The following is a 57,090-nucleotide window of genomic DNA, read 5'->3' as shown; positions in this document are numbered from 1 at the left end:
AAACTGCCCGGCGAACGGCGGCTGCTGTCCGACGGGACCTCGTACTGGGTGTGGCAGAACCGCGACCAGGAACACGAGGGCGGCTGGCGCGAGTACGACCCGGCGGGCGGAGCCCTCGGCCGGTTCTCGGTGCCCGGCTTCCTCGCCGACGTCCTGACCGCGCACCCCGGCACCGGCACCACGGTGCCCGCCCAGTCCTGCTGGCTGCGGCCCGCGCCCGCCGTCGAGGGATCGGCCCTCGGCGCGCCCGCGGACGGCCTGCTCGGCTGGCGGATCGTACGCGTCCCCGGGCAGGGCTGGGAGGCCTCCGACACCGGCGGCCGCAGGGTCGTCGTGCCCGAGGGCTCGGAAATGCCCGTCGCCGCGCTCACCTTCCCCGGCGACGAGCGGCCGCGCGCACTCACCCACCGCTGGCGCGAGCTGAGCATCAGCGACCCGGAAGGCGTGGTCACCGCCCAGTCGCGCAGCGACTACCGCACCGCCGCCTTCGCCACCGGCAGCGTCGAACTCCCGCCGCTCCCCTTCTGGTACGCGCTGCGCCCGCGCGACCCGCAGGCCTCGGCCGCCCTGCGCGCCGCCGACGGCTCCTCGATCGGCGTCCTGCTCAAGGCGGCCGCCGCCGCCGAGGCGGCCTCCGACCTGCCCGACCTGGTCCGTGCGGCGCTGCCGCAGGTCACCGCCCCGCAGCTGATCGGCGGCATCGTCGAGGTGCTGCGCTTCGCCCTCACCCAGCAGGAGGCGCTGGACGGGGTCGCCGCCCGGCTCGACCCCGACGCGAGCGCCGGCGACCGGGAGCCGGAAGGCCCCACCGACGAACTGATCGCCGAGGCCCTGCACGGGCTCGTCGGCACCGGGTACTACCGCTGGGGCGCCCAGAGCGACGTCGCCCACCGCTACCTGGACGGGCTGGCCCGGTCGGCCGCCGACACCGAAGCCGCCGCCGTACCCGGCCGGCTCCACTTCGACGTCCCCGGACTGCCCTACTCCGCCCTCCCGTTCACCCAGCTGCTGGACCAGCCCGCGGCGATCGCCTACCGGGCCGTCGCCGTCGGCACCACCGAGGAGCAGCGGAGCGCCCTGTGCACCCTGCTCGAGCGGGTGGACGCGCTCGGGCTGGACTCGGCCGAGGGCTCCGCGGACCGCTGGCGCCGGGTCCTGGTCCACCTCGACCAGCGCCACCTGCGCACCCCCGACGGCATCGAGCGCAGCACCTCGCACCGCGGCCTGCTCCCGCTGGGCGGCGGAGCCGTCCTCGGTCTCACCGAGCACAACGTGTCCGTACCCGACGGGCACGAGTTCGGGGCGCTGCTGTACGACCCGGCCGGCCGTTTCGCCGTGCCCGGCCCCTACACCCTGCGCGGCGGGGCCCCGCTCGGCGACCGGGAGCGCGGCCCCGGCTGGCTGGCGGCCTTCCTGACCGAGGCCGCCGGGCGCGGTCCGGTGCCGTTCTTCCCCGAAGCGGCCGAGGAGTTCGCCCGGCTCACGGGCGTGTCCGGTACCGTCGCCCGGCTGCTGCTGGCCGGCCTGCCCAACATCGACAGCTACGAGCACCATTTCCTGCCGGCCGAACTGCGCACCGCCCTGGGCGTCAAGGCGGCCGACGCGAAGCACGCCCGGTCCGAGCTCAAGAGCCTCCAGATCGAGGTGCGGCGCGAGGTCGTCGCCGCGCTGCTGCCCGCCGACCCGGCGCGGCTGTGGACCGAGGGCCCCGACGTGGCGGCCGCCGCGCAGGTGTGGAACGACCGCGTGGGCCGCCGTACGCCCGTGCCCGAGTGGCTGCTGGCCGAGGCCACCCGCGCCGCGAGGACCGGCTGGTCCACGCACCGGGCGCTGGCCGCGGTCCTCGACCCGGCGCAGTCGCGCACGCTCAGCGTCGACGTCGCCTGGGAGGTCAAGGGGGACCACGTCGAGACCAGTGAGCCGGCCACCGAGCCGTTCACCTCGACCGTCCTGGCCGGCGCCCTGACCCTGACGGCCTGGATGGCCCACCGGCTGCCCGCCGGGGACCCGCTGCGCGCCGCGCTGCCGCCCGCCCTGACCGCCGTACGGCAGCGGCTGGCCGCGCCCGAACTGATGCTCAGCATCGGGCACTACGCCAACCTGCCCGACTTCCGGAAGGCGGCGGGCACGCCGACCGAGACGGGCGAGGGGTACGAGAGGTACGGCGCGGTGGTCATGGCCACCCACGACGACCGGCCCAAGCCCGCGCTGCGGACCGCCCTGCTCGACTCGACCGGCTCCGACCCGTACCTGCCCGCGCTGCGCGGTGAGGACCAGCTGCCCTCGCCGGAGGAGACGGCGCTGCGGGCCGTCCACGACCCGCGGCTCGCCGCGCTGCTGGCGGACCCGGGCGAGCCGGCCGCGGGCGCCGTCGACAAGGACGGCACGTGGTGGCCGCAGGACCCGAGCCGCTCGGTGCCCGAGCTGGTGGCGGAGGTGTCCGAGGCGCACGGGCTCGGCGCGGACGCGGCCGCCGTGTACCTGGCGCTGCTCGCCATGCCCGACCCGACCGACCGCAACGTGGCCCGCTGGACGGGCTGGAAGCCGGCCCGGCTCAAGGCCGCCCGCGCCGAACTGGCCGCCACCGAGCTGGTGGTGACCGCCTCGCGCACCCGGGCCGGGCGCTCGCTGTTCCTGCCGGGCGGCTGGGCGGAGATGTCCTCGCCGGTGCTGCCGGTGGAGCTGTGGAAGCTGCCCATGTACGGGCTGGCCCCGGGCGGGCGGCCGGTGCTGGGGGTGCTGGTGCCGGACGAGCCGGCCGCGGACCTCTACCGGCGGGCCTGGCAGCGGGTCCGCGAGGGCGACGTACCGCGCTTCGAGGCCCTGAAGGTCAAGCGGACGCGGGCACGCCGCCGCTGACACCCGAGCCGGCCGCGGCGCCCCCCGCTTCCGGGGGGCGCCGCGCAGTCCGGTACCCCCTACCTCCGTACCCGCACACCTCGCGAAGGAATCACCACGCCATGACCGTGACCGACACACCCGTCCAGAGCTCCCCGGCCCGGCAGTCGCTGCCCGCCGAGGAGCGGTACGCCGACGAACTCGCCTTCCTCGCCGCCCAGGACACCGGCCCCCGCCCGCCCGGCTGGGCGCTCACCCCGCGCGCCGTCGTCACCTTCGTGTGCGGCAGCGAGGGCGCGGAACTGGCCATCGCGGGCCGCCGCCGCGCCGGGCTCCCGGCCAAGCTCGTGATCGCCCCCAAGTTCGTCGGCGAACGGGCGCTGGTCGAGCGCTGCGTCGTCACCCTCGCCGGCGAGCGCGGCCTGCTCCTCACCGGCGAACCCGGCACCGCGAAGTCGATGCTGTCCGAGCTGCTGGCCGCCGCCGTCTGCGGCACCAGCGCGCTCACCGTGCAGGGCACGGCCGGCACCACGGAGGACGCCTTCCGGTACGGCTGGAACTACGCCCTGCTGCTCGCCCAGGGCCCGACCTCGCAGGCGCTCGTCGACTCCCCGGTCCTCTCCGCCATGCGGACCGGGCGGGTGGTCCGGGTGGAGGAGATCACCCGCTGCCTGCCCGAGGTGCAGGACGCGCTGGTGTCGATCCTGTCCGACCGGCGGGTGAGCGTGCCCGAACTGACCGCCACCGAGGACGCGGTGGTCGCCGGGGCTCCCGGGTTCACGGTCATCGCCACCGCCAACCTGCGGGACCGCGGGGTCTCCGAGATGTCCGCCGCCCTCAAGCGGCGCTTCAACTTCGAGACGGTCGCGCCGATCGCGGACGCGGACGCGGAGGCCACGCTGATCCGCCGCCAGGCGGTGGCGGCGGTGCAGCGGGCGGGCGCGGCGTTCGGAGTGGACGACGCGGTGCTCGACGCGCTGGTCACGGTCTTCCGGGACCTGCGGTCGGGGCGCTCGGCGGAGGGCTGGGACGTGGAGCGGCCCGGTACGGTCATGTCCACGGCCGAGGCGGTCCAGGTGGCGGCCTCGCTGGGCGTGGCCGCGGCGTACCTGCCGGGCGGTGACGTACTGGACCTGCTGCCGGGGCACCTGCTGGGCGTGGTCCGCAAGGACGACCCGGCCGACCACGGCCGCCTGCTGGGGTACTGGGACGGCCCGGTCCGCCGCCGCGCCGAGGACGGCTCGGCGATGTGGCGCCGCCTGTGGGACCTCCGCGGGAACCTGCGATGACGGCTGCCCACGGCCGTACCGCTCCCGCCGATCCCACCGCTTCCGCTGCTTCCGCCGATCCCACCGCTTCCGCTGCTTCCGCCGATCCCACCGCTCCCGCCGGCCCGCCGGCGGCCGTGGCGGCGGGGACCGATCCGCGGACGGCCCTGGACGGGCTCGCCGCGTCGAGGACGCCGTACCTGCTGGGCGTACGGCACCACAGCCCCGCGCTGGCGGCGGTGGTGCCCGCACTGCTGGACGCCGCGCAGGCGCAGGTCGTGTGCATCGAGCTGCCGACCGACTTCCAGCCGTGGCTGGGGCACTTGGCGGACCCCGAGACCCTCGCGCCGGTCGCCCTGGCGGGCACGGGCCGGGAAGGCGCCCTCGCGTTCTACCCGTTCGCGGACTTCTCCCCGGAGCTGGCCGCGATCCGCTGGGCGCGGGAGCGTGGGGTGGACGTCCTTTGCTGCGACCTCCCGCTGAACGATGCCGGCTGGGCCGCCGCCCGGTCCGGGGACACGGCCCCGATGAACGGAAGCGCGTACGCGGACGCCCTGACCGCCTCCGGCACCGGACGCGACGGTGACGACCTGTGGGACCGGGCCGTGGAGGTCCTGGCCCCCGGCTGCACGCCGGAGGCCGTCCGGCGGGCGGCCCTGGGAGTGGGCTGGGCCCTGCGCCAGGACGGACCGGTCCCCGCGACCGACCTGGCCCGCGAGGCCCACATGCGGGAGGTCCTCAAGGCCGCGGGGTCGGACGGCCGCAGGGTCGCCGCCCTCATCGGCGCCTTCCACGCCCCGGCCCTCCTCGGCGAGCCCGCCGACGCTGCCCCGGCCGTGCCGGGCCCCGCCCCCGCGGCCGAAGCGAGCGGGGCGGTGACCTCCCTCGTGCCCTACTCGTTCGATCTGCTGGATTCCCGCTCCGGGTACCCCGCCGGGATCCGGGATCCGCTGTGGCAGCAGGCCGTGTTCCGGGCCGGCGGGGACGCCGGACGCGTGCGCGACGCCGCGTCCGTCGCGCTCACCGGCATCTGCCGCGAGCTGCGCCGCGCCGGCCATACCGCGGGGACCGGCGAGGCCGCCGAGACGCTGCGGCTGGCCTGCGACCTGGCCGTCCTGCGCGGGCTGCCCGCACCCGGCCGGGGCGAGCTCCTCGAAGCCGTCACCACCGTGCTCGGACAGGGCGAACCCCTCGGCCGGGGCCGGGCGCTGGCCCGGGCACTGGAGGCCGTGCTCGTCGGCGCCGGCCGCGGCCGGATCACCCCGCACGCCCCGCGCTCCGGGCTCGGTCCCTCCGTCGAGGCCGAGCTCGCGGAGCTGCGGCTGCCCGGCCCCGAGGACCCCGCCTCCCGGGAGGTCCGCCTCGACCCGCTCCGCTCCGCGCTCGACCGCCGCCGCGAGGTCCTCCTCCAGCGGCTGGCCGTCTGCGGGGCCGCGTACGGGGAGCCCCTCGACGTGGCCGCCACCGGCGACGGAACCGCCCTCGGCACCAAGTGGCGGCTGAACTGGACCCCTTCCGTCCCGGCCCGCCTCGACCTGGCCGCGGTCCGCGGGGTCACCGCCGCGCAGGCCGCCGCCGGGACCCTGCGGGAGGCCGCCCGTCGGGCCGCCGCCGAAGGCGGTCCGACCCCGGCCCAGATCCTCGCCGGCCTGGCCGCGGCCGCGCGGTGCGATCTGCCCGAGCTGGTCGGCGTACGGCTGGAGGAGGCCGCCGAGGTCCTTCCGCAGACCGCCGCCCTGCCCGAACTCCTCGCATCGCTCGACCTGCTGGAGGGCCTCGCGCGCGGGCACTTCCCGGGTACGCCGGACGGGTCCCGCGCCGCCGCGACCGCCCTCACCGGCCGGCTGATCGAGGCCGCCGTACGGTCCCTGCCCGGCCTGGCCGGCAGCGACGACCCGGCCGACGCGCGCGCCCTCGTGGCCCTCGCCGACCGGGCCGCCGCCCTGCACCTGGGCCTGAGGATGGACGCCGCCCTGACGGAACTGACCGTCGCGGCCTCCCCGTTGATGCAGGGCGCCGCATCGGCCGTACGCGTCGTCCTCGATCTCGACCCGGCCGCCGGCATGGGCGACCGGGCCGCCGGGTGGATCGACGGCGCCACGACACCGGACGCCCGGCGCTCCCTCGCCCGCCGTCTCGGCGGGGTCCTGGCCGCCGCCGGACCGCTGCTCCAGTCCTCCGCCGCCGCGCTCACCCCGGTCCTGGACCGGATCGACGGCCTCGCCGACAAGGATTTCCTGGACCGGCTCCCGGCCCTGCGCGGCGGCTTCGACGTGCTGTCCCCGGCCGCCCGCGACCGGTTGCTGGACACCGTCACCGAGCGGCTCGGCGACCGCCTCGACCTGTCCCTCGACGCGCCGCCCGCGCTGCTCGCCCTGTGGGCCGCCGCGGACGCCGCGGGCGCCGCCGCACTCAAGGCCCTTGAGGTGCTTCCGGCCGGCGGGACACCCCCTTCGGCTCCCGAACCGCACCCCGGCGCCGACCCCGGCGCCGAGCCGGCGGCACCCGTACCGCCCCTCCCCGCGCCCCAGCGGCGGGACGAGGACCGGCTGGCCCCCGCCGACCGCTGGCGCCTGCTGCTCGGCCGGCACAGCGACCGGCTCGCCGCCGGCGCGCGGCGCTACGCCCACGCGCTCGACGAGCTGTACGGCCACGGCCGCGGCGAAGGCTCCGCCGACCTTGAGGGCGGCCGCGGCGGCACCGGCGGCGGTCGGGAAGCCTCGTTCCCCACGGCCCGCGAATGGTCCCAGGAGCTCGAATCGCTCTTCGGCGCCGACGTACGCGAGGAGGTGCTCGCCGACGCGGCGGGCGCCGGCCGCACCGACGTGCTGAGCCACCTCGACCCGGCGGCGGTCCGCCCCTCCGTGGAACTCCTCGGCTCCGTGCTGTCGCTGGCCGGCGGTATGCCGGAGGCCCGACTCGCCCGGCTGAGGCCCCTGGTCAAGCGGCTGGTCGACGAGCTCGCCAAGGAGCTCGCCACCCGGCTGCGCCCGGCGCTCTCCGGCCTCGCCACCCCGCGCCCCACACGCCGTCCCGGAGGCAGGCTCGACCTGGCCCGGACCCTGCGCGCGAACCTCGCGCACACCCGCCGCCTCGGGGACGGCCGCGTGGTCGTCGTCCCGGAACGGCCCGTGTTCAGCACCCGGGTCAGCCGTGAGGCGGACTGGCGGCTGATCCTCGTCGTCGACGTCTCCGGATCGATGGAGGCCTCGGTCATCTGGTCGGCCCTGACCGCCGCCGTCCTCGGCGGCGTGCCGACGCTGTCCACCCACTTCCTGGCCTTCTCCACCCAGGTCGTGGACCTCACCGACCGGGTCGAGGACCCGCTGTCGCTGCTGCTGGAGGTCCGTGTGGGCGGCGGTACGCACATCGCGGCGGGTCTCGCGCACGCGCGCTCGCTGATGACCGTGCCGAGCCGCACGCTCGTCGTCGTGGTCAGCGACTTCGAGGAGGGTGCGCCGATCGGCGGACTCCTCGGAGAGGTCCGCGCGCTGGCCGCGTCCGGTGCCCATCTGCTGGGCTGCGCCGCGCTCGACGACACGGGCGCGCCCCGGTACTCGGTCCCGGTCGCCCGGCAGCTCGTGGCGGCCGGCATGCCGGTGGCCGCCCTCAGTCCGCTCGCCCTCGCCCGCTGGGTGGGCGACCGCCTCCGTGGAGAATCCCGATGAGCAGTGAGCCGAGTACCCAGTCGAACCTGCCGCCGGTGGCCCCCGAGGTCCTCGCCGAGGCCGTCGGGCACCTCACCGCCCGGCTGCGCAAGAAGCTGGACGCGTCCATCGAGGGCTGCGCGGCGGGCGCCCGCCCGGGGGAGGACGGGGGCGTGACCGTCCGCTTCGGCGAGGACGCGCTCGTCACGCTGCGGCCGGGGCCGGGCGGTGCCGTGACTTCATCCGAACAGGCCACCTGTACCTGCCTGTTGGCCCCGCGCTGCCTGCACCGGGCGGCGGCCCTGGGCGCGGCCCCGCTGGCCGACCCGGCCGACTCCGCCCTGCCGCACCCCGACGCCGATCCGGCCCCCGACGCCGATCCGGCCCCCGACGCCGGGCAGCGCCCGGAAGCCGGGGGCGGGGATTCCTCGGGGGCAGTGCCCGTGCCCGTGCCAGAGCCCGCCGACGCCGGGGCCGGACCCGTGCCCGAGGTGCTCACCGCTGCCCAGCTCCTCGCCGCCGCCGCGCTCTGGCGGGCCGCCGCCGAGGCGCTGGCCGCCGGGGTCACGGCCGGAGGCGCGGTGGTCCAGGCCGAGTTGCTGCGGGCCGCCCACAGCGCCCGGCTCGCCGGGCTGCCCCGCGCCGAGGCCGTCACCCTGCGCGTCGTACGCGGTCTGCGCGCCGCCCGGGAGCGCAGCGGCGGCCACCGGCTCTCCGACCTCACCGGAGCCTTCCGGGAGCTCCTCCACACCGCCGGACTGCTGGCCGCCGGTACGGCCGGACCTGCGCTGACCGGCATCGGCCGCCGCGCCTACCGGCCCGGCGGCAGCCTGCACGTGTACGGCCTGTGCCGGGAGCCGGTCCTCTCCGCCACCGGGTACGGCGGAGTGGTCACCCATCTGCTCGCCGCGGACGGCGCCGGCCACTCCGTCTCCGACGTCCGTCCCGGCGGCCTGGCCCGCGCCCGCGGCGCCGGATCCGCCTCCGTGGCGCTCGGCGGAGCCGCCCTCGACCACGCGGGCCTCGCGCGCGGGGGACTGCGCATCTCCGGGGCCACGGTCTCCGCCGACGGCCGTCTCGGCTCCGGACGCGGGGTGCAGGCGACCCCGCTGCGCGGAATCCCGTGGACCGAGGAGCCGGCCGCCGCACTCTTCGCCCGCCCGGCGGCCGAGGCCGTGGCCGCCCGGCTGGCGGACCGGGACGCCGATCCGGAGGGAGCCGAACCGGCCCTGCTCGGCTGTGAGGTCATGGTCGTCGGCGCGGCCGGGGAGGACCTCCTGGTCCGCGAGGTACGGGCGGACGCGCCGCTGCTGCGGCTGCGCGCCGCCCACCCCCACCCCGAGCTGCCGCACACGGCCAACCTGCGCCGTATCGCCGCCCACCCGGGGCTGCTGCTCCGCGTCCTGGGCCGCCCGGACCTGGACCGCGCCGCGACGCTGCGCCCGCTGGCGGTCGGCCCGGTACCCGGAGCGGAGTACACCCTGCGCCTGCCCGAGGAATGGCTGGGCCGCGCCGACCTCGGCTACGACGTGCTCCAGGGCGGTCACTTCCCACCCGGTACGGCTGCCGCGCCGTCCGCGGCCGAAGGCCCGGACGTCCTGGCCGACTCACCGCTGTGGCGGGTGCGCCGACTGCTCGAAAGCGGGGTCGCGGGCGGCCGCCGCGCCGTCGCCGAGGCGGCTCGTACCGCCGATCCCCGTACCGCGTACGGCCCGCTGCGCCGGGCGGGTTTCAGCACGGCGGCGGAACTCGCCACGGCCCTCGCCGCCGAGGCGGACCGCCGTCCCCGTGATGTCTTCGGCCGCCTGACCGACCCTTCACCCGACGCCTACGCCCGGGCCTGGCTGGCCGCCTCGACCCACCTCGCCGGAGCGGAACGCTCCCTGGTGGCGGCGTCCTGGGCCTGGTGAGGGGCCCGGGCTTCGGGACGGGCCCGGGCCCGGACCGTCTGACCGGCTCACCCGGGCGCGACCTCCGTGTTCCCGGTCGGCCTCGGTCTGGCGGCGTACTCGTCGGTGAGCATGTCGCAGGTGCACCAGTCGCCGTCGCACGGGGTGCCGGCCTCGGCTCCGTACGGACCGAGGCCGGCCATGAGACCGAGCACCCCGGCACGTTCCGAGGCGGTCAGTACGGGATGTGCGGCGCGGTCCGACAGGCGCCAGGTGTCCGGGACGTCATCGATGTCGCCGACGGCCTGGGCGTCGACGAACAGGGTGTAGAGGGGGTGTTCGGGAAAGTGGTTGAGCCGCAGGACCCACCAGCGTCCGTCGACCCGGGCCGCCCAGCAGAACACGCTCGTACCCGTGTCGTGCCAGGTGGCCTTCGCGGGCAGGGCGGGGAGGGGGAGGGGTACGGGCGTCATGAGCCGGCCTCCTGCGGGAGTGGGCGGCCGCGCAGCCAGGCGGCGAGCGCGGTGAAGTCCGCCGCGGTGAGGCCGAAGCGGGGGTCCACGCGGTGGAGCCGGGCACGGCCAGGGTGGTGTGCGCGGACCCAGGCGCGGTCGGCGGGACCGATCTCGTCGTCCACCCAGGCGAACGCGCGCCCGGCGGCGTACGCGACGAGGGCACGGGTCTTCCAGTGGATCCCCGTCAGGGCGTCCTCCTCGGCCGGGTCGGGCCAGGACACCACCGGCAGCTCCGGCAGCCCGATGCGCGGTGCGACCCAGGTGTTCGCGTCGGTCATCCAGGTCGTGGCCCAGACCGGTTCGCACGGCAGCGCCAGGAGCCGGGGTCCGAGGGCGGGATCGAGCCGCGCGAGGAGCGGGTTCGCGTCGGGGTGGCTCCCGTACGTCGGGTAGCCGTCCGGGAGCTCCGCGGAGGTGGCCCCGAAGGGGAGGAGCGGTCCGTCGATGTCGAGGAAGAGGAAGGGGAGGGGGAGGGGCAGGGGGCGCCGCGCCGGACTGGTCATGGCGGCACCGTAACCCCCGCGTGGAACCGCGGGCCCCGCGATCCCCTCTTCCACGGCAAGAGGGGGATGAACATGATCACGACGAGGACGGGCGTGGCCGCGGTGGCCGGGAGAGCGCTGGGGGCGGGGCTCCTGTGCGCCGTGCTGGCGGCCTGCGGTACGCGGCACGCCGGCGCGGAAGCCGCCGCACCGCCGCCCGTGCCGGGCGCGCCCGCGAAGGAGACCTGCGGGCTCGACCGCGCGACGGGTGGCGCCGGTACGGGGCTTCCCGATCCGCCCACGGAGGAGGAGACGGGCGGCTACGCCGGCCCGCCCACCGACGAGGAGACCGGAAGCAGCCATGCCGGCCCGCCCACCGACGAGGAGACAGGCGGGTACGCGGGGCCGCCCACCGATCAGGAGACCGGGAGCGGGTACGCCGGGCCGCCCACCGATCAGGAGACCGGCGGGGATCCCGGGCCGCCCACCGACGGGGACATCACCAACGGCGCCGGGCCCTGCGGCGGGGCCGGGTGGTTCGACATGACCCGGGACTTCAACGCCTACTACGCCCAGCGGCGCACCCGGGCCGACCAGTTCCTGCCCGAGCAGGCCGTCCAGGAGGCCCGGGTGCGCAAGGGCCGGGACGCAGGGGAGGCGGTCGTCACCTTCTCCACCCGGGCCGTGGGCAAGGGCCTGGCGGAGGACGGCCGCCGGGTCGCGGACGTGTTCGTGTCGTGGCGGCGCCAGGTGTACCAGGACCACGGCACCGTCACCGTCCGCACGGGCGCGGGGGAGGCCATCGCCGGCTCGGCCTGGTGAGGCGCGGGCTCGGCCCTCACGGCCACTGCGCGTCCCAGAACGCGCAGTGGTGCTCCGCAGGCCCGTCCACCGCGTGGATCCCGCCCGGGCCCGGATCCAGCGACAGCACCGATCCGGCCGTGCCGAACCGCGGCCACGCCGGGGGCCTTCCCGTGCGGGCGAACGCCGTCCAGTCGGCGGTCATCCGCTCCGACAGCGCCCGCTGCGGCCCCGTCAGGGCGGCGTCCATCGTGAACAGGTAGGGCAGTTCGAGGCCGTGCGAGGCGCCGTACGGGAAGCCCGGAACCTCGGGAAGGCCCGTGAAGTTCGGCGCGTCCCGGTCGCTGAACCGGTACGCGTACACCGGCGCGTACCGGGCCATCGCCCGCCCGTCCCGCAGCGCCGGGCAGATGAACGAGGCGTCGGAGAGCGCGGCGGCGAAGGCGAGTGCCGGGGTCGGGTGCGCCGCCGCCGGGTACCGCGCCTCGACGGCCGGGACGGCCCCGGCGCCGAACGCCTGCTCCACCCGGGCCCGGTAGGCGGCCGCGTCGGGGATCGGGAACGCCGTCAGGCTCTGTGCCAGGAAGATCCGCATCTCGTCCCGGTTGACCCCCTCGATCACCGGCACCCGGTGGAAGCGGCCGCCCTCCAGCGCCCGCCGGGGCTCCTCGGGCAGTACGCGGTTGCCGTCGCCGTAGGAGACGAGCGAGAACCGCATCATCAGTTCCGGCGTCGCGAGCGCCGCCGCGTCCTTCCCGCGCAGGCAGTCCAGTACCGCGTCCGGCTCCGGCCGGTCGCAGCCCAGGCCGGCCGCCGCCGTGACCCCGTCCGCGACGGTGCGCCGCTCGGGTACGAAGGGCTCGTACCGGCCCAGCGTGGGCAGCACCGAGCGGGGCGGCATCGTGGTCGAGCAGGATCCGCTCTGCAGGACCGCCCGCCGGAACAGGCCGGCCGAGGCGGGCGAGGTCAGGTGCGCGCAGATGCTGAGGCCGCCCGCCGATTCGCCGAACAGGGTCACGTCGGACGGATCGCCGCCGAAGCGGGCGGCGTTGGACCGCACCCAGCGCAGCGCCGCCTGCTGGTCGGCGATCGCGAAGTCGGGGGCCCCGCCGAGCGAAGGATGCCCGAAGAGGCCGAAGACGCCCAGCCGGTAGTTGACGGTGACGACCACGGCGCCGCCCCGTGCGGCCAGCCGGTCCGGGCGGTAGAGGTCACCGGCGCCGTTGACGAAGCCGCCCCCGTGCAGCCAGACCATGACGGGGCGTTTCCGCGTGGCGGGAGCCGGCGGGGGCGTGGTGACGTTCAGGTACAGGCAGTCCTCGGAGCCGCTCGGCCCGCCCGGCCCCACCGCGGGCAGCTGTACGCAGCGCGCGCCCGGCGCCCCGGCGTCGCGTACGCCCGTCCAGCGCGCGGCGGGCTGCGGAAGCCGCCAGCGCAGCGGGCCGGTCGGCGGCGCCGCGTACGGGATCCCCTCGAAGGTGCGGTGATCGCCGTGCGCCGTGCCCCGGACAGGTCCCCGGTCGGTGTCCACGACGGGCCGCGCATCGGGAGCCGCGCCCGCCGCCGAGGCGGGTCCGGCCCCGGCGGCGAGCAGCAGGAGAGCGCACCACAGGGCGCTCCGGCGTCGTACGAAGCGTTCAGGGGACACCGGCGACCGCCTTTCGTCGTCTGTTCCCCCGCCCTCCCCGCCCCCTGCTCCCCGTACCCGCGATGCGCTAGCGGCGCTGCACCAGGCCCCGTACGTACGCGGCCTGGCCGGCGTGCTGGAGGTCGTCGGCGAGGATGCTGACCAGCCGGACCCCCAAGGTGACCGGTGGGTCCCAGCCCGTGTCGACCACGCGGTCCAGATCGGTGGCGGAGAGCCCCCGGACGAACTCGGCGGTCCGCTCGTGGACGGCGTCGAAGTACCCGAGCAGCAGCCCGTCCGAATCGACCAGGACCGTCCCCACCTGTTTGGCCGTGTGCCCGTAGCCGGTGGCCTCGGCCGGCAGCGGCAGGGCGAACCGGGCGAACCACTCCTGCTCCGTCCAGACCTGCTCCAGGCCCGACGCGTCCGCCACGTGGTCGTCCTGGACCCGGGTGAGGTGCCACACCAGCCAGGCGATCGAGTTCGACTTGGGGTCGATCCGCGCGTTCAACTCCTCGGCCGAGAGCCCCTCGACCACCTCGTGCACCACGTCGTGGATGCGCCCGTACGCATCGGACAGCGCCTCCGTGGCCTTCATGTACCGCCTCCTGACGTGGTGTCATGTCACGTGACGTGCGACATCGGCCGGTGCCCGGGGCGACCGGCCGATGGGCGAACCCGCGCGGACTACATGGGATCCATGCCCCGGTCGTCGATCCTGTCTTCCTTCTCGCTCTGCTCCTGGAGCCGCCGGGCCTTCTCCTGGAGCCTGCGGCGCTCTTCCGGGTCGGCGGAGCGTTCGGCCGCCGTGTTCAGCTCCTGCGCCTTCTCGCGCAACTGCCGGACCCGGCCGCGGGATTCGCCTGCGCTCATGATCACTCCTCGGGTGTGGGGGGAAGGAGACCCGATTCAGCGAAACAGCAGCGTCGCGCGGGCGCATCTCGAGCCGCCCGGCGCGGTGACCGGCCGCCGGCGGCGGCTCCCCCGTTTGCCCGCCCCGAATGGCGCAGCGGAGCCGGGTGCCGGTGAATGGTGACCGAGCGTGCGATTCCCATGACGCACGTTGACCGGCGCGCGATGTGTAGACCCGAGCGTCGGCGAACGGAGCTTTCCATGAACGACCCCATCACGCTCGCGGCGACGCAGGACGACGACCCCCGCGAGCTCCACGACCCCGATCCCACCGGAACGACGACCCCGGCGACCCCGACGGGCACCGAGCCCATACGCACCCTGCTGGAGACCGCCGGCACCTGTCGGCCCCTTGAGGAAGTGGCCGAACTGGTCACCCTCCTGGAGGAGACCGGCCAGAGCCCCGGCCACGGACACCAGACGCTGCGGGCGGCCGCCGTCGGGCGCCCGATCCAGGACGTGGCCCTGCTGGTCGGCATCCTCGGGACGGACACGGACACGGACACGGGCACGGGCACGGACGAGGAGCACAAGCCGCCCTCGGACCCCGGCCCGGACCCCCGCAGGCCCGGTCCCGAGTACCCCGGCCGGGTCTTCCGGTCCCCGAGACCCGTCCCGGCCGTCGAGCCCCCGCCCCCGCTCCCGGTCCGAGCGGTCCCGGCGAACCCGGCGGCCCCCGAGACCCCGGCCGTCCCAGCCGTTCCGGCCGTCCCGTCCGTGCACCCGGCAAGGCCGCCGCGGACCGGGCGGCCCACCCGCCCGCACGCGGATCCCGACGGAGCACCGGCCTGGCACGCGCGACGGCCCTCGGCACGGCCCGGGCGGCGGCCCGAGCCGCCGGGCGAGGAGCCGTTCGACGACCCGTACGAGGACGAGCGGTACGAGTCCGCGGAGTACCGCCGCACGTACGGGCGCGGCCCGAACGGCGACCGGGGCGCGGCCCCCGCCCCCTCCGGCCCGCTGCGCCACCTGCTGCGCTGGCCCGTGGCCGCGGCCCTGCTGCTCTGCGGTGCCCTGCACCTGCCGAGCGATGTGACGGCCCTGTCGTCGCAGACCCCGACCGCGATCGCCGCTCTCCTCGCCACCGTGCTGTGCCTCGGGCTCGGCGCGCTGATCGCGGTGCGCGACACCGCCGGGGCGTGGCGGGCCGGTGCCGTGGGCGCCGTCGCCGTCGTCGCCCTGCACGTCGTCGGCGGACTCGCGGCGTTCGACCCGCTGGAGGGTGCGGTGAGCGCATCCCAGGCCTGGGCGGGCGTCACGGCGGTGCTGTGCGCCGCGGCCGCGGCCGTCCTGGCCGGTCTGGCGCTCGTGAACCGGCCGCCGCGGGCCCGGGCGGGCGCCGGCGGCTGACCCCGCGACGGGGGCGGGACCGGTGGCACCCGCCGCCGGCCCCGCCCCCGTCGCATGCCCGGACACCCCCTGGGGGCTACGCCAGCAGGTTGACCGCGTGCGTGAACACCCGGGGCAGCCGGGCAGCGCACGGGACGATCCGCCCCGCCAGCCGGGGCTGGCGGCGCGCCCAGAGCAGGGACGTGGTCAGCGCGCGGTAGCTGCGCGAGAGCTCCCGCCAGGCCCGCTCGTACGCCTGCGGCCGGCCCTCCCGCACACACCGCACCAGTTCACCCGCCGCCGTCACCGCCAGGGTCAGCCCCTCGCCGGTCAGGGCGTCCACGTACCCCGCCGCGTCCCCGACGAACAGCACCCGCCCCGCGACCCGCACCCGTGCCCGCTGGCGCAGCGGCCCGGCGCCGCGGACCGGCGAACCCGCGGCCCCGGCCAGCCGCGCGCCCAGCAGCGGAAACCGGGCCAGCTGTACGTCGAAGGGGGCGCGCTCGGTGGTGAGGACGGCCACGCCCACCCGGCCGGGCCCCAGCGGGGTCACGTACGCCTCGCTCTGCGCCGACCAGTGCACCTCGACCAGGTCGCTCCAGGGCTCCACCGCGTAGTGGCGGCGCAGACCGTAGCGCGGCGGCCGGCCGGGCGCGGGCGGCGAAGCCAGGCCCAGACCGCGCCGGACGGGGGAGTGCAGGCCGTCCGCCGCCACGAGGTGGCGGGCCGTCAGGCCCGCGGCGCCGACCCGGTCCGCGTCCTGGCGGACCTCGCCGACGCGCCGCGCGAGCACCCGTACGCCGAGCTCCTCGGCCCGCCGCGCCAGCGCGGCCTGGAGGACGGGCCGGCGGGCGCCGAGACCCGGCCCGGTGCGGAACCTCCCTTCCGCCTGCAGGCCGCTCACCCCGTCCAGGTAGCGGATCCCGTGGAAGGACCGGCCCGGTACGGACACGCCCAGCTCCCGCAGGCCCCGTACGGCTCCCGGCATCAGGCCCTCGCCACAGGCCTTGTCGATCGGGGTGGGGCGCGGCTCCAGGACCACGACCTCCATCCCGGCCAGCGCCCCGTGGATGGCCGTGGCCAGCCCGGCCGGGCCGCCGCCCGCGACGAGCAGGTCGATCACCTGGCCCGGCCCTCCGCCGGCACGGCGCTGCGGTAGACCGGCGCGGCGTGCGCGAGGGCGTCCTCCTCGCAGCGGACGCGCACGCCGAGCAGCAGCAGGTTCAGCAGGGTGAAGGCGGCGGCCGTCACCCAGGCCGTGTGCACCAGGGGCAGCGCCGCGCCCTCGACGACGACGGCGACGTAGTTCGGGTGGCGCAGCAGCCGGTACGGTCCGGCCGCCACCAGCGGCAGCCCCGGGACGACCAGCACGCGGGTGTTCCAGCGCGGGCCGAGGGTGGCGATGCACCACCACCGCAGGCCCTGGGCGCCGATCACGAGGGCGAGGGCCGGCCAGCCCAGAGCGGGCAGGAACGGGCGGTCGGCGAGGAGCGGCTCCACCACGCAGCCCACGAGCAGCGCGGTGTGCAGGGCGACCATGGCGGGGTAGTGGCCGCGGCCGTATTCGACGGCGCCGCGGGACAGGCTCCAGCGCGTGTTGCGGCGGGCCGTGGCGAGTTCGGCGAGCCGCTCGGCCGCGACGAGGCCGATGAGGAGCAGGTAGGGGTCCATTGAGTACGGCATCCAGTACGGCATCGAGTACGGGTCCATTGGGTACGGGTCCATGGCGGCGAGCGAGGTCACGGACACGGCGTCACCAGCGCAGGAGGACGAGTTCGGAGGCGAAGCCCGGCCCGAAGGCGATCATCAGGCCGACCGAGCCGGGTGCGGGCGGCCCGGCGGCCTGGATCGAGTTCAGGATGTGCAGGACCGAGGCCGAGGAGAGGTTTCCCGCTTCCGCGAGCGAGCGCCGGCTCGCCGCGAAGGCGGAGTCGGGCAGGGACAGTGCGTCCGCCAGCGCGTCGAGCACCTTCGGCCCGCCGGGGTGGACGATCCACGCGTCGACGTCCGGCGGCTTGAGGTCGTGGCGGGCGAGGAAGGACTCGACCTCCTCGGCCACGTGCAGCCGGACCAGGGCGGGCAGTTCCCGGCCCAGCACCATCCGGAAGCCCCAGTGGCCGATGTCCCAGCCGAGCAGCCCCTCGGTGCCGGGGTAGAGGCGGCTGCGCGCGGCCACCACCGACGGTCCGGGCCGCGTGCCGTGCAGCGGATGCCCGCGGCCCACCGCGAGGAGGGCCCCGGCCCCGTCGCCGAAGAGGGCCCCGGCCACCAGGTTCGCCACCGAGGTGTCCGAGGGCTGGAGGGTGAGCGAGCAGAGCTCCGTGGACAGCAGCAGGGCCGCGTGGTCGGGGCGGCCCGTCAGATGGTCGTGGAGGTGGCCCAGTCCGGCGGCGCCCGCCGCGCAGCCCAGGCCGAAGAGCGGCAGTCGCCGCACGTCGGGGCGCAGGCCCGCCCGGGTGGCGATACGGGCCTCCAGCGAGGGCGTCGCGAGCCCGGTCACCGTGGTCGACATGATCAGGTCGACCTCCCGCGCCGTCAGGTGCGCCGCGGCGAGGGCGGCTTCGACGGCGCGGGCGCCGAGTTCCTCGGCGCTCTTCACGAAGAGGGCGTTGGTGGCGCCGAAGTCGTTCGAGGGACCGTAGCGGTCCAGCGGGAGCGCGAGGTGGCGGGAGTCGACGCCCACCGCGGCGTGCAGTCGGTGGAGGAGGGCGGTGTCGGCCCCCGGGGGAAGGAAACGGGCGAGCGCCGTCGCGATCTCGGACTGCCGATAGCGGTGGGGCGGGAACACAGTGCTCACGGCCAGGACACGCGTCATTGCCTCAACATAGGGAACAACTGACACTTCATGAGGAATGCCGCATACCGGGCGCGGCGCGGCTTAGCGTGGTCGCGTGCCCCGCGCCAGAGCCGAAGCCACGGACCCGACCCTGCCCACGCCCGTCGCGGCAGCCGCCGCCCGCCCGCTGCGGGCCTCGGTATCGGGCCTGCTCAGGGCATGCCATCCGGTGCCCGCTGCGGCTGTGACCCTCCTGGCCGCAGCCCTGGCCGCGGCCGTGGGGCGCGGCCTCTCCGGCGCGGTGCTCGTCGCGGCGGCCGTGGGTACGGGCCAGCTGTCGGTGGGCTGGTGCAACGACCGGGTGGACCTCGGCCGGGACCTGGTGACCGGCCGCCGGGACAAACCCCTCGTCTGCGGCGCGGTGCGGCCCGCCGCCGTGACGGCCTCGGCGCTCACGGCCCTGCTGCTCTGCGTTCCGCTGTCACTGGCCGGCGGCCTGCTCGGGGGCTGCGCCCACCTGTGCGGGGTGGCCGCCGCCTGGGCGTACGACCTGCGGCTGAAGAGCACCGCCGTCTCCTGGCTGCCGTACGCCCTCGCCTTCGGCCTGCTCCCCGCCTTCGTCACCCTCGGCCTGCCCGGTGCGCCGTGGCCGCCGTGGTGGCTGACCGCCGCAGCGGCGCTGCTGGGCGCGGGCGCGCACTTCGCCAACGTGCTGCCCGACATCGAGGACGACCTGGCGACGGGGGTGTCGGGCCTGCCGCACCGCATCGGCGCGCGCGTCTCGGCCGTCGTCGGCGGGCTCCTGGTGCTCGGCTCGGCGGCGGCCCTCGTGGCGGGACCGCCGGGACGGGTGCCGGCGTACGGCTGGGGGCTGCTCGCGGTGACGGTCGCGGCCGTACTCCTCGGGGCCCTGCGGCCGGCCGGCCGGAGCCGGATCCCGTTCCTGGCGACGATGGCGGTCGCCGGGGCCGATGTCGTGCTGCTGGTGGTCCGCGGGGCCGACCTCGCGGGGCGGGCCTGAAGCCGCCACCGGATCGGGAAGCCGCCACCGGCCCGGGCCGCCCCCACACGCCCGGGCCGCCCCCACCGGCACCGGCTCAGGCCGCGGCCGCCTCCGCCGGCGGGCGGCGGGTCCGGGTCCACTCCAGCAGCTGCTCCGCGGGCCAGGTGTTCACGACCCGCTCGGCCGGCACCCCGCACTCCACGGCCCGTTCGCAGCCGGTCGGCTGCCAGTCCAGCTGGCCCGGGGCGTGCGCGTCCGTGTCGATCGCGAACAGCGCCCCGGATGCCACGGCCGACCGCAGCAGCCGGCGCGGCGGGTCCAGCCGCTCGGGCCGGCTGTTGATCTCCACGGCGGTCCCGGATTCCGCGCAGGCGGCGAACACCGCCTCGGCGTCGAACTGCGACTCGGGTCGGGTGCGCCCCGTCACCAGGCGCCCCGTGCAGTGGCCCAGGACGTCCATCAGGGGGTTGCGCACGGCGGCCAGCAGCCGGCGCGTCATCGCGGGCGACTCCATCCGCAGCTTCGAGTGGACGGATCCGACCACGAGGTCCAGCCGGTCCAGCAGTTCCGGCTCCTGGTCCAGGGAGCCGTCGAGCAGGATGTCGCACTCGATGCCGGCCAGCAGCCGGAAGGGGGCCCACCCCTCGTTCAGCTCCGCCACCACGTCCAGCTGCTCGCGCAGCCGCTCCGGGGAGAGCCCCCGGGCGACGGTGAGGCTCGGGGAGTGGTCGGTGAGCACGGCCCACTCGTGGCCCAGCCCGGCCGCCGCCCGGGCCATGGCCTCGATCGGGCTGCCGCCGTCGGACCATTCGGAGTGCAGGTGGCAGTCCCCGCGCAGGGCCGCGCGCAGCGCGAGGGCGGCGGGGCTCGCCGGCGGGCCCTCGGGGTGCGCCGCGACCTCGTCCTCCAGTTTCTGCAGGTACGCGGGGATCGCCCCGCCGACCGCCTCCCGTACGACCTGGGCGGTTTTCGGGCCGATGCCCTTGACCGCTTCGAGGGTTCCGGCCCCGACGCGCTCGCGCACCTCAGGTTCGCCCATGCGCACGAGGGCGGCTGCCGCCTTCCGGAAGGCCTGCACCCGGTAGGTCGGGGCCTGCCCGCGTTCCAGCAGGAAGGCGATGCGCTCCAGCGCGGCGACCGGATCCATGGAACACCTCCAGAGTGCCCCCCGGCCTCCAGTGTGACCGGCGCCCCCAAGGATGTCTTGGGATGGCCATAAGTTCTGTTTATAGGGCCATAAGCGGGGGGCGGGTGCTGGGTTAGGGTTCCCTTAGCTTAGGGTTCCTTCTGATCCAGTGTTTTTCGGTCGAAGGGAACCAGTCATGCCTCGCCCCCTCCGGGTAGCAATCGTCGGTGCCGGCCCCGCCGGAATCTACGCCGCCGACGCGCTGCTGAAGTCCGAGGCGGCCGCCGAGCCGGGTGTCTCCATCGACCTCTTCGAGCGGATGCCCGCCCCCTTCGGCCTGATCCGGTACGGGGTCGCCCCCGACCACCCGCGGATCAAGGGCATCATCACCGCTCTCCACCAGGTGCTCGACAAGCCGCAGGTCCGCCTGTTCGGCAACGTGGACTACCCCAACGACATCAGCCTCGACGAACTCCACTCGTTCTACGACGCGGTGATCTTCTCCACCGGCGCCACCGCAGACCGCGCACTCGCCATACCGGGCGTCGAGCTCGACGGCTCCTACGGCGCCGCCGACTTCGTCTCCTGGTACGACGGCCACCCCGACGTCCCGCGCACCTGGCCGCTGGAGGCCGAGAAGGTCGCCGTCCTCGGCGTCGGCAACGTCGCCCTCGACGTCGCGCGCATCCTCGCGAAGACCGCCGACGAGCTGCTGCCGACCGAGATCCCCGCGAACGTCCACGAGGGCCTCAAGGCCAACAAGGCGCTCGAAGTCCACGTCTTCGGCCGCCGGGGCCCGGCGCAGGCCAAGTTCAGCCCGATGGAGCTGCGCGAGCTCGACCACTCGCCCAACATCGAGGTCATCGTCAACCCCGAGGACATCGACTACGACGAGGGCTCGATCGCCGAGCGCCGCAAGAACAAGCAGACCGACATGGTCGCCAAGACGCTGGAGAACTGGGCGATCCGCGACATCGGCGAGCGCCCGCACAAGCTGTTCCTGCACTTCTTCGAGTCGCCCGCCGAGATCCTCGGCGAGGACGGCAAGGTCGTCGGCCTGCGCACCGAGCGCACCGAGCTCGACGGCACGGGCAACGTCAAGGGCACCGGCCGGTTCACCGACTGGGACGTCCGGTCCGTCTACCGCGCTGTGGGCTACCTGTCCGACGAACTGCCCAAGCTGCCCTGGGACGTCGACAGCGGCACGGTCCCGGACGAGGGCGGCCGCGTGATCGAGGCCGGCGAACACCTGCGGTCCACGTACGTGACCGGCTGGATCCGGCGCGGTCCGATCGGCCTCATCGGCCACACCAAGGGCGACGCGAACGAGACCGTCGCGAACCTCCTGGCGGACCACGCGGGCGGCCGCCTGCGGACGCCCGCCGAGCCCGCGCCGGAGGCCGTCGAGGCCTTCCTCGCCGAGCGCAGCGTCCGCTTCACGACGTGGGAGGGCTGGTACAAGCTCGACGCCGCCGAGAAGGCGCTGGGCGAGCCCGAGGGCCGCGAGCGCGTGAAGATCGTCGAGCGCGAGGACATGCTGAAGGCGAGCGGGGCCTGATCGCCACGCGTCGCTGATCGGGTGGGGGCCGCCGGAGGTGGCCCCCACCCGCATGTCCGGCGGGCCGTCAGCCCGTGATGGAGAGGATCTTCCGGGTCTTCAGATCGGCCTGGACGTGGAGCCGGGTGGTGTCGCTGCCGCTCCAGGTCAACGTCACGTCCGCATTGGTCTTGCCCATGCCGCTGTCGACGTGGACGACCTTCCACTCCAGCGGCACGTTCTGGGCGCGCAGGACACCGTCCGCGTGGTTGGTCTCCTCCCACTTCGCCAGCTCGCGCTGGAGCGGTGCGGAGAGATAGGCGGCCCGCAGCTGCTTCGCGCGCGTGCCGTCCCCGTCGTACACCGCGTCGATGTACGCGCCGTAGAAAACGGTGATCCGGGAGAACGCGGCCTCGGGGCTGCCGGACACGGACGGCGCCGCGGCGGCCGGCCGGCCGCCGCGCGGCGCGCCCGCGTCGGTGCCCGCGTCGGTGGTCGCGGAGGCGCTGGTGACGAGGGCGAGTGTGAGTGCGGCCGTCGCGGCGGTGGCCGCGAGGGCGAGGGAAGCGGTGCGCCTGGCCTTGGCCGGAGACTTGGACATCGTTCGGACCTTTCGCCGTGCTCGGATGCCGAGGAGATGAACCCACCGACGCCGCCCGCCCGCCGGACGGTTCTCGGATCGTGCGAAATGGCCTGAAAGCGACGCCGATGGCGTACAGCCGCCTATCGGGGCGAACCCAGACAGCTCAGCGCCGCCGTCCGCAGGGCCCGTACGCCCGCCGGAAGCGCCGTGCGCACGTCCGGAGCGAAGTCCGGCGCGTGGTTGGCGGGCAGGACGGCCAGCTTCTGCGCCGCGTTCGCGCCGGGCGCCGCCGACCAGGCCGCCGGGCCGATCACGCCCAGCATCCAGTACGCGAGGCGCACGCCCGCCACTCCGTGCAGCGACCGGCCCGCGTCGCCGAACAGTCCGAAGTCCTCCGTGGCCAGGGAAGGCGGCCACATGGCCACCCGCTCCGCGCCGAACTCCGCCGCGTGCGCCTCCCGTACGGCCGCGGTCGTCGCCGGATCGGGGTGGGTGACCGGCGAGGAGCCGGTCCGGACGATCTCCGGCTCCCCGGGGCAGTCCGAGGCGGCGCACTCGGCCCGGACGATCCGCTCCACGGCCGCCGCCGCCCGGGCCAGCGCCGCCTCGCCGGCCGCCCGTACGGTGACGCCCAGCTCGGCCCGGTCGGGCACGACGTTCGCGCGCTCGCCCGCCCGGAACGAGCCGACGGTGACGGCCACCTGCTCCGAAGGGGCCGCCTCGCGCGCCACCACCGTCTGGAGCCGGGTCACCACGTGCGCGGCCGTCACCACCGGGTCCACGGTCAGCTGGGGGGCTCCGGCATGGCCCCCGCGGCCGTGGACGACGATCCGGAAGGTGACGCTCCCGGCGGTCATCGGCCCGTACCCGTGCGCGACCATCCCGGCCGGCAGCGGGGCGGCGTGCTGCGCCAGCACGGCGTCGGGCGGCCCGACCCGCTCGTACAGCCCGTCCGACAGCATCGCCCGCGCGCCCTCCAGGGTTTCCTCGGCGGGCTGGCCCACCACCACGAGCGTGCCCCGCCAGCCGTTCGGCTCCCGGGCCAGCAGGGCGGCGGCCCCGGCCGCCGCGGCCAGGTGCAGATCGTGCCCGCAGGCGTGCGCGGCCTCGCCCTCGCTGGCGTACGCGAGCCCCGTCGTCTCCCGTACGGGCAGGGCGTCGAGCTCGGCGCGCAGCAGCACGGTCGGCCCGGCGCCGTTGCGCAGCACCCCGGCGACCCCGTGCCCGCCGATCCCGCGCGTCACCGCGTACCCCTCGGCTTCGAGCGCGCCCGCGAGACGGGCCGCCGTGCGCCGCTCCCGGCCCGACAGTTCCGGATCCCGGTGCAGTTCCAGGTAGAGGGTGGTCAGGGGCCTGATGAGGTCGGAGAGCATGGGTCCCATGGTCGGGCAGGGCCCGCGGGGCGGATGCGTCAGGGCGCTGACACTTCCTGTCAGAGAGGTGGCAGCGGTCCGGGGGGTGAGCTGACGGCGTGACCGGCTCTGATGGAGGGGCAGCACGCCCCCGCCCACCGATCGAAGGAGCCATCATGGAGAAGTCGCCCCTCGCCTCGCTCGCCGACGAGATCCTCGAACTCGAATCCGAGACGTTCGAGATCTCCGACTACTCGGACGCCAGCGAGGTCGTGCTCGCCGGTTCCACGAGCTGCAGCTCGACCTCGACCTGCTCCTCCACCACCAGCACGACCTCTTGTAGCGCCTGACCCGCGGTCAGGACGCAGGCGCACAGGTGCCCCGGCCCGCGCACGGCGCGCGGACCGGGGCACTGTCGTGCGGGGCGGGGCACTGTCGTACGGGGCGGAGGCGGAATCAGGGGAACGGGTGCGGGACCATCCGGATCTCGGCCTCCGTCAGGTCCGTCTCCCGCAGCCCCGCCCGGCGCGGCGCCGTCCGCAGCCGCGGCAGGTACGGGGCCCGCTGCCGCGACCAGCCGAAGTCGATCGGCAGCAGCCCGGGCACCACCGCGCACACGGTGCGCAGCCCGATCCGCAGCTGCTCGGGAGTCGTCTGGTCGACGACGATCACATCGTGCCCGGCGTCCGTCAACTTCCCCACGACGCACAGCAGGTCATCGCGGAGATCCCCGCCGGCCGGCCGCCCGGTGGAGCCCTGGGGCGGATACGGCCAGGAGCGGTACAGCGCGTCCATCGGCCCGATGCCCGCCGGCTCCGTATAGGGCCGTACGTACGGGGCCATCGCGGGCAGACCGTACAGCTGCGCGTGGTCCTTGAGATGGCGTACGAGGCCGAAGTCGGCCGCCATCGCCTCCAGTTCGCCCCGGCGCTCGGCGACCTGCCGGGGCAGGTGAGGAATGTAGGTGAGGACCTCGGAGAGCGCGGCCTCCACGGCGGCCGCCGGATCGAGCGCCGCGCCCGCCCCGAACGCGAACAGCCCCGGACCGCCGTCCCGGCGCACGGCGAGCCCGGTGACCACGGGCACCGCCAGGTCGATCCGGTTGTCGAACGCGCGGACCTCGTACCCCTGGAGTGCGGCCCGGTCCGCCATCCTCCGGACCGCCGGGCCCGGCACCGAGCCCAAGTCGATCTCGGTCAGCGGCAGCCCGGCGTACCAGGCGAGCAGGAAGGCGTCCCGCTCGATCAGTTCCAGCAGCGCGCCCAGCAGCGCCTCCTCCGTACAGCTGCCGATCGCGCAGCCGTTGGAGCATTCGAAGACGAAGTTGTCGGCCGCCAGCCCCGCGCTGTAGTGCACCAGCCGCGCCGGGACCAGCACCGGCCGGTCGTCGCGCAGGGAATGCCCGTACACCCAGGGGATCGGCCGCCGCGGGTCGAACGGCGAGACCAGCGGATCGTCACGGTAGGTCCCGGGAGCGTAGAACCCGCACTCCGCCGGGTCCAGCGCGCGCTCGCCCAGCTCCGCGTACGAGGCGGTGAGCAGCGAGCTCCCGGTGCGGCGGTGCGTGCCGGCGTACCGCTCCAGCCCTTCGAGGAACGCCAGATCGCGGCTGGCGGCGTAGCCGTTGGCCTGCCCGCTCCACGTGACGTCGGTCAGGCCCGCGTAGCCGCGCATGAAGACGCTGCCCGCGACGGGCGCGGTCGTCGGCGAGGTGATGTCGGTCCAGGTGCCCGCACCCAGCACCCCGGTCACCGGATTGGCCAGCGCCGCGTACGGCATTGGGTACGAGTCCGCCGCGCGCAGCCGCTGCGCGTCCGGGGCGGGTTTGGGCCGGGAGGCGGGGGTGAAGGGCGCCGGGGCGTCGGCGCCGCGGGGCCCGCAGTCGGGGCAGAGCGGGTCGGCGGCCAGCGGGTACGTACGGACCTGGAGGCTCTCCAGGTCCAGCCGGCTGACCTGGGGCAGGGCCCGGTCGGCCGCCGCCGGGCCGGGCGCCGTCACGTACCCGCCGAACACCGCCTCGTGCAGCGCGTACGCCGCGTCGCGCAGGGCGGGGGTGAGCAGCGGCCACCACGCGGCGACCGGCGTGGGCGGCCCGCTGCCCGTCTCCAGCGCGTCGCGCTCGCTGCGGCTGCGCAGCCGCTGCCAGCGCATCGCCAGGCACTGGCCGCAGGCCGGGGCGGAGCCGTCGCCGCCCCAGGGGCCGATCAGCACGGCCCGGGCGCCGAGGTGGACGGTGGCGGCCGGACGCACGGCCGCGAACGGGTCGCCGGCGCGCGGTCCGAGCGCGTCGTGCACGCCCAGGGTGACCACGCCGGCGCCGAGTCCGGCCAGACCCGCGGCCAGCTCGCGCCGGGCCGCCTCCAGCGGGGAGGCCGTGAGGACCGCCGTCGTGTCGGTCATGTCCGGTTGCTCCAGCGGAAGGTCTTGAGCCCGATCGCGCCGAACAGCAGGGCGAACCCGGCCAGGGCCGCGCAGCCGGTCCCGATCGCGGCCGGCGAGCCCGAACCGGTGAGCGCGCCCGTCGCGGCGTCGTTGAGGTAGCGCAGCGGCAGCACCCGGGAGACGGACCGGAGCCAGGAGGGCATCATGTCCAGCGGCAGGAAGGAGCCGGACAGGAACGCCATCGGCACCATCATGCAGTTGGCGATCGCGGCGACGGCCTCGGGAGTGTTCGCGTACGTTCCGACGATCACTCCGATCGCCATGAACGCCGTGATCCCGAGGACCAGCGCGGGCAGCACCAGCGGCCACCGCCCGTCCAGCTCCAGCCCGAACCCGGGCAGCATCGCCACCGCGATGAACACCGCGGCCTGTACGACGCCGACGGCGAGCGCCAGCACGTACCGCGAGGCCAGTACGGTCGTCAGCGGGGTCGGGGTCAGCCGGATCAGCCGGAGCAGGTCGTCGCGCCGCCACTGCATCAGCGTGAACGCGATGCCGAAGACCGCCGCGTTGGCCACGCCCCACGACATGACGCCGGGGGCGATGTACGAGATGTAGGGGCGGCCGCTCTGCTCCACGTCCTGCCCGCTGAAGATCAGGCCGAACACGACGAGGAAGAGGAGCGGGAAGGCGAACGTGAAGAAGAGGGTGGCCTTGTCCCGGACCTGCGCCCGGTAGCCGGCGGCCGTCAGGGCCGTGTACGCGCTCATGCCTGGGACTCCGTGGTGTGGGGGTGTGCGGGGTGCGAGGGGTTCGGGATGTGCTCGGAGCGGGCGTGGCCGGTGAGTTCGAGGTAGACGTCCTCCAGGGTGGCCGTACGGGTCAGCACCCCGTCGAGCCCGGTCAGCGCGTCGACGGCCTGGAGCACCTTGCCGGGCGAGGCGGTCTCCAGGACCAGCGAGCCGCCCTGCACGCTCGCCCGGTCCACCCCGGGCAGCGCCAGGGCCTGCGCGAGCTCGATCCGTCCGGCGGGCAGCAGCAGCCGTGAGGGCGCCCCGGCGGCGGTGACCAGCCGGTGCGGGGAGTCCAGTGCGGCCACCTTGCCGTCGACCAGGATGGCCACCCGGTCGCAGAGGGCCTCGGCCTCGTCGAGGTGGTGCGTGGTGTAGACGATCGTGCGCCCCTCGCCCTTGAGGACGCGCAGCACCTCCCACAGATCGCGGCGGGCCTGCGGATCGAGGGCGGCGGTCGGCTCGTCCAGGAAGATCAGCTCCGGTCCGTGGACCAGCGCCGAGGCGATGGCGAGGCGCTGGCGCTGCCCGCCCGAAAGGTTCTCGACCAGGACGTCGCGCTGCCCGGTCAGCCCCACCGTCTCCAGGGTGCGGTCCGCGGCCGCCGGTTCGGCGCGGTACAGCCCGGCGACCGTGGCCAGGTGCTCGCGCGCGGTCTGCCGGACGAAGAAGGCGGAGGCCTGGGTCTGCACGCCCATGCGCGGCAGCAGCGCGGTGTCGCGGGGCCAGGGGCTGTGGTCCAGGACCCGTACCGTGCCGGAATCGGCCTGCCGCAGGCCCTCCATGATCTCGATGAGGGTGGTCTTGCCCGCGCCGTTGGGCCCGAGGAGGCCGAAGAACTCGCCGCGGCGGACGTCGAAGGAGACCCCGTCCACGGCCTGGCGGTCACCATAGCGTTTGCGTACGTCGCGGACGGCGATGGCCGGGGAGTCGGGAGGCTGGGTGCTGTCGGTCGTCATGGGCGGGGCATTCCCTCGGTGTGGTCGCGGATGTCGGGATCAGGAAGGAGAAGTGGAGGAGGAGGCGATCGAGTACCAGACGGCGGCGGTCAGCGCGCAGGCCGCCAGGAGGACGAGGACGGCCGAGCCGACGGCGTAGCCGAGGTAGATGCGGCGGGCCCGCGCCGGGTATCCGGCCGCGGCGGCGCGGTCGCGCAGCCGCAGCCGTACGTAGGCGGAGCCGGCGGGTGCCAGCCGGGTCACGCGCAGCGCGTGGCCGAGCATCGCGTAGCCGTCCAGCGGCGGCAGCGGGACGAGGTTGACCAGGGCCTGGGCGCTGCCGAGCAGGAGCAGCGCGCCGAGCACCCGGCCGGTGGGGTCGCCCGGGGCCAGGGCGGTCCACCAGCCGGAGAACGGCAGCAGGAAGAGCAGGTTGGCGAAGGCCCCGGCCGCGGCGACGGACAGCTGGTCCCGGCGGCGGCGCAGATAGCGGTAGTTGTCGACGGTGCAGTACATGATCGCCACCGGCAGCCGCCAGCGCAGCCCGATCTCGCCGACGGTGCCGCCGACATGGCGGGCGGCGATCCCGTGCGCGAACTCGTGCACCACGGTGCTCAGCCACAGCAGCGTGGCCACGGCGAGCAGCGGCACCGGGTGCGAGGCCAGCCACCACAGGTCGCGGACGAGTTCCCGCGCGTTCGCGGCGAGCACCCCTTCCATCGCCAGGCAGGCCAGCAGGAGCAGCCCCAGCACCGCCGGGTGCAGGACCGGCCGCAGGAAGCGGTGCAGCCGGGCCGTGGTGGCGTCGGCGTCCGCGACCAGCCGCAGGGTGCCCCGGAGCAGGTTCCCGGTCCGGGGCGGGCCGGCGGCCTTCGGAGCGGCGGGCGGCGGACCGCCCGCGAGCAGCCGCCGGGTCCCGAGCAGGGCCAGCAGCTGCTGCCAGTTCCGCTCGCCGAGCCGGCGGCCGAAGGCCTCCCCGTAGGCCACGCCGATCTCCGCGAGCGTGCGGGTCCCGTCGAGGCGCGAGACGAGGAAGAACTCCTTCGGGCCGATCTCGAACGAGGCCCCGGACACCGGGTCCTTGACCAGGTGGACCACGGACGGCCCCTTCAGCAGCGGCGGGGACAGCAGGATGCCGGGGCGCAGCGCCGGCCGGTGCGCCGGCAGTCCGGCGGGGCCGGCGGGGCCGGCGGGGCCGGCGCTCATGCTCTCACCGCCCCGGCGCCGCCGGCCCCTTCGCGCAGCACCCGGCCCAGCAGGTGCGCGAGATAGGCCTCGTCCCGGATCGTCACGTGCAGCCGGTTGTTGGTCATGTGCATGTACGGGGAGAGCAGCAGGGGCAGGGCCGCGGCCGGGTCGGTCACCCGCTCGTCGCGCGTGCCGTCCCAGGAGCGGAAGACGAGCTCCCCCGCCTTCGCCAGCTCCTCGGCCCGCCCGCGCAGCTCCCGGCAGTGCTCCGCCCACCCGGCCAGGAAGCCCGGGAGCCGGCCCGTCTCCCCGGCGGCGAGCGCCTCGCGGACGGCGGCGAAGCGGCGCGCGATCCCGGGCGCGGTCTGCCCGTACGTACGGTCGTACTCGGCCGAGCCGATGAATCCGGTGCCGGGGAAGGCACGGTGCCAGAACTCGTAGTAGCGGTCGAGGTAGCCGCCGAGCTCCTCCCGGTCGGGCAGGAACACCCCCGCCATCACCATCATGAGCTGGGCCGAGGTGCCCAGCAGCACGGTCCGCAGGTGCAGGTTCATGCCGCTCAGCGCGTCCATGACGAGATCGCTGGAGTGCGCGAAGTGCCATTCGGCGAGCTCGACCCCGGCCGGGCCGCCGTACTTCCCGTACTCCGGCTCGTACGGCTCGTACGCGTAGCTGTTGTTGGGCCGCAGGTTCATCCGGCCGTCCGGGCCCAGGAACGCCGCCCGGTCGCCCCCGGGGAACTCGATGTCGAACAGGGTGTTGTAGAACTCGTTGAGGAAACCGGAGTCGACCTCGTAGAGCGCGGGCCGCGCCTTGAGGAAGGCGGCGATCGCCTCCTCCGTACGGCGGCGCACCTCGGGCCCGGCACCCGGCGTCGCGGGCCGCAGCCGCAGCCGTACGTGCGGGCCCTCCAGCCAGTAGTTGATGAAGAAGTGCCCGGCGAGCAGGCCGTCACGCGACAGTCCGGCGACCAGCGGGCGCACGCACCGCACCAGCAGGGGAGTCGGGTTGGCGGCGTAGAAGACGTGCACGGCCTGCCACGCACCGCGCTCCTCGAGACCGCGCGCCTCGGTCAGTTCTGACATCGGGGTCCGCCTTCCGGGCGTCGGGTGAGGGTGGTGAAGGTCTCGACGGCGAGCTCGGCGACGTGGTCGCCGCGCGCGGAGCGCGTGTGCAGGCCGCCGGGGTCCGGGAGCATCTCGCGGAACACCACCCGGTGGCCGGGATCGCGCAGCAGCGGCTCGAAGGCCGCCAGCGAGAGCAGGCTGGAGAAGTCCACGTACTGCGGTTTGGCCCCCAGCGCGGACGGCCCGGCGGAGACGGTCGCGAACACCCGCTCCGGGAGTCCGTGCGCCCTGCGCCAGCGCTGCCAGTCCAGGAAGTGCCCGGCCTCCAGCGCTCCCCGCACCGGCAGTTCACCGGCCGTCGTGGTCCAGCTGCGCCGGCTCAGGACGAGGTCCTCGTGCACCACGCGCGGGCGGGTGCGCACCCCGCCGTACGCGGCGCCCTCCTGCACCCCGGCCCACACGTCCGGCGGGGACATCGAGGAAGGGGAGAGCAGCAGCAGCGTCCGCGGGATCGCGGGAAGTGCCAGCGGGACGAGATAGCCGAGGTAGACCGGGATCACCTCGCGGCCGAGCCGGTGCGAACGCAGGACCACCCGGCCGGTGTCCGGAACGTGCTCGGCGTACAGGTCGTCGAGGTGCAGCCGGCGGTCCTCCGGGAGGGTGCCGCTCTCGCCCGGACAGACGATCTCGAACTCGGTCAGCCGGCCGTGCAGATTGAGATTGGTGGTCACCGGGCCGCCGGTCACCTCGGCGAACACCGCGCCCTCAGGCGTGACGTCGACGGCCGCCGCCCGCAGCCCCTCGGCCAGCCCCGCACCGCCTTCGCCGCCCTCGTACACGTGCGTGAAGCGGCTGAACGGGAAGGACAGCCCGCCGTACGAGCGGTTCAGCACGGTCAGCGGATCCCCGGTGGCGGGGTCCCGGGCGAACTGGAGGTGGTGGCACCGAGGAGCGAACCCGGGCAGAACCGGCGCCAGTTCCCGCGCCACGGCCTCGATGTCCGCCCGGGTGAGCCGCAGTTCGCCCGCGCACTGCTCACCGTACGCCGACCAGGCCGTCCGCATCCGGTCGGCGAAGACGCGCCGGGCCGCGTCCAGGGCCCGGATGCCCGGCAGGGAGAGCCAGTTCTCCTCGGGCACGTACTCCCCGCGCGCGTCGAAGGGCGTACGGCGGGCCGTGAAGGACAGGTACTGGTCGAAGAAGTCCTCGTGGAAGTCGTGGACCAGGCCCAGCAGGTCCTCGCAGCGGCCCCCCGGGCCGTGGCGGGCCGTAAAGAACCCCTCGAAGGTGATCCGCTGGGCCAGGGTGAGGTCGAAGGCCGGCAGGATCCGCTCGACGGAACGCAGCGCCCCGCCGCCGGAGCCCGGCTCGGCCCAGGCCGGCCGCGGGAAGGCCAGCTCCCGGCCCGCGCTCACGTCCTCGTACAACAGGGTCTGCGGCAACGCCGTTTCGGGAGCGCCGAGTTCACGCTGCGCCCGGTGCAGGCCCGTGCGCAGCTCGCGCAGCAGCGCCGCCCGCTCGACGGCCCCGGCCGCCGGATAGCGCTCCAGTACGGCGGCGGGCGCGTCGAGCAGGCCGGCCAGCGCATCCGCCCACGGCCGCTCCAGGGCGGACAGCGACCGCTGGAACGCGCGCAGCGGATCACCGTCGTGGACCCCGGTGTCCAGGCAGGGCACGCGCACCATGCCGAGCTGGAGCAGCGCGCCGATGTACGCCTCGCAGTCGGCCGGCCCCGCGCCGTGCTCGGCGGCGAGCCAGTCGGCGAGCTCCTGGTGGCGCAGCTCCGGGCGCCCCGCGAACAGGGCGAGCAGCCGGTCGAGGGTGCCGCTGCGGCGCAGGAAGAACAGCCGGTCCTTGACGGCGTCGAAGGTGACCGCCGCCGCGTCGTCCCCGGCCGTGACCGAGCGCCGTACGTAGCGGATCCGGTCGTCCTCGCGCCCCCAGCCGGGTGCCGGGCGCAGCGGGAGGTCCCGGCGCCGGACCGGGTCGGCGAGGATCAGCTCGGCGAGCCGGGCCAGCACCACGACGTTCAGGCGGACATGGCTGGTCCAGGTGTCCGCGGTGCGGATGCCGTCGCCGGGGGCCGCGCCGGCGGTGAACCGGCCGGTGGCCACGGCGGTGAAGGTGCTGAACGGGCTCGTCTTGCAGGCCGTGCGGTAGACGTACGAGAGCACCGAGCGCTCCACCTTCCGGGCCCGGCCGCCGGGCACGCCGCCGGCGCCCGCGTACGCGTCGAGCTGCGCTTCGAGCACCGGCGAGGCCAGCAGCAGACCCATCCGCAGCCGGTCGTCCCCGAGCAGGGCGCGCAGGGCGGCGCGGCCCCGCCCGAGATCCCCGCCGAGCAGTCCGGCGCCCTCGGCCAGCAGCGCGTCCAGCCGGCGCCGCCGCAGCACCCAGGCGGACAGGTGCCCGGCCGCGATGCCGTCGACGTCGGAGAGCTCCCCGACGGCCGCGTCGGGGTCGGCGGGCAGCCTGCCGTTGTGGATCTGGCGGCGCAGCCGCAGCAGGGCGCGGCGACGGGCCGCGCCCTCGCCGCCGGGGGAGGGGTCGGTCGCGCCGACGGCCTTGTGCAGCGCTTCGCTCAGCTGCTCCGCGTCCGCGCGCAGAGAGTCCTCGGCCGACAGCACCTCGGCCGCCCAGCGGGCGGTGTCCGGGCAGCGCAGCGCGTCGACCGCCGTCAGGGGCAGGCCGGCCACGCGCAGCATGAAGCGGTCGCCCGCCCGCCAGTCGGTGGTGGTGTTCATCCTGATCGTCCTGGTTCTGTCGTAGGGGATCGGGGATCGGGGATCGGGGGTCGGGGGTCGGGGGTCGAAGGTCGGGGTGCCGGGGTGCCGGGGTGCCGGGGTCGCGTCAGGCGATCTCGTGGCGGAAATCGGCCGGCCGTGACCGCTCGTGGCCGAGGAGCATGATCAGCAGCGGCGCCTCGTCGGTGCCGGTCAGCCCCAGCTCCTCGATGTGGCTGACCGTGTCGAAGCCGAGTGCCACGCCCGCGCCGAGGCCGTGAGCCGCGGCGCTCGTGTAGAAGGTCTGGGCGACCGCCCCGACGGCGGCGCCCACCAGCCGGTAGCCGCGGTCGCCCACGGCGTCGAGCACGGCGGTGGTCCGCACGGTCGGCACGATCACGGCGCCCGCCTGCTCCAGGTTGTAGTTGGAGAGGAAATAGCTGCGCTGGAGGAAGGGGCCGGGCGGGCCCGGGACCACCAGGCGCAGGGTGCGGGCCGCCGGATCGTAGGCGTACGCGCCGGGGGCGACCCCCTCGACGTGGTTGACGAACACGTACAGCGAGGTCAGCCCCGGGCCCCCGGGCCGCTCGGCCTCGCTGCCGACGGCCGTGGCGGCGCAGTCCGCCAGCACGGAGGCCAACTCCCGCCCCGCGAGCGGGTGACTCGCGTCGAACCGGCCGAAGCTGCTGCGCCGCGCCCGCAGCGCCGCGTGGACGCCGGTCGGGGCGGCGGCGGGCGCGGGCAGGGGCAGCGGGTCGACCCCGCGCGGCGGACGGGCGGCGGCGTCGTCGAGCGCGCCGGGCGCCGGGCGGTCGGCGGCGCGGCCGAGGGTGGCCTCGTGGATCCGGCGCAGGGACTCGAACGTCAGGACGCGGCGGGAGCGTTCGCGGTCGCGGTGGCGGATGGCGGCCGGAGCGGAGGACCCGGGCGCGGCCTCCCCGCCGGCCGACGTACGGTCACCGGCCGCCTTACGGTCACCGCCCGCAGTACGGTCACCGCCCGCCCACTCCAGCGGCACGACCGCGAAGACCCCCTCCTCCCGGTGGTCCACGCCCAGCAGCCGTGCGAGCCGCTCCTCGTCGAACCAGAGCACGGGAGCGATCCGCAGCCCCTGCTCCCGCGCCCACAGCCGCCAGGTCTGGAGCACCGTGCCCACGTCCATGCTCACGGCGTGGAAGGAGAAGCTGTTGTACTTGAAGGAGTTCTGCCAGTACTTGACGCTGAGGATCAGGTACTGGGAGGCGCCCGAGGCGTGCGCCGGGGCGCCGGCCCCCAGCGCGTCCCGGACGTCCCCCGTGACATCGCCGGCCAGCAGCCGGCGCATGCCCTGCCGGTGCGGCGCGTAGTGGTACACGCCCGGGGTGAGGGGGCCGCCCGGACCGGCCGCCCAGTGGACGGCGACCGGGTAGAGCCCGCCCCCGGAAGCCGTCCCGCGGGACCAGTTGGCCTGCGGGTAGTGCGGCAGCGCCGCCAGATCCGTATTGGCCTGGACGCCGAGGCGCCGGCCGGTCAGCCCGTACGAGTCCAGCAGCATCCCGGAGAGCAGCGCCAGGTCGAACCCGCCGGCGGGTCCGGCCGAGGGCTCCCCGTACCGCGGTTCGGGCAGCGGCAGGGTCTCCGCGCCCGGATGGAACTTGGCCTTGCGCGGGCGGTCGGCCCAGTCGGGCACGAAGTCGACGGGCTCCATCGGCACCCGTCCGCGGTGCATGATGGCGGTGGCGTAGTCATGGGCGTGGCCCACGGGTCCTCCTTCGATCGGGCGGGCGGGCAGGCGGTCGGGGAAGGTCAGGCGGTCGGGGGAGGAGCAGGCGGTCAGGGGAAGGGGTGCGGCGCCGGATTGAAATCGCCCGGCTCCAGATCGCGTTCGCGCAGCCCCGCCCGGCGCAGCGCGGTCCGCAGCCGGGGCATGCCGAGCGCCCGCTGGCGCGACCAGCCGAAGTCGATCGGCAGCAGTCCCGGCACGAGCACGCTGACCGTGTGCAGTCCCAGCACCCGCTGCTCGGGCAGCGTCTGGTCGACCACCACCACGTCGAAGCCCTCGGCCGTCACCGCGTCGACGCACCGCGCCAGGTCCTCGCGCACGTCGCCCACGGAGCCGGCGCCACCCCGCGCGGACTCGGGCGGGCGCAGCGCCGAGACCGCCCGCAGGGGCGCCCCGGCCGGCCCGCGCAGCAGGAAGTCCGCGTGGCGGCCCATCTCCGGAACCCCGTACACGAGCGGATGGTCGTGCAGGGCGGTGACCAGGTCGAAGTCCGCGGCCATCGCGCGCAGCCGGGCCCCGTCCCGCTCGGTGCGCCCGGGCAGGTTCACGGCGTCCGTCGCGATCTCGCACAGCGCCGAGTCCAGCGCCGACTCCGGGTCCAGCCCGGCCCCCGCCCCGAAGCACATCCGGCCGGGCCCGCCGTCGAACCGCTCGGCCACGGCCGTCACCACCGGCACGGGGAAGGTGATCCGGGTGTCGAAGAACCGCGTCCGGTACCCGTACAGGGCGAGCCGGTCGACCATCACGCGGGTGGAGGTGCGCCCGCTGGTCGCCGGGTCGATCTCGGGCAGCGGCTGGCGCCCGTACCAGGCCAGCAGGAACGCGTCCCGCTCGATGACCTCCATCAGCCCGAAGTAGATCGCTTCGGCCTGACTGCCGCCGGTGGCGCAGCCGTTGGAGCTCTCCTGGACGAAGCGGTTCTCCAGGCCGGGCGAGTGGTAGTACGTCAGCACTTCGGGCACGAGGCGCGGCACGTGATCGCGCAGCGACCAGCCCCAGACCCAGGGGATGTCCCGGTCGGGGGCGAAGGGCCGCACACGCGGATTGTCCGCGTGGAACCGCTCGCTGTAGAGGCCGACCTCCCTCGGGTCCACGGCCTCGGCCGCGAACCGCTCCAGCGAGCCCCGGACCCCGGTCGTCCGGGCCCGGGCGCGCATCCCCGCGTACCGCTCCAGCCCCTCCAGCACCCCCACCCGGGCGCTGCGGTCGAAGGAGTCGGTGTGGCCGCCCCAGAAGGTCTCGCGCAGGTAGGGGCCCGAACGCAGGGAGAAGCAGCCGATGGTCGCCGAGGTGGAGGTGGAGGAGATGTCCTGGACGAGGGAGGGGCCGAGGGCCCCGCACAGCGGATTGGCGAAGGCCGCCACGTCGAGGTCGTACGATTCCACGGGTCTCGTGCGGAAGGCCCCCTCCCGGTACTTCGGCGCGGGCGGCAGGGGCTCCAGCGCGCGCGGCGCGTCGCGGACGCGCACCGCGCACACCGGACACTCGGGGTCGGGCACCAGCGGGTAGTGCCGGACGGCGCCGGCGGCGAGGTCCAGGGAGTGCACCGCGGGGAACGGCTCACGGGGGGCCGGGGCGGCCACGGCCCCCGCGACCAGCGCCGCGAGGGCGTCGGCGGCGAAGGCGTGGGCGTGCGGCCACCCGCCCGCCGCCCGGGTGCCCCCGCCCAGCTCCAGGGCGTCCCGCAGCGCCACGGACCGCACGGCCTGCCAGCGCCGCTCCAGACACCGGGCGCACCCCGGACCTCCGCCCGGGACCGGCACCGGGCCCAACACGGCCTGGCGGCCGTACAGCCGTACGGGCAAGGCGGGTGCGGGCAATGCCCGCACGGGCGGCGGCTCCGGCTCGGCGAACGCGTTGCGCGCCCCGAGCACCGAGAGTTCCACCGGCGGCCCGTCGAGCGCGTCCAACGCCCGCGCCAGCAGCGCCGTGAACCGCTCGGCGGCCACCGCCCCGAGCAGGTCCCGCACGGCGGGATCGGCCCGGACCAGCGGAGGGCGGCTACGCGTCATCGCCGGGCTCCCGCACCGCCGTGAGCAGCACCCGCACCGTGTGGACCCCCGCGGACGCCAGCTCGGGCGCGCCCGTCGGGACCACGTAGGCATCGCGGCCCGCGGCGCCGAGCCGCTCCAGCACCTCCGGCCAGCCGATCGCGGCGGCGGGTGCGCCGGCCTCACCGCCCGCACCGGCGACCGCCAGAGCGCGGGGGTCCAGATCGCGCAGCAGCGGATCGCCGGTATCGGCCGGCAGCCCGCCGCCCGACCCGTCGCCTTCCCACTGGGCCGCGCCGAGGAGTTCGGTCAGCGCGGCCACCGCGGCCGCCCGCCGGTCCAGGGCGCTGCCGACGGCCCAGCGCTCCGCCGACCGGGCGAGGAGCACGCTCGCCCCGCTCCGGTCGCCCTCGCCCAGGTCGAGCAGCTCCACCGGCAGCTCCAGCCGGTCCGCCGACCGTACGAGGAAGGCGAGTTCGGCGTCCGGCCCGTCCGGGTCCGGCAGCGGGACCCGGGTCGCCGGGGCGCCCCGTACGGTGCGCAGCAGCGCGTCGTACGCGAGGGCCGAGAGGAGCCCGGCCGCGGCGGCGTCGGAGGGGGCGGGGCCCGCACCGGCCCCTGCCCGGGTCCGCTCGAAGAGCCGGTCGGCGTTGTGCGGTCCGAAGGGGCGGACGGCGCCGGCCGGGACGAGTACGGACTCCTTCGTCAGGAGCGAGACGGCGCGCTGGTGGACGCCGGCTGCGCCCGGCAGCCCGGAAGCGATGGCGAGAGGCGGCGCCACCGCGCCGGACCCGTTCACGAGCCCGCGCGCCGGGACGACGTGCTCGGCGTACACGAGCGCCGCCGCGTCCAGGGCGCGCGTCCGGGCGCCCGCGACGTGGTGGATGTCGAAGGCGGTGATCGTGCGCGCACCGGTGTGCCCGATGCCCAGCTCGACCACGCCCAGCTTGAGGGGGATCTGGGTGAGTGCCTCGTCGGCGAACCGGGTGAACACCCCGGCGTACGGGCGGACGATGGCGGAGCGCCGGTTCAACTCCTCCACCAGCGCGTCCGCTTCGCGGGCGGTGTCGGGCGTCGGCAGGGCGGGGGCACCCGAACCGCCCGCGGCGGTCAGGTCCACCGGCTGCACCGCCCGGCCGTCGGTCGTGTCCGCCGCGTCGGCCGCGTCCGCCCCGTCCCGCGCGGCGCAGAACGGGCAGCGCGGGTGCGGGAAGAGCGGTTCGGCGCTGACGTCCAGCGACTCCATGTCCTGGACGACCAGCCGTCCGGCGGTCTCGGCGGGCAGCGCGCCCGTGGCCGCGCGGAAGACCTCGTACCCGAGCAGATTGCCGATCATCGCGGCCAGCGGCCGCCCCGGCGCGGGACCGGACGGCGTGATCGCGCCGCCCGGCAGGGCCAGCTCGCTCCACAGGTCGGCGGCGGCCCCGGAGCCGGGGCGGGCCGAGCCCAGCCGCAGCGCCGCGCAGGCCCAGCAGCCCTCGGTCCCGTCGGTCATCAGCGGGCCGACGACGGCGTCGGAGCCGTACGACCAGGCCGGAAGCAGGCTGCGGCCCTCGGGTATCCCGGCGCGCAGGAGCGGGAGCAGCCGTGCGGGGGCCGTATGACCCCCGGTGACCACGACGAAGTCGAAGCCTTCCAACTCGCCCCACCCCAGGGGTACTTCGGACTCGCCCAGCGTGCGTATCCCCACCGGACAGCCGTCGGCCCGCGCCTCCTGCGCCTCCTCCTCGACGGGGTGCCGTTCCGTGCCGGACAGCTGGACCCCGACGACGGCGCAGCCGTTGCGGACCAGGCTCAGGGCGCACCAGCGGGCGACGGCGTCCTCGCCGAGGACGGCGACCTTGGTGCCGCGGAAGCGCAGGAACCGGTCCTCGGCCTCGTCGGCGTAGTGGTCCACGTACGCGATCTGCGGCGCGAACCGCCGCGCCACGTCGGGCGGGGCCACCGGGCCGCCGGAGGCCCGCCCGGCGGGGACGGAGCGGGCGAAGTCCCGTTCGTACAGCGTCTTGACGAGCTCGCCGACCATCGCGCGCTGGGCGTCGCCGAAGCCCTGGCAGAGTTCCGCGACGGAGTGCTCGCCGGTGAGGTGCGGGACGATCAGCGTGGCGAAACGGTACGCCGAGCGGGCCGTGAGCCGGAACCCGCCGTCGGAGTTGTGGAACAGCACGCCGTCGGGTGTCTCGGTGAAGAGCACGTCCCGGCGTATCCGGGGCCGGGAGGCGGCGACGGTCTCATAGCTGTCTTGGGACATGGGACACCCCTGGGTGCGGTGTGGGCGGAGGGGAACGACGGGCGAGGGCGCGGGGAAGGGAAGAATCCGGGAGGACGGGGCCGGGGGGAAGGGGCGGGACCGGTGGGGAGTTCAGCGCGCGGCCGGGGCGATGGCCGCCGGGCGGGGTCCGCGGGCCAGCCAACGCGCGTAGACGCGGAGGAAGGAATGGAGGCGGTACGGCGGTTTGCCCGGTGGGCCGTCCTCCAGCATCCCCGCCTCCACCAGCTGTTCGAGGTCGGTTTCGGATCCGGCCTCCGCGAGGGGGGCCTGCGGGCCGAGGGCGCCCAGGCGGAGGAAGACCTCGCGCAGTTCGGGGGAGAGGGCGTCCACGGCCCGCCCGAGCACCTCGGGTACGGAGAGCCGTGGATCCTCGGGGAGGGCGAGCCGGGCGGGTGGCTCCTCCGCGAGCCAGGACGCGCAGTCGGCCACGGACAGGCCGGGCCGGGTCAGCAGCCGGCCGGCCGCGATGCGCAGGGCGAGCGGGAAGTGGCCGCAGACGCCGGCGAGTTCCGCTGCCGCCCCGGCCTCGGCCGCGATCCGGTCGGCCCCGACGAGCCCGGCGAGCAGTGCGTACGCCTCGTCCGGCCCGAGGACGTCCAGCCGGTGCACCGCGCCGCCGTGCGTGGCGACGACCGCGGCGAGGCCCCGTCTGCTCGTGATCAGGACGGAGGCGTTCTCGGCGGCGGGCAGCAGCGGCAGCACCTGCCCGGCGCCGGCCGCGTCGTCGAGGACGAGGAGCCGGCGGCCCCCGTCCTCCGGTCCGGGCAGCAGTTCCCGGGCCTCGTCCTGGCCGAGGGAAGTGCCGTCGGGCCGGGTCAGCGGGAGGCTGAAGACCCCGCCGGGGAACCGGTCGCGGACCTCGTACGCGCACTGGTGGGCCAGCGCCGATTTGCCGATGCCGGGCGCCCCGGAGACGACCACCAGCCGGGGCCCGTCCGGTGCGGTCAGGCGGGAGGCGATGGCGCCCCGGTCCGCCTCCCGCCCGGCGAACCCGGGCACGGGCGTCAGGCCCGGTCCGCCCGGCCGGCCCTTCGTGGGCACCCCGCGCCAGCCGCTGTCCGCCGCGGGCCCGGCCGCTCGCGACGGGGGTACGGGCAGCGCGCCCGGGGTCCCGGCGGGCCCCGGCAGGCCGGGGCCGGCCGCCGGAGGCGGCGGGACGGGTTTCGCCGCCGGTGCCGCAGCGGGCCCTGACGCCGGCCCGGGGGCAGCGGGCCGTGCCGCCGTGCCCAGGGCGGCCGCTTCCGGCCCGCCGAGCTCCTCGGCGCGCAGGATGGCCAGTTCCAGGCGGCGCAGACCGGCCCCCGGGTCGACTCCGAGCTCGTCGCGCAGCCGGTCGCGTACCGTGCGGTACTCGGCGAGCGCCTCGGCCTGCCGGCCGGTGCGGTAGAGGGCCTCGATGAGCTGCTCGGTGAACCGCTCGCGCACCGGATGCCGGCGGGCGCTCTCGTACAGGTCGACGAGTACCTGGTGGCAGTTCCCGGCGGCCAGTTCGAGATCGCACACCCGCTCCAGCACGCGCAGCCGCTCCTGTTCGAGCGAGGGCACCGCGTCGCGCCGGAGCATCCGCGAAGCCACGTTGGCGAGCGGCGGCCCGTGCCACAGGGACAGCGCCTCGCGCAGCCGGTAGAGCTCCTCGCCCGGGCCGCCGCCGGCGGCTGCCGCCTGCGAGATCAGCGTGCGGAAGAGGACGAGGTCGAGGGTCTCGGCGTCGTTGTGCATCCGGTATCCGCCGGGCACGGCTTCGATGGTGGTCGCGGATATGCCGTACTTGGTGAATAACCTCCGCAGCCTCAGAACGCACGTCTGCAGCGCGGCCCGCGCGGTGGCCGGCGGTTCCCCGTCCCACACCGCACTCACCAGATAGGTCGTCGAAACGACGACCCCCGGATGCAGAAGAAGCGCGGCGAGAAGACTGGTCGGCTTGGACGGCTTGAGAACTACGGTTTCCGGGCCGTGGGCAATACTCAACGGCCCCAAAAGCTGGAACCGCATACTGGTCCCTCGTGTCGGGTCACGTATTTCGCGAACGAGCAGGACAGGGGCGGTGGTCGGCCGCGTCCCGCTCTCCGCCCCCTGGTGGGCGGCGAATGAATGAAACACTACATAAGGGATCTTGTGAAAGTCGAGTGGTGTGCGGCTTGTTTTCGACGGCAGGGCGATTCTCTTTCTCCCCGTCACTCTGGAGTCCCGTGAAGTTACCACCGGTTGGCGGGGATGTTCACGTGTAAACGAATTCATTGTGCGGATCTCGTCAGGTCGCAATCGAAGTCGATTTCCGGTCAGGCGCCGCCGAAGTCCGCTGGCTGATTTCGTACGGCCGGGAACCGGCCACTCGTTCGGGGGATCCGTGGGACGGGAGGGCCGGGCGCGGAATGCGCGGGGGCGTCCGGTGGTTCGGATTCCACGCAGCATCCGGCTCCACGCAGCACCCGACCACCCTGCACGCACTGGAGAGCTCATGAAGATCGGCATCATCGGCGCAGGCAACATCGGCGGCAACCTCACCCGCCGTCTCACCGCCCTCGGACACGAGGTGTCCGTGGCCAACTCCCGCGGCCCCGAGACCCTGGCCGACCTCGCGAAGGAGACCGGGGCCACCCCCGTCACGGTCGCGGAGGCGGCGCGGGGCGCCGAGGTCGTCGTGGTCACCGTCCCCCTCAAGAAGGTGGCGGACCTGCCCGCCGGCCTCTTCGAGGGCGCGGCCGAGGGCTTCGTCCTCATCGAGACCGGCAACTACTACCCGCAGCAGCGCGACGGCCGCATCGCCGAGATCGAGGACGAGGGCCTGACCGAAAGCGGCTGGAGCCAGCGCCGCCTCGGGCACCCGGTGGTCAAGGCCTTCAACGGGACGTACGCGGAGGACATCCTGGCCCTGCACCGCCCGGCCGGAGCCCCGGACCGGGTGGCCCTCCCGGTGGCCGGCGACGACGCGGCGGCCAAGGAGACCGTCCGGGCGCTCATCGACGAGCTCGGCTTCGACACCGTCGACGCGGGCGCCATCGAGGACTCGTGGCGCCAGCAGCCCGGCACTCCCGTGTACGGACTCCGGGCGGGGACCGACGCGGTCGTGAAGGCCCTCGCCGAGGCCTCACCGGTCCGTCAGGCGGCCTTCAAGGGCTGACCCCCCGGGCGGGCGCGGGAGTACGGGCCTCCCGCGCCGGCCCCGGCCCCGCCGCGGAACCGATACCGAAGTGTCATCCTCCGCGCCCCCGCACCGATGCCCCCGGCTTGTTACGGTCCTGCCCTCACGGGAGCCGCAGGAGGCCCACCATGCACGTCAGACCCCGTCTGCTGATCGCCTCGGCGGTGCTGGCGGCGCTCCCGGCCACCGTGACGGCCTGCTCCGGTCACCCGGACCGCCCGGCCGCCCCCGTCCGTTCCGCGAGCGCCCCGGCCTCCGGCTCGGCGTCCCCGTCGGCCACGGCGACCCCCTCCGCGCCGACGGCCACTCCCACCCCGGCCGCCGCCTCCGCGTCCTCGGCGGCGCCGGCGAAGACACCGGCCGCGCCCCCGGCCCCCGCGACCCGGCTGTCCCTGACCGCGGCGGCTCCGGCCGCCGGCGGACTGAAGCTGGTCCGCGGCGGCCCCGCCCAGGAGTTCACGGTCACCGTCCGCAACGGCAACGCCCAGGCGTACGGGCACCTGCTCATCGCCTTCCAGATGGAGCCCCTCACCGGCGAACCCGGCGACCTCCCCGGACCCGCCGCCCCCTTCGTCCTGGAGCGCCGCGACCCGGCCACCGGCGCCTGGAGCGCCGCGGACCTGCGCATCGCCACCGACGCCAAGCCCGCCCACCTCTACACGGGCGGCGCCGCCCTCGCCCGCGACGCGGTCCGCACCGAGCGCTACCGGCTGCGCGCCACCGCCACGGGCCCCACCGGCAGCAGCCCGCTCCTGGTGTACGCGATCGACACGGACGCCGCCGAGGGCACGCGGGCCGACTTCGAACACCCCGGCCACCTCTCGCTGCCCCTCACCACCCGACGCATCCTGTAACTCCCGCCCACACCGCGGCAATCGAAGCGGTCCGGACCCTTGACCCACACCTGGTCCAGACCAATCATGAGGCGTCCGCCCGTTCGCTCGCGCCCCACCGGGAGCATCGATGAGACGTCCCAGGCCCCTCCATGCCTTGTCCGCGGTCCTGACCACGGTCCTCGCCTCCGCCGGCCTCGTCCTCGGGGCCGGCGGCGCGGCCCACGCCGCGACCCCGCTGCCCGCGCACGTCTTCGCCCCGTACTTCGAGGCGTACAACGGTGACAGTCCCGCCGACCTCGCCCAGAAGTCCGGCGCCAAGTACCTGACCATGGCGTTCTTACAGACCGAGGCCAGGGGCTCCTGCACCCCGTACTGGAACGGGGACACGGGACAGCCCGTCTCCGGCTCCGTCTTCGGCGCCGACTTCGCCACCATCCGCTCGCGCGGCGGTGACGTCATCCCCTCCTTCGGCGGCTACGCGGCCGACAACGGCGGTACGGAGATCGCCGACAGCTGCACCAGCGTGGACGCGATCGCCGCCGCGTACGAGAAGGTGATCACCACCTACGAGGTCTCCCGGCTCGACATGGACATCGAGGACAACTCGCTGACCGACAAGGCGGGCATCGACCGGCGCAACCAGGCGATCAAGAAGGTCCAGGACTGGGCCGCGGCGGACGGCCGCCCGCTCCAGGTCTCGTACACCCTGCCCACCACCACGAGCGGCCTCGCGAGCAGCGGCCTCGCCGTCCTCAAGAGCGCCAAGACGGCGGGCGCCCGGGTGGACGTCGTGAACCTGATGACCTTCGACTACTACGACGGCGCCACCCACCACATGGCGGCCGACACCCAGACCGCCGCCACCGGTCTGCACGACCAGCTCGCCGCCCTGTACCCGGCCAAGACCCCCGCCCAGCTCTGGGGAATGATCGGCGTCACCGAGATGCCGGGCATCGACGACTACGGCCCCGCCGAGACCTTCACCACCGCCGACGCCACGGCCGTCCACGACTGGGCCACCGGCAAGGGCATCAACACCCTGTCCTTCTGGGCGCTCCAGCGCGACAACGGCGGCTGCCCCGGAACCGGCGGCTCCGACTCCTGCTCGGGCATCGTCCAGGACCCCTGGTACTTCAGCCACACCTTCGCGCCGTTCACCGGCGGCGGCGGTCCCGTCGCCGACGACTTCTCGCTCGCCGTCGCGCCCGGCTCGGCCTCCGTGGCGCCCGGCGGCTCCACCTCCGCCACCGTGAGCACGGCGGTCGTCTCCGGCACCGCGCACGCCGTCGCCCTGACGGCCTCCGGCGCACCCGCCGGAGTCACGGCCTCCGTCGACCCGGCCTCGGTGACGGCGGGCGGCTCGGCCCGGCTCGCGGTCGCCGCCTCCGCCGCGGCCGCCCCGGGCACGTACCCGATCACCGTCACCGGCACCTCCGGCGGCCTCACCCACACCGCCGTCCTCACCCTCACGGTCTCCGGCCCGGGCGGCGGGAACGGCGCACTGGTCAACAGCGGCTTCGAAAGCGGCGCGCTCGCCCCCTGGACCTGCGAGAGCGGCGGCGCGGTGGTGGGCACCCCCGTGCACGGGGGCTCGTACGCGCTGAAGACCGCGCCCACCTCCTCGCAGACCGGGGAATGCGCCCAGACCCTGACCCTGGCCCCGAACACGAAGTACACGCTCGCCGGGTGGGTCCAGGGCGGCTACGCCTACCTGGGCGTCCGCGGCGGCGCGAGCGCCAGTGCGTGGACCAGCTCGACCGGGTGGTCGAAGCTGACGGTTCCCTTCACGACCGGGGCCTCCGGCACGGTCACGGTCTACCTGCACGGCTGGTACGGACAGGGAGCGGTCTACGGGGACGACCTCTCGCTCGGGTAGGTCCCGGAGTCGATAGGCTCGGCCACGGCCGCCCGGGTACGCACCGCCCCACGCGGGGCGGTGCGTACCCGACGGAAGGAACAGCGCCATGACCGGCGGCGACGAGGTCCGGATCCTGCGCGCGGGCGACCGCGAAGCGGTCGCCTGGAAGAACGGCGGCGGGGTGACCCGGGAGATCGCGGCCTGGCCCGAAGGCGCCGCGATGGCCGACTTCGGCTGGCGGATCAGCCTCGCGGAGGTGGCCGCCGACGGGCCGTTCTCCGCCTTTCCCGGAGTCGACCGCACGCTGACCCTGGCCGAGGGCGCGGGCATGGACCTCACGGTGGCGGGCGCGCGCCGCCTCGTCGACGAGCGCTACGCCCCACAGGAGTTCCCCGGCGACGTCCCCACCGGCTGCCGGCTCGTCGACGGGCCCGTCGTGAACTTCAACGTCATGTACCGCCGGGACCGGGTGCGGGCGGAGACCGCGGTCGTACGGGGCACCCTCGCGCTCGCCGCCGCACCGCAGGAGACCCTGCTGGTGGTCGCCCTCCGGGGCCCGGCGGAACTCGGAACCGGGGCCGGGCCCGTCGCCCTCGGCCCGTACGACGCCGTCAGGATCTCCGGCGACGGCGACGGCGACGGCGACGGCGCCTGCGTCCTGCGCACCCGGGGCCACGCGGCGGTGGTCAGGCTGGCAGCCCGTTCCGGGAGATGACGTCGGCGTACCAGCGTGCGCTGTCCTTCGGCGTGCGCCGCTGGGTCGCGAAGTCGACGTGGACGAGGCCGAACCGCTTGCTGTAGCCGTACGCCCATTCGAAGTTGTCCAGCAGCGACCACACGAAGTACCCGCGCACGTCCGCGCCGTCCCCGATCGCCCGGTGCACCGAGGCCAGATGGCCGTGCAGATAGCCGATCCGGTCCGGATCGTGCACATCGCCCTCCGGGTCGGCGTAGTCCGCGTACGCCGCGCCGTTCTCCGTGATCAGCAACGGCACGCCCGGCAGTTCGTCGCGCAGCCGGACCAGCAGCTCGTGCAGCCCGCCCGCGTCCACGGGCCAGTCCATGGCCGTCCGCGGCCCCGGCGCGGGCAGGATGCGTACGTGCTCCTCGGCACCCACCCACGGCAAGGGCCCGGCGGGGGCGGTGCCGAGCCCCGGCTCCGCGGCGGCGACCACCGTCGGGGAGTAGTAGTTGACGCCCAGCCAGTCGATCGGCCCGGCGGCCGCCGCCAGATCGCCGTCCCGCACGAAGGACCAGTCCGTCACCCCGGCGGTGTCCCGGACCAGGTCCTCCGGCAGGCGGCCGCGGAAGACCGGGTCGAGGAAGATCCTGTTGCCCACCGCGTCGATCCGGCGCACCGCGTCCAGATCGGCGGCGGAGCGCGTCAGCGGCCGCAGGGCGTGCAGGTTCAGCGTCAGGGAGACCTCGGCCGACGCGGGGACGACCGCGCGCAGGGCCGCCGTGCCCAGGCCGTGGGCCAGGTTGAAGTGGTGCGCGGCCCGCAGCGCGGCCTCCGGCTCGGTGCGGCCCGGGGCGTGCACCCCGGAGGCGTAGCCGAGGAAGGCGGAGCACCAGGGCTCGTTGAAGGTGGTCCAACTGGTCACCCGGTCGCCGAGCGCCCCGGCGACGAGCCCCGCGTACTCGGCGTACCGCTCGGCGGTCTCCCGTACGGGCCAGCCGCCGAGTTCCTCAAGCTCCTGCGGCAGGTCCCAGTGGTAGAGCGTGACCACCGGCCGGATCCCGGCGGCCAGCAGCGCGTCGACGAGCCGCCGGTAGAAGTCCAGCCCGCTGCGGGAGGCGGGTCCCCGGCCGGTGGGCTGGACCCGAGGCCAGGCCACCGAGAAGCGGTAGTCGCTCACGCCGAGGCGCCGGAGCAGCTCCACGTCCTCGTCCATGCGGTGGTAGTGGTCGGCGGCCGTGTCCCCGGTGTCCCCGTGGAGGACCTTGCCGGGGGTGTGGCTGAAGGCGTCCCAGATGGAGGGCGTCCGGCCGTACAGGGCGGCCGCGCCCTCGATCTGGTAGGCGGCGGTGGCCGTGCCCCAGCGGAAGCCGGCCGGGAAGGCGAGCCCCGTCTTCGGACGGGGGGACGCGTCGAGCGTGGTCATGGAAAGGCTCCAAAAGGGGTGAGGGGAGGGCCGGGGGCTGCTGCGTCAGCCCTTGACCGCGCCCTGCATGATGCCGCCGACGATCTGGCGGCCGAGGAGTCCGAAGACCAGCAGTACGGGCAGGGTGCCGAGCAGGGTGCCCGCCATGATCACGGACTGGTCGTGGACGTAGCCGCCGCCCAGCTGGCGCAGCGCGACCTGGACGGTCGGCTCCTGTGAGGACAGCGCGACGATCGGCCAGAAGAAGTCGTTCCAGGCGGTCATGAAGGTCAGCAGGCCCAGGACGGCCATGGCCGGGCGGGCGATCGGCACGACGATCGACCAGAAGATCCGGGCGTGCGAGGCCCCGTCCACGCGGGCCGCCTCGATCAGCTCGTCGGGCAGCGACTGCGCCAGGAACTGGCGCATGAAGAACACCCCGAAGGCCGAGACGAGCCCGGGGAGGACGACCGCCTGGAGCTGGTTGACCCAGTGCAGCTCGACGATCAGCATGAAGAGCGGGATCACCCCGAGCTGCGGCGGGATCATCATCGAGGCGACGACGCCTGCCAGCAGCGCCCCGCGGCCGCGGAAGCGGAGTTTGGCGAAGGCGAACCCGGCCAGCGTGGAGCACAGCACCGTGCCCACGGTGATCGACCCCGAGACGATGAGCGAGTTGAGGAGGGCCTTGCCGATCGCCGCCTCGTCCAGGACGGACCGGAAGTTGTCCAGCAGCCGCGGACCGGGCAGCAGGGCCGGCAGCGGGCGCGCCAGTTCGGCGTTGGAGCGGCTGGCCGCGACCAGGGTCCAGTACAGCGGGAAGGCCGAGACCAGCACCGCGCAGATCAGGACCGCGTAGGTGAGCCTGCCGCCGCGCCGGGCGGTGACCGTCGCGCTCATCGGCCGGCCTCCTTGGGGGAACGGCGGCGCACGGCCCAGGCGTTCGCCCCGACCAGCACCGCGATCAGCAGGAACATGACCCAGGCGATGGCCGCGGCCCGGCCCAGGTGGAAGAAGCCCCAGCCCTGCTCGTACATGTACAGCCCGAGGGTCTGGTACTGGTGCGAGATGCCCCCGGACACCGATCCCTCGAACAGGAGCGGTTCGCCGAACAGCTGGGTCGCGCCGATGGTCGAGACGACCGCCGTGAACACGATCGTGGGGCGCAGCCCGGGCAGGGTGACGTGGAGGAACTGCCGCCACCGGGAAGCGCCGTCGACCTCGGCCGCCTCGTACAGCTCCGCCGGGATCGTCTGCATGCCGGCCAGGTAGATCAGCGCGTTGTAGCCCGTCCAGCGCCAGACGACGATGGACGAGACGGCGATCTGGGAGGCCACGGTGCCGTTCTGCCAGTCGACCGGGTGGACGCCCACCAGGTCCAGCAGCCGGTTGATCAGCCCGAAGTCGTGCCCGAAGAGCTGGGCGAAGATCAGCGAGGCGGCGGCGACCGAGGTCGCGTACGGCAGCAGCAGCGCGGTACGGAAGAACGTGCGGCCGCGCAGGCGGTAGTTGAGGACGTGCGCCAGCCCCAGCGCCATCAGCAGCTGGGGCACCGTGGACAGCACGCCGATGGTGAACGTGTTGCGCAGCGCCGTCCAGAAGAACGGATCGGAGAACAGCGCCGTGTAGTTGCCGAGCCCGCGCCACTCCAGCTCGCCCGGGGTCTGGAGTTCGGCGCGGTAGAGGGAGACGTACGCCGTGTAGAGCAGCGGGAAGATCCCGAAGGCGGCGAACAGGGTGAAGAAGGGGGCGAGGAAGGCGTACGGGGACAGCGAGGCGGGCCGCCCGCGCCGCCGGCGCGGGAGCTCCTGCGGGAGGGTGGCGGCGAGGGGCACCGCCGCCGCCTTCGGTGACTTGGGTGCCAGGGGCTCAGCCGAGGGCATTCTTGACGGCCTTCTTCGCGTTCGACCAGGCCGTCTCGGGCGCCGTGCCCTTGCGCTCCACCTCGCTGAGCGCGTTGTTGATCTGGTCGGCGATGTCCTTGTCGTGCACGCCGAGCACCTGGACGGGGGCCTGCTCGGCGGCGTCGCCGAAGATCCGGCCGATCGGCGCGTCCGAGAAGTACGGGTCCTTGGCGTCCGCTATCTGACCGATCGACTGGGTGGCCGAGGGGAAATTGCCCTGCCCGCGGAAGACCTTGGTCTGCTGCTCGGGGGCGGTGAGCCACTTGATCAGCTCGTACGCCTCCTTCTTGTGGGCGGCCGCGGCCGGGACCGCCAGGTACGAGCCGCCCCAGTTGCCCGCGCCGCCAGGCAGCTTCGCGACGTCCCACTTGCCCTTGCCCGCGTCCCCCGCCTGGCCCTTGATGTAGCCGAGCATCCAGGCGGGGCAGGGCAGGGTGGCGAAGGAACCCGAGGAGAACGCCTGGTTCCACGGCGGCGACCACTGGTCCAGCTTGGCGCTGAGCCCCTCGCCCGCGGCCTTGACCGAGGCGTCCCAGGCGGCCTTCACGGCAGGGCTGTTCTCGTAGACGAGGGCGCCCGAGGCGTCGTAGTAACGCTCCTTCTCCTGCCCGACCATGATCGCGTTCAGGCTGCCCACGCTGTCGATCCAGGCGCTGCCGGCCGGTGCCTTCGCCTTGTACTGGCGGCCGAGTTCGAGGTAGCCGTCCCACGTCGCCCACCGGGTGGCCAGTTCGGTGCGGTCGGTGGGCAGGCCGGCGGCCCGGAACAGGTCGCTGCGGTAACACATGGCCTCGGGGCCGACATCGGTGCCCAGGCCCAGCACCTTGCCGTCCTTGGTCGTCGCGGCGGACCACTTGGCGGGGGCGAACTGCGCCTTGAGCGCCCCGGCCCCGTACTGGTTCAGGTCCACGAACTTGGCGGACTGCTGCTGGGTGACCGAGGCGATGCGGCCGACCTCGATGCCCTGGACGTCGGCCAGGCCGCCCCCGCCGGCGAGGCGCGTCTGGAGCGATTTCCAGTAGTCCTGCTCGTCCTCGGTGTCGGTCTGCTTGATCTTGATGCCGGGGTGGAGCCGCTCGTACTCGGCGTAGAGGCCGGACTCCTGGTATCCGAACGCACCGAAGAGGTCGACGGTGAGGGTGACGTCGCCGCCCGCGGAGTCGGCGGAGCCGCCGCCCGAACCGGATCCGCAGGCGGCCAGGAGCACTCCGGCGAGGGCGGCGGCGCCGAGGCGGACCGCGGTTCTCGTCGCGGTTCGGGGGATCGACATGGGGCGGCCTCCTTGGCCTGGACGGACAGGGTGCGGGGGTGTGAGCGCGCCAGTCTTGAGAGCGCTCTCAGAACGCGACTGGAGCGTGCACCCGCAGCCCGGGCCCCGTCAAGAGTCGTACCCGAGGCTGAGCCCTTTCGTCCACAATCACCCGCCCGGGAAGGCGAGTTCACGCCGCTCTTGCCGGCCTCCGCGGCATCAGGACGATCCGCGCCGCACCAGCGCCGTGGGGGTCACCACCGAAGCGGGCACGGCCCGGTCACCCTGCTCCTTGTTCAGGGTGCGCAACAGCAGCTGCGCCATCAGGCGCCCCATGCCCTCGATGTCCTGGCGCACGGTCGTCAGCGGCGGATCGGCGGTCTCCGCCACCAGCTCGGCATCGTCGAACCCGACCAGTGCCACCTCCCCGGGGACGGCCAGTCCCCGCTCCCGCAGCACCCGCAGGGCGCCCGTCGCCATCAGGTCGTTCGAGGCGAACACCGCGTCGAGGTCCGGGCAGCGCTCCAGCAGGGCGGTCATGGCCGCGGCCCCGCCCGCCGCGGTGAAGTCCGCCTCCGCGATCAGAGCGGGATCGGCGTCGAGCAGTACGTCCCGGTAGCCGTCGAGCCGGTCCACCGCCGAGGTCTGGTCCAGGGGGCCGGCGATGTGCGCGATCCGCCGCCGCCCCCGGTCCAGCAGGTGCCGTACGGCCTCGCGGGCGCCTCCGCGGTTGTCGGCGTCCACGTACGCGATCCCGCCGTGCTCCCCGGAGCCGGCGGTCCAGCCGGGCCGGCCGCCGTAGACCGTGGGCATGCCCACGCGGCGGGTGATCGCGGGCAGCGGATCGTCGGTGTGCAGCGAGAAGGCGAGCGCCCCGTCGACGTGGCCGCCGGCCAGGTAGCGCTCGATGCGGTCGTAGTCCCCCCGGTCCTCCACCAGCAGCAGGACCAACTGCGTGTCGTGCGCCGTGAGTTCCTTGCTGATGCCGCGGATCTGGCGGGAGAAGAAGGGATCTGAGAATATCCGGATCTCCGGCTCGGCGATGATCACGGCCACGGCCCCGGTGCGCCGGGTGACCAGTGTGCGGGCGGCCGGATTCGGCACGTACCCGAGCTCCAGCACGGCCTCGCGGACCTTCTCCACCAGATGGGCGCGGACGCCGTCGCCGCCGTTGACGACGCGGGACGCGGTCGCCCGGGACACCCCGGCGCGCTCCGCAACGGCCTCCAGCGTGGGGCGGTGACCGGGAAGCTGTTCGGGCACGGGCGCTCCTCCTGCGGGTCCGGGGGCTGTTGGCGCGACGAACAGCAGGGTAACCCGTACCGCCGGGAGGCTGAGAGCGCTCCCGGCGAACGGGCGGAGATCACCAGCCGATGCCGAGCGTCAGCCCGGTCGGAGGCTCGGCGTTGCCGAGGATCTGGACCGGGGACTGGTCGCCCACGTCGTCGTAGGGGAAGCCGTAGGCCCGCTCGTCCAGGCCGACGGTGTGGAAGAAGCCGGCGTAGTCGTTCTTCGCCGCCCCGCCGTAGTACGCCGCGGGGCTGTACCAGGCGGTGGTGTCGAGGGCGACGCCCCTGTTGAACGCGGCGCAGAACTCGGCACCGAGCTGCTTCTCGGTGTCGTTGCCCGAGGCCAGCGCCCCCGCGCAGGCCACGACGTCCGGAGAGGTGGGCTTGTGGAGGGTGAAGGGGCCCACGCCGTTCTTGGTGAAGGTCAGCGTGGAGCCGGACACCCGTCCGGAGAAGGTCTCGCCGAGCCGGGTGAGGGTGAACGGATGGGCGGTGTACCGGGCCCAGGCCTGGTCGATGGCGGCGGTGAGGTGGTTCTGCTGCGTCCCGCCGTCGAGGAACAGGTTCGAGGAGCGCGGCGCCACGATGCGGTAGCCGTTCTGGAGCGGCCTGAAGGCCGGCCCGACGGAGGCCGCGTACTGCTGCATGACCTCCGCGCGGGTCCGGGTGATCCCCCGGGTGGTGTCGTAGCCGCTGGAGGTCTGGCGCAGCCGTGAGGTCATCGGGAAGCCGAACTGGTCGACCTGGGTGGTGTTTCCGCCGAACGCGACCTGGCCCCGCACGTAGGTGTACTCGTACCAGTCGTAGTACACGTCACTGTTCGGATCGTTGGGATTGCGCAGGTCGGGGCCGCCCCAGCCCTGGTCGTCGGGGGAGACCGGGAGGTAGAGGGGCGAGCCGAGCGAGACGTAGATCCGGCCCCCGCGGATCGATGCCGGCGAGGGCACCGTCCCGCCGACCCGGGCCAGGGTGAAGGACATGTCGGGGTAGTTGACGCCGTTCTTGACGAGGTGCCCGGGCGCGGTGGCGTCGAGGTGGCTGATGTGCGCCATGGAACCGTCGGGTTTCATGTACGACCACTGGCCGGGTGTCACCTGGCCGAGCACGGTGATGAAGACCTGCGCATCGGTGTACGTGCCGCGGGTGTTGTTCCGGAAGGTGATCGGGAAGCTCCCGGTCCCGTCCTGCGCCGGGTGTGCCGCGGCGTGGGCGGAAGCCGGCAGGAGCAACCCCAGCAGGGCGATCAGTGCGGCCAGCACCGGCAGGGGGAGCGGTCGGCGTGCGTTCACGGGCGTCTCCTCGGTCCGCTCGACGCGGTCAGTGGCCGAAGTCGAACCAGTTCACGTTCACGTAGTCGGCGCCCTGGCCGCTGGTGAAGGTCAGGTACACGTCGTGCGTGCCGGTGACGGGGCCGATGTTGGCCGGGACGGTCCGCCAGCTCTGCCAGCCGCCCGTGCCGGCGACGGAGAAACTGCCGATCGGCGGGTTGGTACGACTGTCCAGCCTGACCTCGACCAGTCCGCCGACCCCGCCGGCGGCCCCGCTCGCGACCCGCCCGTAGAACTGCGTCGCCGCGGTCGAGCCGAAGTCCACCCCCTTGTACAGGGCCCAGTCGCCGTTGGCTATCGCGCTCAGGTTCCGGCCGCCGCCCGTGTCCGTGGTGGTCTCGGTGCCGAGCCCGGCCTGGCCGTCGTAGGACTCGGCCTCGATGGCGCGGTACGCGTCGCGGTTGCCGGACGGCGGGGTGGTGGGCGGTGTCGTCGGGGGCGTGGTCGGGGGCGTGGTCGGCGGGGTCGTGCCGCCCGTCGAGCGCAGTACGGACACGTAGTCGACCACCATCGGGTGGCCGGGCTGGGTGCCGGCGTCGGGTCCGCCGCCGAAGGCGTCGGGGAAGCCGCCGCCCATGGCCACGTTCAGGATGATGAAGTAGCCGTGGTTCGTGGCGTTGGTCCAGGTGGCGGCGTCCACCTGATTCGCGCGCACGGTGTGGAAGCTGACCCCGTCGAGGTAGAAGCGCATCTCTTCCACGGCCGTGGACCGGTCCCACTCCACCGCGTACGTGTGGAACCCGCCCTGGCAGGTGGTCCCGGTGCAGACGCGCTGGCCGCCGATTCCGGAGGTCTCGTTGCAGGGGCCGCCCGGGCTCGTACCGCAGTGCACGGTGGCCCACTCGTTGTTGATGCCCTGGACGTTCTCCATGATGTCGATCTCGCCGATGCCGGGCCAGTTCCACCAGTTGCCCCGGTACGGCGCGCCGAGCATCCAGAACGCCGGCCAGTAGCCCTTCGCCGCCGCCCCGGTGACGTTCGGCATCTGGATCCGCGCCTCGGTGCGCAGCTTGCCGCCGGCCGGGGGCTGGAAGTCGGAGCGGCGGGTCTCGACGCGGCCGGAGGTCCAGTTGCCGGCGGCGTCCCGGAGCGGGGTGATCCGCAGGTTCCCGGAACCGTCGAGGGAGACGTTGGAGGTGCTCGCGGTCATCGTCTCGATCTCGCCCGTACCGAAGTTGGCGGGTCCGCCGGGGTAGCTCGTGCCGGTGGTGTACTGCCAGTCGGCGGTGTTCACGCCGGAGCCCGCGGCCCCGTTGAAATCGTCGAGGAAGACCTGGGTCCAGCCTGCCGGGGGCGGGGGCGGGGGAGCGGCGGCGTTGGCGGGCAGGGTGACCACGGCCGCGGCCGCGGCGGCCGCCGCCATCGCGGCGAAGGCGGCGATGACGGAGCGCCGGACGGACGGCCGCTTTCTGCCTGTGGGGAGACGCATGGGTGTGCCCTCTCTTCGGGGAGGCGGGCCGCTGGATGAGAGCGCTCTCAAGCGGCGCCGCTGGCCACTGTGCTCCCGGCGCACCCGGGCGTCAAGGCTTCGCGTCACCAACGGGCATATGGGCGCGATGAGTTCAAGGCGTGAAGGGCGGATCGCGCGGTGGCGGGTCCGCCCTTCCTCCGGTCCTCCTCCGCTTCCTCCGGCCTTCACTCTCGGTGGGGTGCCTCGGGCGGCCGGTGGACGCGGGAGATCAGGCGCAGGTGAGCCGGGGCGCCGCCCAGTCCGCGTGGTCGTAGTCGATGCCGTTCCCGCCGTCGGTGACGACGAGCCGCAGCGTCTGGCCGCCGGTCAGATCGGCGGTGAGCCTCCTGGCCGTGTCCGCCGTGGTGACGACCCCGCTGTCCGCGACCTTGGTGGTGTCCCGGTATATCTGGAAGGCGACCGCTCCGGTGCGTGAGCTCTCGTCGTCGACGCCTACGTCCACCGTCAGGCCGGTGCACCTGCCGCCGAGGTGGTAAGTGAGGCTGCCGGCCGCGTGCACGCCCAGCCCCTTGGCGTACGCGACGCCGCCCACGGTCAGCGTCCTGCCGTCGCCGGCCGCCTGCTCGCCGTTGCTCCGGTCCTTCTCCACCGGCCCCCAGCCGCTGCTCGCACCCGTCCAGGGCAGGTCGGAGAGGTGGGAGGTGCCGGCCGGCGGAAGCGGCGCCGGCCCCGGGGCGATCCGGTAGACGACGGTGGCGTGCGGGGCGACCGAGGCGCTGATCGTGCCGCTGGTGTTGGTCGAAGCGGCCTTGGTCCACAGCTCCTTGAGGGCGTAGGGAGCGCGGTTGCCGATGCCCAGGGCGTCCGTCCGGGCGGAGATCGTGGCGGTGGAACCGGTCTCGTTGGTCAGGGAGAGCGCCCGGCCGCCGTTCGCCAGCTCCTTGGCCATCACCACCAGCCCGCCCGAGGCGGAGACCACCGTGCCCTGTTTGCCCAGGGCGTCCTGGTCCAGGGCGATGACATCGGGGTTGGAGAGGATGTCGAAGGTCTCGGCCGTCGCCTTGCGCAGGTCGCTGCCGATCAGCAGCGGCGCCGACATCATCGACCAGAGGGTGAAGTGGGTGCGGTACTCGGTGGCGGTCATCCCGCCGTTGCCGACCTCCAGCATGTCCGGGTCGTTCCACTGGCCGGGACCCGCGTACGGCGCGAGCGGCTGGTTCCTGTGCGCGATGGAGATCATCGAGGACCAGCTGTCGCCGATGTCCCCGGTGGTGCGCCACAGGTGGCCGAGGCTCGACGCCCAGGTCCACGGCTGGTTCTCGCCCCATTCGCACAGCGAGAACACGATGGGGCGGCCGGTCCTCCCGAGTGCGGCGGCCATGTCCGTGTACCGCTTCCTCGCGTCCACGCCCTGGTTGTTGCAGTTGTCGTACTTGAGGTAGTCGACGCCGAAGGAGGCGAAGAGGTTCGCGTCCTGCTGCTCGTGGCCGAGGCCGCCGGGGAAGCCCGCGGTGTCGCAGGTCTTGGTGCCGGCGCTGGTGTAGATGCCGAACTTCAGGCCCTTGGCGTGCACGTAGTCCGCGAGGGCCTTGATCCCGCCGGGGAAGCGGACGGGGTCGGCGACGAGGTTGCCCGAGGCGTCGCGGTTCGGCAGGGCCCAGCAGTCGTCGAGGTTGACGTACTGGTAGCCGGCGGCCTTGAGGCCCTTGGCCACGAAGAGGTCGGCGATGCCCTTCACCATGGCCTCGTTGAACTCGGCCCGGCAGTGGGTGGAGTTCCAGTTGTTGAATCCCATGGGCGGGGTCAGTGCCTGGCCGTCGCCCACGGCGGCGGCGGGCGCGGCGCCCGCGAGCACCGCCGTTCCGGCCAGTGCGGTGGCGCCCGCCGCCGGGGCCAGCAACGGCAGGGCGGCGAGGGCCGCCGTCAAGCGGCGGACGACGGCGCTTCGTAACGAGTGCACAGACGGCTCCTGGGGGAGTGGGGCCCGGAGTTCCGGGCGGGGGAGTGTGTGCGGAAATGTGACCTGAGGCGTACGGTCGGTCCGTCAGTTCTCGCAGAAATCCTCAGGAACGAACGGACTCCGACGAGAACGCCCACATCACACTGTCTTAGCGGGGGCATGTCAAGAGACACGGCTGCGCGGATCCGCTGACGGTCGATGGCCGCGACGTCGGTCTCCGGTGGGTGGTGAGCTCTTCAACTGCACCTTTGTCGAAGTCTGTTGACTTCTGTTCAATCCCTCAGGATGCTTCTGCCGACCGGGGACGCCGGTGCCCCCAGGAGAGGAACCGCCTCATGACCGAGACCGGCAGCCTGCTGGCCCATCAGCGCCGCGCCCTCATCCTCGACGAGGTGCGCCGGCGCGGCGGGGTGCGGGTGAACGAGCTGACCCGCTCCCTGAACGTCTCCGACATGACCGTCCGGCGCGATCTGGACGTCCTCGCCCGCGAGGGCCTCCTGCGCAAGGTGCACGGCGGCGCGGTGCTCGGCGACGAGGCCAGCAGTCACGAGCCCGGGTTCGAGGCGAAGTCGGAATGGGAGACGGCGGCGAAGCGGGCCATCGCCGGGGCGGCGGCCGCCCTCGTCGCACCGGGCTCGGCCATCGCCCTGTCCGCCGGGACCACCACCCACGCGCTGGCCCGGGAGCTCGCCGAGGTCACCGACCTCACGGTGGTCACGAACTCGGTCCGCACCGCGGAGGTCTTCGAGGACGTCCGCCGCAGCGGCGGCGCCGGGGACACCCTCACCGTGATCCTCACCGGCGGCATCCGCACCCCCTCCGATGCCCTCGTCGGACCCATCGCCGACCAGGCCATCCGCTCCCTCCACGTCGACCTGCTCTTCCTCGGCTGCCACGGCCTGGGCATCGCCACCGGCCTGACCACGCCGAACCTCGCCGAGGCGGAGACCAACCGGGCGTTCCTGCGCTCCGCGCGGCGGACCGTGCTCCTCGCCGACCACACCAAGTGGTCCGCCGTGGGGCTCACCACGTTCGCCTCCCTGGAGGAGGTCGACGTACTGGTCACCGACTCGCTTCCCCCGGAAGAGGCCGCCGCGGTCACCGAGCGGGTCGGTGAGGTGCTGCTGGCCGACGTGGTGTCGGCGTACGAGCTAAGCTCCCCAGTCGCGTACGGATGAACGTCCCCAGCTCCGTCGCGGGAAGCAGCACGGCTGAGGAACCTGGTTGAGA

43 protein-coding genes (1 of these 43 only partly in view) are annotated in these 57,090 nt (G+C 74.8%); 14 read left to right on the top strand and 29 right to left on the bottom strand.

Going from position 1 to position 57,090, the window contains the following annotated elements:
* From ACFYXV_RS23475 to ACFYXV_RS23460, 4 genes are all read left to right on the top strand, one after another.
* Positions 1–2,859: the 3' portion of a DNA-binding protein gene (locus ACFYXV_RS23475; protein ID WP_389383921.1), read on the top strand. Its footprint begins 2,115 nt before the window's first position; 2,859 of the gene's 4,974 nt are visible here — the last part of the coding sequence; the start codon falls outside the window, past its left edge; its stop codon occupies positions 2,857–2,859.
* A 101-nt stretch (positions 2,860–2,960) separates the two neighbouring features.
* Positions 2,961–4,127, top strand: coding sequence for an AAA family ATPase (locus tag ACFYXV_RS23470; RefSeq protein ID WP_389383920.1), 1,167 nt, complete (start codon positions 2,961–2,963; stop codon positions 4,125–4,127).
* Positions 4,128–4,243: 116 nt separating this feature from the next.
* Positions 4,244–7,774, top strand: a complete 3,531-nt coding sequence (locus tag ACFYXV_RS23465; RefSeq protein ID WP_389384041.1) for a DUF5682 family protein — start codon at positions 4,244–4,246, stop codon at positions 7,772–7,774.
* On the top strand, positions 7,771–9,663 hold the full coding sequence (locus ACFYXV_RS23460; RefSeq protein WP_389383919.1) for a hypothetical protein: 1,893 nt from the start codon (positions 7,771–7,773) through the stop codon (positions 9,661–9,663). Before ACFYXV_RS23465 ends, ACFYXV_RS23460 begins: the two co-directional genes overlap by 4 nt.
* Positions 9,664–9,710: 47 nt before the next feature.
* Here the strand turns inward: ACFYXV_RS23460 and ACFYXV_RS23455 are convergent, their stop codons facing one another.
* Both ACFYXV_RS23455 and ACFYXV_RS23450 read right to left on the bottom strand, forming a co-directional pair.
* Complete coding sequence (locus ACFYXV_RS23455) at positions 9,711–10,115, bottom strand: hypothetical protein (protein WP_389383918.1); 405 nt, start codon at positions 10,113–10,115, stop codon at positions 9,711–9,713.
* Positions 10,112–10,660 carry a hypothetical protein gene (locus ACFYXV_RS23450; protein ID WP_385469186.1) on the bottom strand — a complete coding sequence of 183 codons (549 nt, stop codon included), beginning with the start codon at positions 10,658–10,660 and terminating at the stop codon, positions 10,112–10,114. The genes ACFYXV_RS23455 and ACFYXV_RS23450 overlap by 4 nt, the downstream gene beginning before the upstream one ends.
* A gap of 72 nt (positions 10,661–10,732) precedes the next feature.
* Here ACFYXV_RS23450 and ACFYXV_RS23445 point away from each other — a divergent pair, with 72 nt between their 5' ends.
* Entirely contained in the window at positions 10,733–11,461 is a 729-nt protein-coding gene (locus tag ACFYXV_RS23445; protein WP_389383917.1) for a hypothetical protein, read from the top strand.
* 16 nt (positions 11,462–11,477) lie between these two features.
* On the opposite strand, the gene ACFYXV_RS23440 is transcribed toward ACFYXV_RS23445, so the two are convergent.
* The 3 genes from ACFYXV_RS23440 to ACFYXV_RS23430 form a co-directional block, all read right to left on the bottom strand.
* A complete protein-coding gene (locus tag ACFYXV_RS23440) occupies positions 11,478–13,088 on the bottom strand; it encodes a carboxylesterase/lipase family protein (RefSeq protein WP_389383916.1) in 1,611 nt (536 codons plus the stop codon).
* A 67-nt stretch (positions 13,089–13,155) separates the two neighbouring features.
* Entirely contained in the window at positions 13,156–13,665 is a 510-nt protein-coding gene (locus tag ACFYXV_RS23435; protein WP_385469192.1) for a DUF664 domain-containing protein, read from the bottom strand.
* Positions 13,666–13,754: 89 nt separating this feature from the next.
* The gene (locus tag ACFYXV_RS23430) at positions 13,755–13,940 is read right to left on the bottom strand and encodes a DUF6381 family protein (RefSeq protein WP_385469194.1); all 186 of its coding nucleotides are present in this window, start codon (positions 13,938–13,940) and stop codon (positions 13,755–13,757) included.
* Between the two features lie 240 nt (positions 13,941–14,180).
* Between ACFYXV_RS23430 and ACFYXV_RS23425 the strand changes: the two genes are divergently transcribed.
* The gene (locus tag ACFYXV_RS23425) at positions 14,181–15,329 is read left to right on the top strand and encodes a hypothetical protein (protein WP_389383915.1); all 1,149 of its coding nucleotides are present in this window, start codon (positions 14,181–14,183) and stop codon (positions 15,327–15,329) included.
* 76 nt (positions 15,330–15,405) lie between these two features.
* On the opposite strand, the gene ACFYXV_RS23420 is transcribed toward ACFYXV_RS23425, so the two are convergent.
* From ACFYXV_RS23420 to ACFYXV_RS23410, 3 genes are all read right to left on the bottom strand, one after another.
* Complete coding sequence (locus ACFYXV_RS23420; protein WP_383357281.1) at positions 15,406–16,431, bottom strand: NAD(P)/FAD-dependent oxidoreductase; 1,026 nt, start codon at positions 16,429–16,431, stop codon at positions 15,406–15,408.
* Complete coding sequence (locus ACFYXV_RS23415) at positions 16,428–16,979, bottom strand: isoprenylcysteine carboxyl methyltransferase family protein (protein ID WP_366106190.1); 552 nt, start codon at positions 16,977–16,979, stop codon at positions 16,428–16,430. Before ACFYXV_RS23415 ends, ACFYXV_RS23420 begins: the two co-directional genes overlap by 4 nt.
* Before the next feature lie 82 nt (positions 16,980–17,061).
* Positions 17,062–18,123 (bottom strand): type III polyketide synthase, encoded by a 1,062-nt coding sequence (locus ACFYXV_RS23410; RefSeq protein WP_385469200.1) that lies wholly within the window; start codon positions 18,121–18,123, stop codon positions 17,062–17,064.
* Positions 18,124–18,199: 76 nt separating this feature from the next.
* On the opposite strand from ACFYXV_RS23410, the gene ACFYXV_RS23405 reads away from it, so the two are divergent.
* The gene (locus ACFYXV_RS23405) at positions 18,200–19,105 is read left to right on the top strand and encodes a UbiA family prenyltransferase (RefSeq protein ID WP_389383914.1); all 906 of its coding nucleotides are present in this window, start codon (positions 18,200–18,202) and stop codon (positions 19,103–19,105) included.
* A 76-nt stretch (positions 19,106–19,181) separates the two neighbouring features.
* On the opposite strand, the gene ACFYXV_RS23400 is transcribed toward ACFYXV_RS23405, so the two are convergent.
* The gene (locus tag ACFYXV_RS23400) at positions 19,182–20,234 is read right to left on the bottom strand and encodes a PHP domain-containing protein (protein ID WP_389383913.1); all 1,053 of its coding nucleotides are present in this window, start codon (positions 20,232–20,234) and stop codon (positions 19,182–19,184) included.
* A 175-nt stretch (positions 20,235–20,409) separates the two neighbouring features.
* On the opposite strand from ACFYXV_RS23400, the gene ACFYXV_RS23395 reads away from it, so the two are divergent.
* On the top strand, positions 20,410–21,771 hold the full coding sequence (locus ACFYXV_RS23395) for an FAD-dependent oxidoreductase (RefSeq protein WP_385469205.1): 1,362 nt from the start codon (positions 20,410–20,412) through the stop codon (positions 21,769–21,771).
* Between the two features lie 67 nt (positions 21,772–21,838).
* Here ACFYXV_RS23395 and ACFYXV_RS23390 read toward each other — a convergent pair whose 3' ends face one another.
* Both ACFYXV_RS23390 and ACFYXV_RS23385 read right to left on the bottom strand, forming a co-directional pair.
* A complete protein-coding gene (locus ACFYXV_RS23390) occupies positions 21,839–22,351 on the bottom strand; it encodes a hypothetical protein (RefSeq protein WP_385469209.1) in 513 nt (170 codons plus the stop codon).
* 122 nt (positions 22,352–22,473) lie between these two features.
* On the bottom strand, positions 22,474–23,706 hold the full coding sequence (locus tag ACFYXV_RS23385; protein ID WP_389383912.1) for an amidohydrolase: 1,233 nt from the start codon (positions 23,704–23,706) through the stop codon (positions 22,474–22,476).
* A 155-nt stretch (positions 23,707–23,861) separates the two neighbouring features.
* Here ACFYXV_RS23385 and ACFYXV_RS23380 point away from each other — a divergent pair, with 155 nt between their 5' ends.
* Positions 23,862–24,035, top strand: a complete 174-nt coding sequence (locus ACFYXV_RS23380) for a thiazolylpeptide-type bacteriocin (protein WP_007268044.1) — start codon at positions 23,862–23,864, stop codon at positions 24,033–24,035.
* 106 nt (positions 24,036–24,141) lie between these two features.
* Here the strand turns inward: ACFYXV_RS23380 and ACFYXV_RS23375 are convergent, their stop codons facing one another.
* The 10 genes from ACFYXV_RS23375 to ACFYXV_RS23330 all read right to left on the bottom strand — a co-directional run bounded on the left by ACFYXV_RS23375 (position 24,142) and on the right by ACFYXV_RS23330 (position 40,791).
* Positions 24,142–26,085, bottom strand: coding sequence for a TOMM precursor leader peptide-binding protein (locus tag ACFYXV_RS23375; RefSeq protein WP_389383911.1), 1,944 nt, complete (start codon positions 26,083–26,085; stop codon positions 24,142–24,144).
* Positions 26,082–26,837, bottom strand: a complete 756-nt coding sequence (locus ACFYXV_RS23370) for an ABC transporter permease (protein ID WP_385469215.1) — start codon at positions 26,835–26,837, stop codon at positions 26,082–26,084. Before ACFYXV_RS23370 ends, ACFYXV_RS23375 begins: the two co-directional genes overlap by 4 nt.
* Positions 26,834–27,817: an ABC transporter ATP-binding protein gene (locus ACFYXV_RS23365; RefSeq protein ID WP_389383910.1), complete on the bottom strand. Its 984-nt coding sequence runs from the start codon at positions 27,815–27,817 to the stop codon at positions 26,834–26,836. Before ACFYXV_RS23365 ends, ACFYXV_RS23370 begins: the two co-directional genes overlap by 4 nt.
* A gap of 39 nt (positions 27,818–27,856) precedes the next feature.
* Positions 27,857–29,002, bottom strand: coding sequence for a peptidase M50 (locus ACFYXV_RS23360; protein WP_389383909.1), 1,146 nt, complete (start codon positions 29,000–29,002; stop codon positions 27,857–27,859).
* Entirely contained in the window at positions 28,999–30,069 is a 1,071-nt protein-coding gene (locus ACFYXV_RS23355) for a lantibiotic dehydratase C-terminal domain-containing protein (RefSeq protein ID WP_385469221.1), read from the bottom strand. The genes ACFYXV_RS23360 and ACFYXV_RS23355 overlap by 4 nt, the downstream gene beginning before the upstream one ends.
* Positions 30,057–32,795 (bottom strand): lantibiotic dehydratase, encoded by a 2,739-nt coding sequence (locus ACFYXV_RS23350; RefSeq protein ID WP_389383908.1) that lies wholly within the window; start codon positions 32,793–32,795, stop codon positions 30,057–30,059. The genes ACFYXV_RS23355 and ACFYXV_RS23350 overlap by 13 nt, the downstream gene beginning before the upstream one ends.
* A gap of 106 nt (positions 32,796–32,901) precedes the next feature.
* The gene (locus ACFYXV_RS23345) at positions 32,902–34,515 is read right to left on the bottom strand and encodes a nitroreductase family protein (RefSeq protein WP_389383907.1); all 1,614 of its coding nucleotides are present in this window, start codon (positions 34,513–34,515) and stop codon (positions 32,902–32,904) included.
* 71 nt (positions 34,516–34,586) lie between these two features.
* A complete protein-coding gene (locus tag ACFYXV_RS23340; protein ID WP_389383906.1) occupies positions 34,587–36,548 on the bottom strand; it encodes a TOMM precursor leader peptide-binding protein in 1,962 nt (653 codons plus the stop codon).
* On the bottom strand, positions 36,538–38,778 hold the full coding sequence (locus ACFYXV_RS23335) for a TOMM precursor leader peptide-binding protein (protein ID WP_389383905.1): 2,241 nt from the start codon (positions 38,776–38,778) through the stop codon (positions 36,538–36,540). The genes ACFYXV_RS23340 and ACFYXV_RS23335 overlap by 11 nt, the downstream gene beginning before the upstream one ends.
* Before the next feature lie 111 nt (positions 38,779–38,889).
* Positions 38,890–40,791, bottom strand: a complete 1,902-nt coding sequence (locus tag ACFYXV_RS23330) for a BTAD domain-containing putative transcriptional regulator (protein ID WP_389383904.1) — start codon at positions 40,789–40,791, stop codon at positions 38,890–38,892.
* A gap of 418 nt (positions 40,792–41,209) precedes the next feature.
* Between ACFYXV_RS23330 and ACFYXV_RS23325 the strand changes: the two genes are divergently transcribed.
* The 4 genes from ACFYXV_RS23325 (at position 41,210) to ACFYXV_RS23310 (ending at position 45,350) form a co-directional block, all read left to right on the top strand.
* Positions 41,210–41,920: an NADPH-dependent F420 reductase gene (locus tag ACFYXV_RS23325; RefSeq protein ID WP_385475598.1), complete on the top strand. Its 711-nt coding sequence runs from the start codon at positions 41,210–41,212 to the stop codon at positions 41,918–41,920.
* A gap of 149 nt (positions 41,921–42,069) precedes the next feature.
* On the top strand, positions 42,070–42,795 hold the full coding sequence (locus ACFYXV_RS23320) for a hypothetical protein (protein ID WP_389383903.1): 726 nt from the start codon (positions 42,070–42,072) through the stop codon (positions 42,793–42,795).
* 109 nt (positions 42,796–42,904) lie between these two features.
* Positions 42,905–44,653, top strand: coding sequence for a glycosyl hydrolase family 18 protein (locus tag ACFYXV_RS23315; protein WP_389383902.1), 1,749 nt, complete (start codon positions 42,905–42,907; stop codon positions 44,651–44,653).
* 88 nt (positions 44,654–44,741) lie between these two features.
* A complete protein-coding gene (locus ACFYXV_RS23310; protein ID WP_389383901.1) occupies positions 44,742–45,350 on the top strand; it encodes a HutD family protein in 609 nt (202 codons plus the stop codon).
* Here the strand turns inward: ACFYXV_RS23310 and ACFYXV_RS23305 are convergent.
* The 8 genes from ACFYXV_RS23305 to ACFYXV_RS23270 form a co-directional block, all read right to left on the bottom strand.
* Entirely contained in the window at positions 45,322–46,740 is a 1,419-nt protein-coding gene (locus tag ACFYXV_RS23305; protein WP_385475572.1) for a GH1 family beta-glucosidase, read from the bottom strand. The genes ACFYXV_RS23310 and ACFYXV_RS23305 overlap by 29 nt on opposite strands.
* A 45-nt stretch (positions 46,741–46,785) precedes the next feature.
* On the bottom strand, positions 46,786–47,619 hold the full coding sequence (locus tag ACFYXV_RS23300; RefSeq protein ID WP_385475574.1) for a carbohydrate ABC transporter permease: 834 nt from the start codon (positions 47,617–47,619) through the stop codon (positions 46,786–46,788).
* Entirely contained in the window at positions 47,616–48,602 is a 987-nt protein-coding gene (locus tag ACFYXV_RS23295; RefSeq protein WP_385475576.1) for a carbohydrate ABC transporter permease, read from the bottom strand. The genes ACFYXV_RS23300 and ACFYXV_RS23295 overlap by 4 nt, the downstream gene beginning before the upstream one ends.
* Positions 48,589–49,893, bottom strand: coding sequence for an extracellular solute-binding protein (locus ACFYXV_RS23290; RefSeq protein ID WP_389383900.1), 1,305 nt, complete (start codon positions 49,891–49,893; stop codon positions 48,589–48,591). The genes ACFYXV_RS23295 and ACFYXV_RS23290 overlap by 14 nt, the downstream gene beginning before the upstream one ends.
* 198 nt (positions 49,894–50,091) lie before the next feature.
* A complete protein-coding gene (locus ACFYXV_RS23285; protein ID WP_389383899.1) occupies positions 50,092–51,135 on the bottom strand; it encodes a LacI family DNA-binding transcriptional regulator in 1,044 nt (347 codons plus the stop codon).
* Between the two features lie 100 nt (positions 51,136–51,235).
* On the bottom strand, positions 51,236–52,450 hold the full coding sequence (locus ACFYXV_RS23280) for a glycoside hydrolase family 64 protein (RefSeq protein ID WP_389383898.1): 1,215 nt from the start codon (positions 52,448–52,450) through the stop codon (positions 51,236–51,238).
* A 28-nt stretch (positions 52,451–52,478) separates the two neighbouring features.
* Positions 52,479–53,918, bottom strand: a complete 1,440-nt coding sequence (locus ACFYXV_RS23275; RefSeq protein ID WP_389383897.1) for a glycoside hydrolase family 16 protein — start codon at positions 53,916–53,918, stop codon at positions 52,479–52,481.
* 250 nt (positions 53,919–54,168) lie between these two features.
* Positions 54,169–55,695, bottom strand: a complete 1,527-nt coding sequence (locus ACFYXV_RS23270; protein ID WP_389384040.1) for an NPCBM/NEW2 domain-containing protein — start codon at positions 55,693–55,695, stop codon at positions 54,169–54,171.
* Positions 55,696–56,195: 500 nt separating this feature from the next.
* On the opposite strand from ACFYXV_RS23270, the gene ACFYXV_RS23265 reads away from it, so the two are divergent.
* Positions 56,196–57,038 carry a DeoR/GlpR family DNA-binding transcription regulator gene (locus ACFYXV_RS23265; protein ID WP_389383896.1) on the top strand — a complete coding sequence of 281 codons (843 nt, stop codon included), beginning with the start codon at positions 56,196–56,198 and terminating at the stop codon, positions 57,036–57,038.
* Positions 57,039–57,090 lie beyond the last annotated feature (52 nt).

Origin of the sequence: Streptomyces sp. NPDC002181, assembly GCF_042890485.1 — a bacterium.
In the GTDB taxonomy this organism is placed as follows: domain Bacteria; phylum Actinomycetota; class Actinomycetes; order Streptomycetales; family Streptomycetaceae; genus Streptomyces.
Note: the sequence above shows the minus strand (reverse complement) of the source record. Positions and strands in the feature narration are given on the sequence as shown.

Excerpts from the sequence above, each read along its gene's own strand:
- ACFYXV_RS23340 (WP_389383906.1), bottom strand. The coding sequence starts at position 36,548 with ATGACGCGTAGCCGCCCTCCGCTGGTCCGGGCCGATCCCGCCGTGCGG.
- ACFYXV_RS23445 (WP_389383917.1), top strand. The coding sequence starts at position 10,733 with ATGATCACGACGAGGACGGGCGTGGCCGCGGTGGCCGGGAGAGCGCTG.
- ACFYXV_RS23310 (WP_389383901.1), top strand. The coding sequence starts at position 44,742 with ATGACCGGCGGCGACGAGGTCCGGATCCTGCGCGCGGGCGACCGCGAA.
- ACFYXV_RS23455 (WP_389383918.1), bottom strand. The coding sequence starts at position 10,115 with ATGACGCCCGTACCCCTCCCCCTCCCCGCCCTGCCCGCGAAGGCCACC.
- ACFYXV_RS23330 (WP_389383904.1), bottom strand. The coding sequence starts at position 40,791 with ATGCGGTTCCAGCTTTTGGGGCCGTTGAGTATTGCCCACGGCCCGGAA.
- ACFYXV_RS23360 (WP_389383909.1), bottom strand. The coding sequence starts at position 29,002 with ATGAGCGCCGGCCCCGCCGGCCCCGCCGGCCCCGCCGGACTGCCGGCG.
- ACFYXV_RS23425 (WP_389383915.1), top strand. The coding sequence starts at position 14,181 with ATGAACGACCCCATCACGCTCGCGGCGACGCAGGACGACGACCCCCGC.
- ACFYXV_RS23450 (WP_385469186.1), bottom strand. The coding sequence starts at position 10,660 with ATGACCAGTCCGGCGCGGCGCCCCCTGCCCCTCCCCCTCCCCTTCCTC.
- ACFYXV_RS23395 (WP_385469205.1), top strand. The coding sequence starts at position 20,410 with ATGCCTCGCCCCCTCCGGGTAGCAATCGTCGGTGCCGGCCCCGCCGGA.
- ACFYXV_RS23275 (WP_389383897.1), bottom strand. The coding sequence starts at position 53,918 with ATGCGTCTCCCCACAGGCAGAAAGCGGCCGTCCGTCCGGCGCTCCGTC.
- ACFYXV_RS23350 (WP_389383908.1), bottom strand. The coding sequence starts at position 32,795 with ATGAACACCACCACCGACTGGCGGGCGGGCGACCGCTTCATGCTGCGC.
- ACFYXV_RS23370 (WP_385469215.1), bottom strand. The coding sequence starts at position 26,837 with ATGAGCGCGTACACGGCCCTGACGGCCGCCGGCTACCGGGCGCAGGTC.
- ACFYXV_RS23430 (WP_385469194.1), bottom strand. The coding sequence starts at position 13,940 with ATGAGCGCAGGCGAATCCCGCGGCCGGGTCCGGCAGTTGCGCGAGAAG.
- ACFYXV_RS23355 (WP_385469221.1), bottom strand. The coding sequence starts at position 30,069 with ATGTCAGAACTGACCGAGGCGCGCGGTCTCGAGGAGCGCGGTGCGTGG.
- ACFYXV_RS23460 (WP_389383919.1), top strand. The coding sequence starts at position 7,771 with ATGAGCAGTGAGCCGAGTACCCAGTCGAACCTGCCGCCGGTGGCCCCC.
- ACFYXV_RS23385 (WP_389383912.1), bottom strand. The coding sequence starts at position 23,706 with ATGCTCTCCGACCTCATCAGGCCCCTGACCACCCTCTACCTGGAACTG.
- ACFYXV_RS23300 (WP_385475574.1), bottom strand. The coding sequence starts at position 47,619 with ATGAGCGCGACGGTCACCGCCCGGCGCGGCGGCAGGCTCACCTACGCG.
- ACFYXV_RS23415 (WP_366106190.1), bottom strand. The coding sequence starts at position 16,979 with ATGGACCCCTACCTGCTCCTCATCGGCCTCGTCGCGGCCGAGCGGCTC.
- ACFYXV_RS23400 (WP_389383913.1), bottom strand. The coding sequence starts at position 20,234 with ATGGATCCGGTCGCCGCGCTGGAGCGCATCGCCTTCCTGCTGGAACGC.
- ACFYXV_RS23265 (WP_389383896.1), top strand. The coding sequence starts at position 56,196 with ATGACCGAGACCGGCAGCCTGCTGGCCCATCAGCGCCGCGCCCTCATC.
- ACFYXV_RS23295 (WP_385475576.1), bottom strand. The coding sequence starts at position 48,602 with ATGCCCTCGGCTGAGCCCCTGGCACCCAAGTCACCGAAGGCGGCGGCG.
- ACFYXV_RS23470 (WP_389383920.1), top strand. The coding sequence starts at position 2,961 with ATGACCGTGACCGACACACCCGTCCAGAGCTCCCCGGCCCGGCAGTCG.
- ACFYXV_RS23320 (WP_389383903.1), top strand. The coding sequence starts at position 42,070 with ATGCACGTCAGACCCCGTCTGCTGATCGCCTCGGCGGTGCTGGCGGCG.
- ACFYXV_RS23390 (WP_385469209.1), bottom strand. The coding sequence starts at position 22,351 with ATGTCCAAGTCTCCGGCCAAGGCCAGGCGCACCGCTTCCCTCGCCCTC.
- ACFYXV_RS23435 (WP_385469192.1), bottom strand. The coding sequence starts at position 13,665 with ATGAAGGCCACGGAGGCGCTGTCCGATGCGTACGGGCGCATCCACGAC.
- ACFYXV_RS23270 (WP_389384040.1), bottom strand. The coding sequence starts at position 55,695 with ATGGGATTCAACAACTGGAACTCCACCCACTGCCGGGCCGAGTTCAAC.
- ACFYXV_RS23290 (WP_389383900.1), bottom strand. The coding sequence starts at position 49,893 with ATGTCGATCCCCCGAACCGCGACGAGAACCGCGGTCCGCCTCGGCGCC.
- ACFYXV_RS23410 (WP_385469200.1), bottom strand. The coding sequence starts at position 18,123 with ATGACGCGTGTCCTGGCCGTGAGCACTGTGTTCCCGCCCCACCGCTAT.
- ACFYXV_RS23335 (WP_389383905.1), bottom strand. The coding sequence starts at position 38,778 with ATGTCCCAAGACAGCTATGAGACCGTCGCCGCCTCCCGGCCCCGGATA.
- ACFYXV_RS23365 (WP_389383910.1), bottom strand. The coding sequence starts at position 27,817 with ATGACGACCGACAGCACCCAGCCTCCCGACTCCCCGGCCATCGCCGTC.
- ACFYXV_RS23305 (WP_385475572.1), bottom strand. The coding sequence starts at position 46,740 with ATGACCACGCTCGACGCGTCCCCCCGTCCGAAGACGGGGCTCGCCTTC.
- ACFYXV_RS23315 (WP_389383902.1), top strand. The coding sequence starts at position 42,905 with ATGAGACGTCCCAGGCCCCTCCATGCCTTGTCCGCGGTCCTGACCACG.
- ACFYXV_RS23380 (WP_007268044.1), top strand. The coding sequence starts at position 23,862 with ATGGAGAAGTCGCCCCTCGCCTCGCTCGCCGACGAGATCCTCGAACTC.
- ACFYXV_RS23375 (WP_389383911.1), bottom strand. The coding sequence starts at position 26,085 with ATGACCGACACGACGGCGGTCCTCACGGCCTCCCCGCTGGAGGCGGCC.